47 protein-coding genes and 1 tRNA gene (1 of these 48 running past the window's edge) are annotated in these 57,671 nt (G+C 38.3%); 32 read left to right on the top strand and 16 right to left on the bottom strand.

Annotated elements, in window-relative coordinates; translation table 11 throughout:
• The 12 genes from leuS to ODZ84_RS11790 form a co-directional block, all read left to right on the top strand.
• Positions 1-285: the 3' portion of a leucine--tRNA ligase gene (leuS, locus tag ODZ84_RS11845; RefSeq protein WP_266172516.1), read on the top strand. It extends 2,529 nt beyond the left edge of the window; only the last 285 of its 2,814 coding nucleotides appear in the window; its start codon lies off the left edge, out of view; its stop codon occupies positions 283-285.
• A gap of 240 nt (positions 286-525) precedes the next feature.
• Positions 526-1,389, top strand: coding sequence for a MotA/TolQ/ExbB proton channel family protein (locus ODZ84_RS11840; RefSeq protein ID WP_259110324.1), 864 nt, complete (start codon positions 526-528; stop codon positions 1,387-1,389).
• 58 nt (positions 1,390-1,447) lie between these two features.
• Complete coding sequence (locus ODZ84_RS11835; RefSeq protein ID WP_266172514.1) at positions 1,448-2,050, top strand: ExbD/TolR family protein; 603 nt, start codon at positions 1,448-1,450, stop codon at positions 2,048-2,050.
• Positions 2,051-2,062: 12 nt separating this feature from the next.
• Positions 2,063-2,632: an ExbD/TolR family protein gene (locus ODZ84_RS11830; protein ID WP_266172513.1), complete on the top strand. Its 570-nt coding sequence runs from the start codon at positions 2,063-2,065 to the stop codon at positions 2,630-2,632.
• A gap of 24 nt (positions 2,633-2,656) precedes the next feature.
• Complete coding sequence (locus ODZ84_RS11825; RefSeq protein ID WP_266172512.1) at positions 2,657-3,499, top strand: energy transducer TonB; 843 nt, start codon at positions 2,657-2,659, stop codon at positions 3,497-3,499.
• Positions 3,500-3,577: 78 nt separating this feature from the next.
• On the top strand, positions 3,578-3,775 hold the full coding sequence (locus tag ODZ84_RS11820; RefSeq protein WP_266172511.1) for a DUF308 domain-containing protein: 198 nt from the start codon (positions 3,578-3,580) through the stop codon (positions 3,773-3,775).
• On the top strand, positions 3,765-4,640 hold the full coding sequence (locus tag ODZ84_RS11815) for a PstS family phosphate ABC transporter substrate-binding protein (protein ID WP_266172510.1): 876 nt from the start codon (positions 3,765-3,767) through the stop codon (positions 4,638-4,640). Before ODZ84_RS11820 ends, ODZ84_RS11815 begins: the two co-directional genes overlap by 11 nt.
• Positions 4,641-4,730: 90 nt before the next feature.
• A complete protein-coding gene (locus ODZ84_RS11810) occupies positions 4,731-6,383 on the top strand; it encodes a tetratricopeptide repeat protein (RefSeq protein WP_266172509.1) in 1,653 nt (550 codons plus the stop codon).
• An 81-nt stretch (positions 6,384-6,464) separates the two neighbouring features.
• Positions 6,465-7,184, top strand: coding sequence for a bacillithiol biosynthesis deacetylase BshB1 (gene bshB1, locus ODZ84_RS11805; RefSeq protein ID WP_266172508.1), 720 nt, complete (start codon positions 6,465-6,467; stop codon positions 7,182-7,184).
• A 35-nt stretch (positions 7,185-7,219) separates the two neighbouring features.
• A tRNA-His gene (locus tag ODZ84_RS11800) sits at positions 7,220-7,295 on the top strand.
• A gap of 360 nt (positions 7,296-7,655) precedes the next feature.
• On the top strand, positions 7,656-8,090 hold the full coding sequence (locus ODZ84_RS11795; protein WP_266172507.1) for a hypothetical protein: 435 nt from the start codon (positions 7,656-7,658) through the stop codon (positions 8,088-8,090).
• Positions 8,091-8,195: 105 nt separating this feature from the next.
• Complete coding sequence (locus ODZ84_RS11790; RefSeq protein ID WP_266172505.1) at positions 8,196-13,232, top strand: DUF4132 domain-containing protein; 5,037 nt, start codon at positions 8,196-8,198, stop codon at positions 13,230-13,232.
• Between the two features lie 1,248 nt (positions 13,233-14,480).
• Here the strand turns inward: ODZ84_RS11790 and ODZ84_RS11785 are convergent.
• Positions 14,481-14,816, bottom strand: a complete 336-nt coding sequence (locus tag ODZ84_RS11785) for a DUF3276 family protein (RefSeq protein WP_034701927.1) — start codon at positions 14,814-14,816, stop codon at positions 14,481-14,483.
• A gap of 99 nt (positions 14,817-14,915) precedes the next feature.
• Positions 14,916-16,577: an ABC transporter ATP-binding protein gene (locus tag ODZ84_RS11780; protein ID WP_266172503.1), complete on the bottom strand. Its 1,662-nt coding sequence runs from the start codon at positions 16,575-16,577 to the stop codon at positions 14,916-14,918.
• A gap of 90 nt (positions 16,578-16,667) precedes the next feature.
• Here ODZ84_RS11780 and nusB point away from each other — a divergent pair, with 90 nt between their 5' ends.
• From nusB to ODZ84_RS11760, 4 genes are all read left to right on the top strand, one after another.
• The gene (nusB, locus tag ODZ84_RS11775; RefSeq protein WP_266172501.1) at positions 16,668-17,573 is read left to right on the top strand and encodes a transcription antitermination factor NusB; all 906 of its coding nucleotides are present in this window, start codon (positions 16,668-16,670) and stop codon (positions 17,571-17,573) included.
• A gap of 1 nt (position 17,574) precedes the next feature.
• Complete coding sequence (locus tag ODZ84_RS11770; RefSeq protein WP_266172500.1) at positions 17,575-18,084, top strand: DUF1573 domain-containing protein; 510 nt, start codon at positions 17,575-17,577, stop codon at positions 18,082-18,084.
• A 10-nt stretch (positions 18,085-18,094) separates the two neighbouring features.
• A complete protein-coding gene (yajC, locus tag ODZ84_RS11765; RefSeq protein WP_266172499.1) occupies positions 18,095-18,466 on the top strand; it encodes a preprotein translocase subunit YajC in 372 nt (123 codons plus the stop codon).
• 225 nt (positions 18,467-18,691) lie between these two features.
• On the top strand, positions 18,692-19,423 hold the full coding sequence (locus ODZ84_RS11760; RefSeq protein WP_266172498.1) for an SDR family NAD(P)-dependent oxidoreductase: 732 nt from the start codon (positions 18,692-18,694) through the stop codon (positions 19,421-19,423).
• Between the two features lie 314 nt (positions 19,424-19,737).
• Here ODZ84_RS11760 and ODZ84_RS11755 read toward each other — a convergent pair whose 3' ends face one another.
• Genes ODZ84_RS11755 through ku form a run of 4 tightly spaced genes read right to left on the bottom strand, consistent with a single transcriptional unit; the run spans position 19,738 to position 23,333 of the window.
• Positions 19,738-19,971 (bottom strand): hypothetical protein, encoded by a 234-nt coding sequence (locus ODZ84_RS11755; protein ID WP_266172497.1) that lies wholly within the window; start codon positions 19,969-19,971, stop codon positions 19,738-19,740.
• A gap of 40 nt (positions 19,972-20,011) precedes the next feature.
• On the bottom strand, positions 20,012-21,904 hold the full coding sequence (ligD, locus tag ODZ84_RS11750; protein WP_266172496.1) for a DNA ligase D: 1,893 nt from the start codon (positions 21,902-21,904) through the stop codon (positions 20,012-20,014).
• A gap of 41 nt (positions 21,905-21,945) precedes the next feature.
• Entirely contained in the window at positions 21,946-22,548 is a 603-nt protein-coding gene (locus ODZ84_RS11745; RefSeq protein WP_266172495.1) for a DNA polymerase ligase N-terminal domain-containing protein, read from the bottom strand.
• Complete coding sequence (gene ku / locus ODZ84_RS11740) at positions 22,548-23,333, bottom strand: non-homologous end joining protein Ku (protein ID WP_266172494.1); 786 nt, start codon at positions 23,331-23,333, stop codon at positions 22,548-22,550. The genes ODZ84_RS11745 and ku overlap by 1 nt, the downstream gene beginning before the upstream one ends.
• 174 nt (positions 23,334-23,507) lie before the next feature.
• On the opposite strand from ku, the gene ODZ84_RS11735 reads away from it, so the two are divergent.
• The gene (locus ODZ84_RS11735; protein ID WP_266172493.1) at positions 23,508-24,278 is read left to right on the top strand and encodes a hypothetical protein; all 771 of its coding nucleotides are present in this window, start codon (positions 23,508-23,510) and stop codon (positions 24,276-24,278) included.
• Between the two features lie 87 nt (positions 24,279-24,365).
• Here ODZ84_RS11735 and ODZ84_RS11730 read toward each other — a convergent pair whose 3' ends face one another.
• From ODZ84_RS11730 to ODZ84_RS11715, 4 genes are all read right to left on the bottom strand, one after another.
• On the bottom strand, positions 24,366-25,016 hold the full coding sequence (locus tag ODZ84_RS11730; protein WP_266172492.1) for a hypothetical protein: 651 nt from the start codon (positions 25,014-25,016) through the stop codon (positions 24,366-24,368).
• Between the two features lies 1 nt (position 25,017).
• Positions 25,018-25,536, bottom strand: coding sequence for a hypothetical protein (locus tag ODZ84_RS11725; RefSeq protein WP_266172491.1), 519 nt, complete (start codon positions 25,534-25,536; stop codon positions 25,018-25,020).
• Between the two features lie 36 nt (positions 25,537-25,572).
• Positions 25,573-27,327 (bottom strand): aspartate--tRNA ligase, encoded by a 1,755-nt coding sequence (aspS, locus tag ODZ84_RS11720; protein WP_266172489.1) that lies wholly within the window; start codon positions 27,325-27,327, stop codon positions 25,573-25,575.
• A 189-nt stretch (positions 27,328-27,516) separates the two neighbouring features.
• Positions 27,517-27,954 (bottom strand): ankyrin repeat domain-containing protein, encoded by a 438-nt coding sequence (locus ODZ84_RS11715; protein ID WP_266172487.1) that lies wholly within the window; start codon positions 27,952-27,954, stop codon positions 27,517-27,519.
• 109 nt (positions 27,955-28,063) lie between these two features.
• Here ODZ84_RS11715 and ODZ84_RS11710 point away from each other — a divergent pair, with 109 nt between their 5' ends.
• Positions 28,064-29,458: an MATE family efflux transporter gene (locus ODZ84_RS11710; protein WP_266172485.1), complete on the top strand. Its 1,395-nt coding sequence runs from the start codon at positions 28,064-28,066 to the stop codon at positions 29,456-29,458.
• A 170-nt stretch (positions 29,459-29,628) separates the two neighbouring features.
• Positions 29,629-29,745, top strand: coding sequence for a 30S ribosomal protein THX (locus ODZ84_RS11705; protein WP_266172483.1), 117 nt, complete (start codon positions 29,629-29,631; stop codon positions 29,743-29,745).
• Positions 29,746-29,803: 58 nt separating this feature from the next.
• On the opposite strand, the gene ODZ84_RS11700 is transcribed toward ODZ84_RS11705, so the two are convergent.
• Together ODZ84_RS11700 and ODZ84_RS11695 are read right to left on the bottom strand one after the other, a co-directional pair.
• Complete coding sequence (locus tag ODZ84_RS11700; protein ID WP_266172482.1) at positions 29,804-30,466, bottom strand: DUF937 domain-containing protein; 663 nt, start codon at positions 30,464-30,466, stop codon at positions 29,804-29,806.
• A gap of 119 nt (positions 30,467-30,585) precedes the next feature.
• Positions 30,586-31,095, bottom strand: a complete 510-nt coding sequence (locus tag ODZ84_RS11695; protein WP_266172481.1) for a DUF2480 family protein — start codon at positions 31,093-31,095, stop codon at positions 30,586-30,588.
• Between the two features lie 156 nt (positions 31,096-31,251).
• Between ODZ84_RS11695 and lpxB the strand changes: the two genes are divergently transcribed.
• The 13 genes from lpxB (at position 31,252) to ODZ84_RS11630 (ending at position 54,014) form a co-directional block, all read left to right on the top strand.
• Positions 31,252-32,355, top strand: coding sequence for a lipid-A-disaccharide synthase (gene lpxB / locus ODZ84_RS11690; protein WP_266172480.1), 1,104 nt, complete (start codon positions 31,252-31,254; stop codon positions 32,353-32,355).
• A 147-nt stretch (positions 32,356-32,502) separates the two neighbouring features.
• Positions 32,503-34,272 (top strand): ComEC/Rec2 family competence protein, encoded by a 1,770-nt coding sequence (locus tag ODZ84_RS11685; RefSeq protein WP_266172479.1) that lies wholly within the window; start codon positions 32,503-32,505, stop codon positions 34,270-34,272.
• Between the two features lie 141 nt (positions 34,273-34,413).
• On the top strand, positions 34,414-35,076 hold the full coding sequence (locus tag ODZ84_RS11680) for a succinate dehydrogenase cytochrome b subunit (RefSeq protein WP_266172478.1): 663 nt from the start codon (positions 34,414-34,416) through the stop codon (positions 35,074-35,076).
• A gap of 16 nt (positions 35,077-35,092) precedes the next feature.
• Positions 35,093-37,105 carry a fumarate reductase/succinate dehydrogenase flavoprotein subunit gene (locus ODZ84_RS11675; protein ID WP_266172477.1) on the top strand — a complete coding sequence of 671 codons (2,013 nt, stop codon included), beginning with the start codon at positions 35,093-35,095 and terminating at the stop codon, positions 37,103-37,105.
• 5 nt (positions 37,106-37,110) lie between these two features.
• Entirely contained in the window at positions 37,111-37,692 is a 582-nt protein-coding gene (locus tag ODZ84_RS11670; protein ID WP_266172475.1) for a hypothetical protein, read from the top strand.
• A 24-nt stretch (positions 37,693-37,716) separates the two neighbouring features.
• A complete protein-coding gene (locus ODZ84_RS11665; protein WP_266172474.1) occupies positions 37,717-38,484 on the top strand; it encodes a succinate dehydrogenase/fumarate reductase iron-sulfur subunit in 768 nt (255 codons plus the stop codon).
• A 135-nt stretch (positions 38,485-38,619) separates the two neighbouring features.
• On the top strand, positions 38,620-40,173 hold the full coding sequence (locus ODZ84_RS11660; protein ID WP_266172473.1) for a TlpA family protein disulfide reductase: 1,554 nt from the start codon (positions 38,620-38,622) through the stop codon (positions 40,171-40,173).
• A gap of 106 nt (positions 40,174-40,279) precedes the next feature.
• A complete protein-coding gene (gene rlmD, locus ODZ84_RS11655; protein ID WP_266172472.1) occupies positions 40,280-41,692 on the top strand; it encodes a 23S rRNA (uracil(1939)-C(5))-methyltransferase RlmD in 1,413 nt (470 codons plus the stop codon).
• 31 nt (positions 41,693-41,723) lie between these two features.
• Complete coding sequence (locus ODZ84_RS11650) at positions 41,724-42,200, top strand: DUF6452 family protein (protein WP_266172471.1); 477 nt, start codon at positions 41,724-41,726, stop codon at positions 42,198-42,200.
• Positions 42,166-42,825 (top strand): DUF6048 family protein, encoded by a 660-nt coding sequence (locus ODZ84_RS11645; RefSeq protein WP_266172470.1) that lies wholly within the window; start codon positions 42,166-42,168, stop codon positions 42,823-42,825. Before ODZ84_RS11650 ends, ODZ84_RS11645 begins: the two co-directional genes overlap by 35 nt.
• A 194-nt stretch (positions 42,826-43,019) precedes the next feature.
• Positions 43,020-45,914 (top strand): reprolysin-like metallopeptidase, encoded by a 2,895-nt coding sequence (locus ODZ84_RS11640; RefSeq protein ID WP_266172469.1) that lies wholly within the window; start codon positions 43,020-43,022, stop codon positions 45,912-45,914.
• Between the two features lie 515 nt (positions 45,915-46,429).
• A complete protein-coding gene (locus ODZ84_RS11635; protein WP_266172468.1) occupies positions 46,430-49,375 on the top strand; it encodes a reprolysin-like metallopeptidase in 2,946 nt (981 codons plus the stop codon).
• 169 nt (positions 49,376-49,544) lie between these two features.
• Positions 49,545-54,014: a GEVED domain-containing protein gene (locus ODZ84_RS11630; RefSeq protein WP_266172467.1), complete on the top strand. Its 4,470-nt coding sequence runs from the start codon at positions 49,545-49,547 to the stop codon at positions 54,012-54,014.
• A 107-nt stretch (positions 54,015-54,121) separates the two neighbouring features.
• Here the strand turns inward: ODZ84_RS11630 and coaE are convergent, their stop codons facing one another.
• The 4 genes from coaE to ruvB form a co-directional block, all read right to left on the bottom strand.
• A complete protein-coding gene (gene coaE, locus ODZ84_RS11625) occupies positions 54,122-54,757 on the bottom strand; it encodes a dephospho-CoA kinase (RefSeq protein ID WP_266172465.1) in 636 nt (211 codons plus the stop codon).
• A 10-nt stretch (positions 54,758-54,767) separates the two neighbouring features.
• A complete protein-coding gene (locus ODZ84_RS11620; protein ID WP_266172464.1) occupies positions 54,768-55,634 on the bottom strand; it encodes an MBL fold metallo-hydrolase in 867 nt (288 codons plus the stop codon).
• Between the two features lie 22 nt (positions 55,635-55,656).
• Positions 55,657-56,268, bottom strand: coding sequence for an FMN-binding negative transcriptional regulator (locus tag ODZ84_RS11615; protein WP_266172462.1), 612 nt, complete (start codon positions 56,266-56,268; stop codon positions 55,657-55,659).
• A 262-nt stretch (positions 56,269-56,530) separates the two neighbouring features.
• Positions 56,531-57,553, bottom strand: coding sequence for a Holliday junction branch migration DNA helicase RuvB (ruvB, locus tag ODZ84_RS11610; protein WP_266172461.1), 1,023 nt, complete (start codon positions 57,551-57,553; stop codon positions 56,531-56,533).
• Positions 57,554-57,671 lie beyond the last annotated feature (118 nt).

Here is a 57,671-nt window from a genome sequence, read left to right as displayed (position 1 = left end):
CCACACATCTGTGAAGAGCTGTGGAGTATGCTGGGACACGGTGAGTCAATAGAATTTGAAAAGTTTCCTGTTTTAAATGAGGATTATCTGGTAGAAGACGAAATTTTATACCCGGTAAGCGTCAATGGAAAAATGAAATTTAAAATATCCCTATCTGCACAGCTTTCTGCGAAAGAAGTTGAGGATTTGGTGATTGCGGACGAAAAAATGCAGCAGATTTTAGAAGGAAAAGCACCGAAAAAAATCATTGTTGTGCATCACCGAATTGTGAATATAGTAATTTAAAAGAAAATTAACATTGGCAAATTTAAAATAATGAAGGCTTAATTTTTTTAAATTTTTAACGTAATTGTTAAAATTGAGAAATATTACCAAAAAAAGAGAAAATAATTATAATATCGAAATTGTATTAAAATTTCTTTATCAAAAAAAAGCAAAATGTTTATTTAAGACTCTTGCATTTTAATTAATTTTGCCTTTAATTTACACCCTGTAAAATTTTAAAACAATATAATTTAGTTAAATATGGAAATGAATGTTTCAAAAAATGATGAGCAAGTAGTTGCTAGAAAGGCAGGAGGTTTAAATCCAGCTGTAATTATTCCTATTCTATTCTTAATAGGAGTTGCTATTTATCTATTCGTTCTTGGTAATCCAGGAAATTTTAAAGATGCAGACAAACTAGGTGGGGGTTCTGTAGCTTTCTCAAGTGTTGAAGGAAAAGACATTCACCCAGAATCGTTCTTAGGCATTATCTACAAAGGAGGGGTTATCGTACCGATCTTGATTACTTTCATGATCACTGTAATCGTTTTCTCTTTTGAAAGATATTTTGTTCTTGGTAAAGCTGCCGGAAAAGGAAACTTAGACAACTTTGTTGTACAGGTGAGAAGCTTACTGAACCAAAACAAAGTTGATGAAGCTTTAGAAGAATGTGACAGACAACAGGGTTCTGTTGGAAACGTAGTAAAAGAAGGTCTTACTACTTACAAAGCTTTATCTCATGATACAACTTTAAACAAAGAGCAGAAAATGGTAGCGCTTAACAAAGCAATCGAAGAAGCTACAACTCTTGAGATGCCAATGCTTGAGAAAAACATGATGATCCTTTCTACCTTAGGTACTGTTGCAACGTTAGTAGCACTTTTAGGTACGGTAATCGGGATGATCAAGGCATTCTTTGCATTAGGTTCAGGAGGTGGTACTCCGGATGCGGCTGCACTTTCTACAGGTATCTCTGAAGCCTTGATCAACACGGCATTAGGTATTGGTACTTCAGCAATCGCTATCATCCTTTATAACTTCTTTACTTCTAAAATTGACGGATTAACTTACAAGATCGATGAGATCGCAATGAGTATCCAGCAGTCTTTCGCTGAGTTCAACTAAGAATCAGCAGGGAATTGCATTAAGAAAAACGAAGTTTAATTAAAAATAATTCAAAATAATGGCGAGAGTCAAACCAAAAAGACATGGAGTAGTGACGGATATGACGGCAATGTGTGACGTTGCATTCCTGCTACTTACGTTCTTTATCTTGACCACTCAGTTTAAAAAACCTGACGTGGAGCAGATCAAACCGCCATCTTCAATATCAGAAAAGTTACTTCCTGATGCCAGTCTAATGACTATTAATGCTACTCCGGACGGAAAGTTTTATTTCCAGCCAGTAGAAAATGCATCAGAGAGATTACAGCTTCTAGAAAAAATGGGACAAAAGTATAACATGACTTTTGATAACAATGAAAAAGCTGCATTCCAGAAAGTACAAGCAATTGGGGTTCCTATGAGCCAACTGAAAAGCTATCTTGATTTGTCAGATGAGGAGCAGAAGAGTTTCAAGAGTCCTACAGGGATTCCTATGGACAGTACAAATAAGCAGTTAGTAGACTGGGTACAACAAAGTCTGAGCGTGAATCCTGATTACAAATTAGCGATCAAGGGAGACGTTACCACTGAGTATCCAAAAGTTAAAAGCCTATTTGAGGGTTTAAGAGATATTGATTTTCTTAAATTTTGGTTGATTACATCACAAGAAGGTAAACCTTAATATCATTTAGAAATGGCAGAAGTACAAGTACAGGAAAAAGGCGGGAAAGGCGGAAAGGTTAGATCCAAGAAGCAGAATACCCGTGTAGATATGACTCCGATGGTGGACTTAGGGTTTCTTTTGATTACCTTCTTTATGTTTACAACCACATTTAGTAAACCGAATGTTATGGATTTGGGTCTTCCGGCAAAACCGAAAGATGAAAAACAAAAACCACCTCCAACGGAAATTAAACTTTCTAACTCCATCTCTTTATTATTAGGTAAAGACAACAGAATTTTCTGGCATCAGCAGGATAACACCTCTTTAACAGACCAGAATCTGAATGAAACTACTTTTGATAGAGAAGGGATCAGAAAAATAATTGAGCAGGCAAAAGCAAATGCGGCGGATAAAAGTAAATTTACTGTTATTATCAAGCCGACTGACGATGCTGTATATAAAAACTTTGTAGATATTCTTGACGAGATGGCTATTACCAAAAGCGAGCAGTACGGTGTTACCGATGTGAAGCCTTGGGAACAGGCTATTTATGAAAAGAAAGTCGGAGGATCTGCACCTGCAGCGCCGGCTACAAAGTAATTTAACCGTAAAATTTGTTAATCTATGGCAGATGAAAATGTATACAATCAGAATCTAACATTGGATGAGATTGTATTTGAAAATAGAAACAAGCAGTATGGTGCATACGATCTGAGAAATCAGTATCCGAAGCTTCTGACTAAATCATTTATTGTCGGAACTGCATTATTCCTGGTTGCGGCTTTGTCTCCTTTTATTTATCTTACCATTAAAAGACTTAATGAGCCTGAAAAGCAGGAAGTTAAAGCTGATTTAGTGGAAATTCTTCAGGAAGATAAAATTTTGGAGCAGCCTAAAGAAGAAGAACCACCTCCACCACCTCCACCACCAAAAGAAGAGGAAAAGATCGAGGTTATTCAGAACGTGGTTCCGGAGCCCGTAAGAGCACCGAAAATTGAAACGCCACCACCACCGATTTCTAAGCAGTTAGAAACGACGACCGGTCTTAATAATCAGGAAGGGGTAAAAGCTCCGGCTTATGTACCACCTCCGCCACCTCCAAATACAGGTACCAAAACCTCTACAGCAGAAGTTAAAGCACCGGTAAATACCAATGAGGTATATGACGTGGTAGACCAGTCAGCAGAATATCCTGGTGGGATGGATGCTTTAAGAAGATACCTTGGAGATAACTTCGATACAGGAAGTGTTGAAGGAGAAGGTAAGTTAACAGCAAAACTGAAGTTCGTAGTGGAAAGAGACGGTACTGTATCCGGTGTTCAGGTAACATCTAAATCAGGAAACGGAGATTTTGACAGCGAAGCAAAAAGAGTTGTTACCAAACTTAAAAAATGGAAGCCGGCTAAGAAAAACGGTGAAAGTGTAAGATCTTATTACTCTGTTCCATTTACAATTAATTTCGAATAAAATTAATTTATAATTAAATAATTACAAAAAAGAGAAGCATTTGCTTCTCTTTTTATTTTTTTTGGTATTTTTGTTATTATGATGTTCAATTGGTTATCCTTAGTCACAGGATTATTTTATATTATCTTAGGAATTGTAGTTATTGTTTATAAATTCTTTTTTACAATTCTGGAACCAACGATCGCATATGCGATGGGTGGTCTTCTTATTCTTTACGGAATATTCAGAATTTATAGAGCAATTTCAAAAATCAAAGATTCCGGAGATGAAAAGTAGTATAAAAGTTCTTTCCCTGTTAATCATTTTTAGCGTTTTTTTTACAGGCTGTAAAAAAGAAGATAAATCACCGTCTTATCATAAAGGTGAGCTTACCATTCTTACTGACGAATCTTTTAAGAGCGTTACTGGAGCTTTGGCAGATGGATACATGATTAATTATCCTGAAACAAAAATTAAAGTGGTGACTCAAAAGGAAGATCTGGGTTTTTTAGATCTTCTTAATGATAAAGCACGGATCGCAGTGATGTCGAAAACACTGTCAGCAGAAGAAATTAAAGCCTACGAAGAACAGGTGGATCTGAAATTTCTGCCGGCTAAATTTGCTGCAGATGCTGTTGTGTTTATTGTTCCCAAAGATTCTCCGAAAGAAAGTATTTCCATGGACGAAATTAAAAACGGACTGCAGTCTGATGATAAAAATTTCATCTTTGACGGTGCCAATTCGAGTAATATCAATTTTGTTGCCCAGAAATTAAATAAAGCCCCCGGAGCCCTGAAATTTTCTGTTATCGCGGGAAGTGAAAATATTATTGAACAGTTAGCAAAATATCCTGATAAAATCGGGGTCATCGGACTTAATACGTTCAGCCGTCCGTATGATAAGATTTCTGAAAACCTTAGAAACAAGGTGAAAATTCTTCCGGTTTCAGATAACGGAGAAATATATACTTCAGACGCCGAAGGCCTCAGAGAAATGAAATATCCTTTTACCAGAGTGCTTTATTTTTTAACCAATGAAGGAAACTTTAATATTGCTAATGGCTTCATCAGGTATTCCTGTACTCAGTTAGGACAGATGATCGTTCAAAAGGAAGGTCTTCAGCCTTATAATATTTACAAAAGGGAGGTTCAGATGCGTTAAAAAGTATTAAAGTAACGTTATAACCCAAATAAATACAGTATTTTGGTCTAAAAATTGTGTACAATATAAAATTCGAGTTAGAAATATAAAATGAAAGATATAATGATTATGAATGTAAAGAAGATTGCTTTTGGAGCAGCGGTGGTATTTTTTACCAACTTTGCCTTTGCGCAAACAGTGCAAGATGGGATTAACAGTATTGACAGCGATAAGTTTGCCCAAGCAAAAACAAATTTCACAAATATGATTGCTACGGCGCCTACAGCAGAAAATTATTTCTATTTAGGAAATACATATCTTAAGCAGGTAGAGCCGGATTATGCCAAAGCTACGGAAAGCTTTAATAAAGGAATTGCTGCAGATGGAAAAAGTTATCTTAACAAAATTGGTTTAGCTGCTGTAAAGTTAGGAAAAGGAGATAAGGCAGCGGTTGCTGAGATCCAGAAGATCGTTACCGATTCAAGAGAAAAGGATGCTGAAGTGCTTTTCAGAGCGGCAGAAGCTTTGACATTATTTGAAAAAAATAATGCTCCCGATCTTGCGATTCAGTATTTAAATAAAGCAATTGAGAAAGCACAGAAAAAAGGAGTTCCAGCGAACTATTACTATACGTTAGGGGATGCCTACAGAATCAAAAAAATTCCTGGAGACGCAATGAGTGCTTACGAAAATGCGCTTCCTTTAGCTAAAAATAAAGCTTCTGTTTACACCAGAATGGGAACTTTATGGATGGCTGCTCAACAATGGCAGCAGGCTAAGAAAAGCATCGATCAGGCCATTGCAACGGATCCTACTTATGCACCGGCCTATAAAGCACTAGCTGCTTATGATATCAAATATCAGCAAAATGCAAAAGCAACTCAGGATTTGATCAACTATACAAAATACGCTGATGAAGATCCGTATACAATGCTGGAAATTGCCAAGCTTTATTTTACCAATGAAGATTATACCAACTCCAAAGCAGTTTTGGATAAGATCTTTGATAAGGTAGAAGATCCTATTAAATTTAAATTAAGAGCATACCAGTTGTATGCTGACGGAAAATATGCCGAAGCTAAACAAAGCATGGATACCTTTGTTTCTCAGGCAGAGAAAACCAGAGTTCAGCCTGCCGACCAGGGATTACAGGGTCTTATTGCTGCAGGTCTTGCAAAGGATGAAAAAGATGCAGCTAAAAAATCTGCTCTTATGACAGAGGCTCAGCAAAAGGTAGCGATCGCAAAAGCAGCAAAGGATGAAACAATGAAATGGGATATGGAATTGGCTAACATCGCTGGAGGCGGAGGAGCTTCTCAGTCTGCTGCTGATTCAGGGCCTACCAACCCTACCATTGAAGGCCTGAAAAAGCAGGTAGCAGCCAATGCTCAGGATTCTGATGCTCTTTATAAACTGGCAACAGCTTATCAGGATGCTAAAAACTGGAACGGAGCGATCCTTACATGGCAGAAAATGATCAATGTTCTTCCTGACTGGGCACCGGCATATTACAGCCAGGGTTATGCTTATCAACAGGCTGGAAACAATGATGCGGCTAAAGTGGCTTACGAAAAATATATTACCACTGTAAAACCGGCAGAAGTGGAAGCTAATAAGCAGACGCTTTCTTACGCTTATTTTGCCGTAGCCTATCTTTCAAAAGAGTCGGATATGACGAAAGCAAAAGACTACGTTGCTAAATCATTACAACTGGATCCTACTTATCAGGATGCTGTAAAATTAAATGCAGAAATCAATAAATAATTTATAACTTAAATTATAGATATTAAAACTTCCCATTCATCGTGTTTGGGGAGTTTTTGTTTTATGATTATATTTGGAAGCATGAAAACAGATATACTAGCGTTCGGTGCTCATCCGGATGATGTAGAGTTAGGATGTGGGGGAACCATTGCCAAATTGGTCTCAGAAGGAAAAATTTGTGCTATCGTAGATCTCACGAAAGGTGAACTCGGAACCAGGGGCACCGATGAGACGAGAAGACTGGAAGCAGCGGACTCTGCCAAAATTTTAGGGGTAGCGGCGAGGGAAAACCTGGGTATGAAAGATGGTTTTCTTGAGAATTCTGAAGAATACCAGATGAGGATTGTAAAAATGGTACGCAAATACAGGCCGGAAATCGTCTTGGCCAATGCAATCGATGACAGACATCCGGACCACGCAAAAGGAGCCAAATTAGTATCGGATGCGTGCTTTTTATCGGGACTCAGAAAAATTGAAACGGTTCTGGAAGGAGAAAATCAGGAAGTATGGAGACCGAAGCATATTTTTCACTATATCCAGTGGAAGGATATCAAGCCGGAATTTGTTATTGATATTTCCGGTTATCTGGATAAAAAAATTGCAGCGTGTATGGCTTTCAAAACCCAGTTTTATGACCCTGCTTCAAAGGAACCCGAAACTCCGATAACATCGAAAGACTTTTTTGAAAGTCTTACGTACCGGGCTCAGGATTTGGGCAGGCTTTCGGGAGTTACTTATGCTGAGGGATTTACGTCTGAGAAGCTAATTTCTTTGAAAAATTTCGATGGAATTGTTTGGTAATTAAAAAATCTTCTCTATATTTGCACTCACAAAACGGTGATTGTAGCTCAGTTGGTTAGAGCGTCGGATTGTGGTTCCGAAGGTCGGGGGTTCGAGACCCCTCATTCACCCAATAAAAGTACACTTTTTATAAAGTGTACTTTTTTTATTTTGTACCGGCCAGAAATTATATTGGCCATCTACAATTCTGAATTTTTTTAAGATTTTAATTACAATTTCAGTTCACAGCACCAACTTGGGGGATTACAGCAGATCATGACGCATTTTGCATACGCCTTTTCAGGAACATGATGTGTTATTTATATTTTATTTTTGAAGCTATTTCCCGCTTTTCGTTGCAATCTTTTTTTCCAAAAAAGGATTTTCACTGCAATCGGGACTATGATATTTATTTTTTATTATAAAAACGCGAAAAATATCAACTGGACTTAAAAAAAATATTTCCTTATTTTTAATCACAATCAACAAAATATGGAAATAAAAGTTAGCGTAAAGCAGCTGGGCAGGAAGCATCCTGTTCTTTCGGAGCACATTCTTGATATTACTCATCAGGAAAATACCATTTCCCTGAAAAATCTTTTACAACGGATCGTTGAACAACAGGTAGAGGCATTCAACTCAAAATCATTTGAACTGGAAGATAAAGATATAACCAAAACACCTCAGGAAAACTATCTGAATATTCTTACGGATACCGGGAAATCAGGCTTCGGAAGTATCTATAATGAAAAAAAAGCCGACCCGGAAAAAGCCAAGGTAAATGTGCTGCAGGCGTACGAAGATGGGCTATTTGCTGTTTTTTACAATGATGAACAACTCGAAAGCCTCACCCAAACCATAGATTTAAGTCTGAAGTATCCTTTTACCTTTATCAGGCTTACTTTCCTTGCCGGAAGCTACTGGTAGTAAGATCGGGACGCCAAAGGCCGGAATTATAATCTTTTACAGGTATTCTGATGAGCCTTATTCCGATCCCCTTGAACTATTTAATAACACTAAATCACAATATCAATGGAAATCAGTGAAAAACTTAAATCGAAAAAAACTGTCGATTATCACAAAAATTTAAAAAAAGATTTAAAAGAACAGGCGGAAAAAGGATTGCTTTCCAAACTTTTTTCTAAAACGAAACTAAAAAAGGAAGTTGCGGAATTCGGATTGTTGCTTCTGGGTAAAAATGATTACTATGATTATCTTACTTTAAGGTCTCCTGAAGCTGAAGAACTGAAGAAACATATCAAAAGTAATCTTTGGGAAGACAAAGACTATTATGAACTGTTAGTTTATTTTTTTAATGATCAGGCAGAACTGGTAAAACATGCATGGAATAAAATGCCCTTCAAAATGTACCAGACGGGCTACGATCGCCGTTCTTTCCGGGCACCGAATAATGAAAGATTTATTTTGCTCAATCAGTGCAATTTCCTGAGAACTCTCCTGCAGCTTCCGAGCATCTATTCTTATGACTCAGGATACCAGTCTTACGACCTGTCCCTGAAGGAGCAGATTATTTACGATAATGAGCTATCAAACAATCCCAGTCAGTTTTACATCTGGTCGGCAGCTATTGATACTGGAAATAAAGAAATTTATCAGTTGATAGAAGATATTATTTTTAATAAACACGCCGAAGGGAAAGTTTCACGGAATATAATCAAAGCTTTGTTGAACAGTGACCAGAAACACTGTTGGGACCTCGTGCAAAAGCTTCTGCTTGCCGCACAACGCCAGGAAGGTTTACGCCAGACTGTTCTCGAATCTTTGGACGAATCCGGGACTGAAGCATTACAATATATGGTCAATGTCATTGAAGAAAATAAATTAACACGTTTTTCTTCCGTTGTGAGGTCTGTCGCAACATGGACCGGGCTGGGCTGGGAGTCCGAAAAAGAATCGGTTGTAAAAAATATAGTGTCGTTAGCAAACAGATATTTCAATAATCCTGAACAAATTGCAGAAGCGGTACAAAGTAAAAATAACAATGAAGTTTACATGGCACTTTGGGTACAGGGTGTATGGGATGTCGAGCTTACGGTACCGTATCTGCATCAGTTGTTTGACAGAGGAAATGTTGAGAAGAAGTGCCTGGCGGTAAAATTTGCGATAGAAACCGGCGATCCTTATATTCAGATGCCTATCCTGTATAAAGCAGTGCTTAATGGCGATCTGCAGGTCCTTGCATTTGCGGGACAGCCATTGGCAGGATTGTTAAGCGCCAATGTGAAATCAAAATTCTATGTTGACAATCCGGATTATCCTGACTTCTTTGAAAAACTTCACGAATTAACACAAAAAATACAGGTTAAAGAAAAGAAATTTGAAAGCATTATTTTTTCCTGGCAAAATGCCATATTCAGCAAAAGCAGTCTGTATGCTTGCATGTTTTATCTGGTTGGCGAGGATCGTAAAAAACTGGATCTGGTTCTTTCCTACTTCGATCAGTTTGAACTTGGCTTGAGAGAACAGCTGACAAGAACTATTCTTGACGAATTCTACTGTTATTCTTATTCCTACAATTTTGAGAAAAAGAAAAAAGCAGTGACTCCCTTCCAGAAGGAATTTGCTTTCAGGATTATCAGAGACCGGGGAGAATCTTTAGTGGCATCAGGAATCAACGTTTTACAGCAGAATCCTTTACAGCAGGAGGAAGTATTGCTTTTCTACGATTTATTCAAACGAAAGGGTGGAAACCTTCGTAAAAAACTTATAGAACTGATGATGAAACAGGAAGATACTGTCTTGATACCATTGGTAAATGAACTGATCCTGAAAGGAGACGTGGAGCAGAGAACGGCGTCGCTGGATATCATGCTTCAGCTTCAAAAAGATAAAAGGATTCCTGCTCAGATCAATCAGTGGCTTCAGCAATACACGGAGAGGACAAAAGTTTCCGAGAGAGAACAAAGTATGCTGGATCAGCTTGATCCTTCCGGAGATAAAGAAATTCTCAGTGCTGAAAACGGGTTCGGATTTTATGATCCCGCCGTAAAGTCAGAGGTGGCATTGCCTGTAGTAGAAGATGGCTCAGTTTACCGACAGGCCATAAAAAAGAATAAGTACGGTTTTACCCAATCACAGGATCATATCAGAAAAGAACTGAAAAAACTGAATGATCTTTTCCTCAGCCATCAACATTATGAATATGAAACCGAAGACTGGAATGGTTCTTTAACAAAGGAATTACTGGGAAACAGTTTCCGCCAGATCAAAAGAAACACCGATGGGTTTACAGGGGAAGAACTGACTGCCAATTATCCTTTGCATGAAGTCTGGGAACAATGGTATCATGAATCAGGACTGCAGCCGCGGGACTTATTTTTATTAACATTTGTGGATAACTGCGATCGCAAAAAATTCAGAGATTTTCTGGAGAATTATGTATTCTATCATAAAGATATGATCCCTAATCCTCTCAAAGATAATTATTACTGGAACAATCCCGTTAAGAGCATCCTTGAATCACTGGAATATAAATTTATATTCCAGGAAAAAAATGATTTCTTGATTGATGCCTGCAGCAATTTGTTTGCTCATCTTCCTGACGATGTCATCAGCTATAAGGCAAAACAGAGTGAATATTATTATGGAAACCGTGGAGACGGATGGCAGCACGTAGGTTTTTTCAATGTGTTTTTACAGGGTATAGCCTATAGAAAACTTACTCATGAGCAATTCGTAAAGGTATGGAATCTTTACCGTTGGATGCAGTTCAACGGGCTGGAAGAGAATATCCAGTATACGGTCCCGCCCTTCTATTTATTCTGTAAGGCTTATGAACTTGGAATCATCACCAGAGATGAGCTGTACGAAGGGATTTTCACAGCCGAAAGAGCAATTCAGGAACTCACAACTACCAAATTTTATCATCACAGCGAAAAATACCTTGAAACTTTCCCTTTCCTGAAACCCGTTATAGATGGGATCCGGGATAAGTTTCTGGATATCGAACTGATTCGGGGTGATTCTAATACTTCAGTTTCTCATTTTGTACAGGAATTCCAGTCTGTGTACGGAGCTGACCGTTTTGTACAGATTTTAAAGGGCTTAGGTAAAGCTAATCTTTATGCAAATTATATATACAGTTACAGTGGTGACAGTATGACCAAGCAGAAACTGTTTTCCTATCTGTTGTCCAACTGTTATCCTTTAGAAAGTGATACTCAGGAATTATTTAATGAAATGGTGAAAAAAGAGAAGATCTCAGAGCTTCGCTTAATTCATGCTGCCGTATATGCTCCGCAATGGCAGAAGCTGATCAGTAATTATTTAGGCTGGAAAGGTTTGGATTCGGCAATCTGGTGGATGCATGCCCATACCAAAACAGGGTCTTACCAGGCACAGAATTCGGGTCTTGAAAGTGAAGTGGCAAAATACTCTTCGGTGGATGTTCAGGATTTTCAGGATGGTGCTGTAGACAAAGAATGGTTTACCCGGGCATATAAAGAATTAGGAAAAGCACGATGGGAAATGCTGTACGATTCGGCAAAATACATCTCCGACGGGAATGGCCACCGAAGAGCACGATTATATTCTGATACCTTAACCGGCAGTCTGAAAATAAAAGAAGTGACTGCAAAAGTAAAAGATAAACGTGATCAGGATTATCTTCGGGTATACGGACTGGTGCCTTTAAGCAAAACAAATCCGGAAAAAGATGTGCTGAACCGGTACGAATATATCCAGCAGTTCAAGAAAGAAAGCAAGGAATTCGGCTCCATGAAGCAGGCGAGTGAGGCACTGGCAATCCGGGTCGCATTGGAAAATTTAGCCCGGAATGCAGGATATCCTGATCCGATCCGCTTAACATGGGCTATGGAGACCAGACAGATTCAGAATCTGCTGTTTAAAGATACTCAGGTAACCGTTGATGGCGTTACCGTAGGTTTAATGATCGAAGATGACGGAAAAGCCAATCTGGTTGTTTTCAGGGATGATAAACCGTTAAAATCTATTCCTCCTAAAATTAAAAAAGACAAAGCCGTTATCGAATTGGGCAATAACCGCAAAATTATGCGTGAACAGTGGGTGCGTTCGCGAAAAGGGCTGGAAGAAGCGATGATAAGAGGTGATGAGTTTCTGTATGCCGAAATTAAGAACCTTTTTGAACATCCGGTTATTGTAAAGCATCTTGAGAAGCTGGTATTTATTTCTGATGAAGGTAAGACTGGATTTTTCCATGATGGAAATCTGGTAGACGCTCAGGGTGAAGTTCATAAATTAAATGAAGACAGTATCCTCAGAATTGCACACTGTGTTGATTTGCATAATCAATCGGTATGGAGTGATTTTCAGCATTACTGCTTCACAGAAAAACTGATTCAGCCATTTAAACAGATTTTCAGGGAATTGTATGTTCCTACTCCGGACGAATTGCAGGAGAAATCGGTTTCACGCCGGTATGCCGGCCATCAGGTGCATCCGAAGCAGACTTTAGCCTTGCTGAAAACTAGAGGCTGGAAAGTGGATTATGAAGAGGGATTACAAAAAGTGTATCACAAAGAAGACTTTCAGGTCAAGCTATACGCGTTGGCGGATTGGTTTTCACCAGCTGATGTGGAAAGTCCAACCTTGGAAACAATAGAGTTCCATTCGCTGAAAGATTATAAAAATATTCCGTTTGAAGATATTAATCCGAGATTATTTTCAGAAGTAATGCGTGATATCGATTTGGTGGTTTCCGTTGCGCATGTGGGAGCCGTGGATCCTGAAGCCAGTCATTCATCGGTCGAAATGAGAGCTGTACTGATGAAAGAAACGGCCAGACTGTTTAAACTGGATAATGTGAAAATTGAAGGTTCTCATGTATTGGTGAAAGGACAGTTGGCGGAATACAGCGTTCATTTAGGAAGTGCTGTCGTACATCAGGTTCCGGGCAGATATTTATCTGTTCTGCCTGTTCATTCCCAGCATCGGGGAAGATTGTTCCTGCCTTTTGCGGACGATGATCCGAAATCTGCTGAGGTTTTGTCTAAAGTCTTACTCCTGGCCAAAGACAACGAAATACAGGATCCCACTATACTTTCTCAGATTAAAAGAGAATTTGTCTGAGGACTGGAACTCAGGATGGAAGCCGGAAGTTATTCCGGTTATAAGGGTAAGACCGCTAAACTCTGATGATAAGCACGATTACCTTCTCTGCCTCAAGTTCCCGTACTCAGTTTTAAATAAAAACGGTACACTGCTGAAAAGTGTACCGTTTTGTTATTGAAGTTGTTTAAACTTATTCAGGAAAAAAGAGTTCCGAGAAAATTAGCAATTTTAGATTGCAATGTAAAAGACTAACAATCTGGAACTCATCAGCAAAAATAAAATAGAGAAATGAATTTCATCATTTAAGCAGAGGGAAAGAGGATTTTCTACGAAGTTTGACTTGGTAAAAATAATTCAGATCATTATAAAACGGCTGAAAACCGGCTGCCAGTAGCGGAAACTTTTGTTAAAGGAGTATTATGGGGAAGAAAATACCGCAGAATTACGTGTACTTCAGAAGAAAATCAAAAGATTTTTAACAAAGACTTGCATTTACTTTTTCTGCGCAAAGTATATTAATTAAATTAACTTAAGGGTTTAGAAATCTCTTGGATTTCCTTTGTGGTTTGCTACAGACCACCACACGAAGGGATTGTGCGGTAGCGGTGTGTGGTTATTCTCCCACACTTAAATACATTTTAAAAAGATACCGCGAAATTAAGTGTGCCTCAGAAGAAAATCAAAGATTTTCAAAAACTTACGTGTGCTTCTTCTGCGTAAAGTTATTACTTAAATTAACTTAAGTGTTTAGAAATTTCTTGGATTTCCTTTGTGGTTTACTACAGACAACCACACGAAGGGATTCGTGCGGTAGCGGTGTGTGGTTATTCTCCCACACTTAAATACATTTTAAAAAGATACCGCGAAATTAAGTGTGCCTCAGAAGAAAATCAAAGATTTTCAAAAACTTACGTGTGCTTCTTCTGCGTAAAGTTATTACTTAAATTAACTTAAGTGTTTAGAAATTTCTTGGATTTCCTTTGTGGTTTACTACAGACAACCACACGAAGGGATTCGTGCGGTAGCGGTGAGGGATTCGTGCGGTAGCGGTGATGGAAGCCGGAAGTTATTCCGGTTATAAGGGTAAGACCGCTAAACTCTGATGATAAGCACGATTATCTTCTCTGCCTCAAGTTCCTGTACTCAGTTTTAAATAAAAACGGTACACTGCTGAAAAGTGTACCGTTTTGTTATTATAAGTGAATCTTGTTTAACATAAAAAAAGCATCTTTTTTCAGATGCTTGTGTTTTTAAGTATTGTTTGGCTTAGACTTCGTCGTCAGAATCTATAGTGAAAGATTTGCTTTTGAAGTCTTTGTCATGCTTTTCTGATATTACATCCTCACCCTTCTCGTTAATGATGAAATCTGTGGATTCATTAAACATCTCCTGAAAACTTTTAAAATCTTCTTTATAAAGATAAATTTTGTGTTTCTCGAATGTAGCCTCTCCATTCTCTCCGAAGTTCTTTTTACTTTCGGTAATCGTAAGATAATAATCTCCTGCTTTCGTCTCACGCACATCAAAGAAATAAGTTCTTCTCCCTGCTTTTAACACCTTCGTGAAAATTTCATTTTCATGGCGTTCCTTGTATTCACTCATTGTTAGATATTTTTTAATCTTGTTAAGAACAAATATAAAAGTTTTCTTTTAATCACAAAATTTTTTTTATGATTTATTTAACATTTGTGAACAAATGAGCTATGCAGTTACAGAATTGGTAATTTCGGTAAGATTAATAATTTTATCGGCTCTCTGAGCGCTAGACTCTCTGTGTGTGATGATTATAGATGTTGCATTGTGAATTTTAGCATCTATATTCTCAAGGATGTTCTGTTCGGTCTCAGTATCCAGCGCAGAAAGTGAATCGTCGAAAATAATGATTTTCGGGTCTTTAATCAGGGCTCTGGCGATACAGATTCTCTGTTTCTGACCTCCCGAAAGCATGACGCCACGTTCACCAACGAGTGTTTTATACTGTTCTTTGAACTCAATGATATTCTTATCTACATCTGCAATCTTAGCATATTCAACTACCTTTTCGTGAGTAGGATCATCGATGGCGAAACCAATGTTATTTTCAATGGTATCTGAAAACAGGTAGCTTTCCTGTGGAATGTATCCGATGAAGTTCCGGTAATTTTCTAAATTATGTTCTTTAAGGTTTTTACCGTCAATTAAAATTTCACCTTCAGTAGGATCTATTAACCTGCAGAGCAATAAAGCAATGGTAGACTTTCCGCTTCCGGTCTTGCCCATAATAGCCAGGGATTCACCCGCCTTTAAGGTAAAACTTAAATGATCAAGGGCTTTAATTCCGGTATTCGGATAAGTATAAGATACATTTCTGAACTCAATATTTCCTTTAATAGGGTATTTGTCAAAATTTTTATTTAAAATCTCTGATTGCTTATCCATAAATTCATTAATCCTCTGCATGGAAGCTTCCGCTCTCTGATTGACAGAAGTTACCCATCCGACCATAGAAAACGGCCAGATCAGGATATTAATATACATGAAAAAATCAGCGATTTTCCCGACACTCAATTCTCCGGCGATATATTTCTGTCCTCCTATCAAAATAACCGCGACGTTCAGCAATCCGATGACGAATAGAATAATCGTAAAGAAGTAGGCTTCAGTTTTTGCTAAATCCAGAGCTTTGTCCTGATAGTCGGTTACTTTAATACCGTAATTATTTTTAATGTATTTTTCTTTTGCAAAAAATTTCACTACCCGGATTCCGGAAAAACTATCCTGTACAAAAGTGGAGATAGCAGACTGGCTTTTCTGCATGATCTTCGATTTTTTATTGATAATCGAACTCACTTTAAATATGATAAAAGATAGTACGGGTAGGGGTAGCAACGTCCACACGGTCATCGAAACATCCGTTTTCACCATATAAATGCTGGTGATCAGCAGAAGAACAATTAAATTCACCACATACATCACCCCAGGTCCCAGATACATTCTTACGGCGACGACGTCTTCACTCAGCCTGTTCATCAAATCTCCGATTGTTGTTTGTTTGTAATCGGTCAGAGACAAATCCTGATAATGCCTGTAAATTTTATTTTTAAGTTCATATTCAATTCTTCTTGAAGCCACAATAATCGTCTGGCGCATCATAAAAGTGAAAAATCCTGTAAGAAGAGAACATCCTACGATAATAGCAACGTAAATCAATACCTGTCGGTTAAAACCAAGGTGGCCTCCTTTTGTAAGTTCGTCCACTGATTTTCCTACAAACTGAACTTTATATATATTGAAAAAATTACTGGCAATAATGAATAATAACCCCCAAAACAATAATATTTTGTGCTTCCAGAAGTAAGGGTTCAGAGTTTTTAAAGCTTTCATAAAGTTTACAAAATTACGAAAATACAAGTAAACTAAGAATTTCATCAATTTTAAATTTCATATCTTTGCAGCCATAAAAAAGCTCTTTGAATGTTAGGAAGACGACAAATCCGTGAAAAAGTAGTACAAACTGTGTATTCTTATTACCAGAATCCCTTAAAGTTTGATGTTTTAGAGAAAAATCTATTCTCCGGAATAGACAAAATCTATTATTTATACATCTACCAGCTTAATTTTTTGGTTGCGCTAAAAGATTTAGCCGAAAATCAGATCGAAATCGGGAAAAACAAATACCTGAAGACTGATGCTGATATTAACCCTAACCAAAAATTCATTAACAATCAGGTGTTACGCAAACTGGAAGAAAACCCTGAAAGATTATTCTTTACAAGTCAGCACAAGCAATTGAAATGGGATCTGCATGATGATTTATTGGTGAAAACCTTTCAGAGAATCACTGCCGGAAAGCGTTATCAGGATTTTATGAAAGAAGATGAATATTCTTTTGAAGAAGATCAGAAATTTATCGGAAAATTATTTTTGCGTTATATTGCTGAAAACGATGATTTCCATGAATATCTTGGAGATAAGGAATTATCATGGTATGATGATATTCATATTGCCAATTCAATGGTACAAAAAACGATCGGGTTTCTGAAAGAAGAGGAGGAAAGCAGAACTTTAATTAAAATGATTAAAGATGAAGAGGATAAAACATTTGCTGCCAAATTATTAAGAGATACACTGAACAATTGGGAAGCAAATGAAAAGAAACTTTCAGAAAGACTGGAGAACTGGGATCTGGAAAGAGTTTCGTTAATGGATAAAGTAATATTATCTACGGCTATTGCGGAGCTTGATAATTTTCCTTTTACGCCTTCAAGAGTAGTTATTAATGAATATATCGAGATTGCAAAAGTATTTGCCACAGACCGGTCAAATATCTTCATTAATGGAATTTTAGATAAATATTGTAAAGATCAAAATAGAATTTAACATGAAAAAGACGTTATCAATTATCGCCTTGTCGATCATAGGCCTTGGTTTAGTTTCTTGTAAAAAAGAAGCTACAGGAACAGAAGTTACTGCTAATGCAGATTCTACTGCTGTTCAAACTGATAATATGGCTCCTGCCGATTCATCAGCTGCCTCTGCTACTACAGAAGCTGCCGCTGCACCGGTTTCTAACCAGCCTACAACATCTGTTGCTTTATCAGAAAATAATTTTGATTTTGGAAATATCAAAAAGGGAGATAAAGTGGAGCACGTGTACGAAGTGACCAATACGGGAACTAATCCTTTAGTGATCTCTGAAGTAAAGCCTGGATGCGGATGTACGGCTCCGGATTTTACAAAAGATCCGATTTTACCGGGTAAGAAAGGAAAAATCACCTTACATTTTGACTCTTCAAACTTTGACGGAAACGTGAGCAAGTATGCTGATGTATTTGCCAATGTAGAAAAAGCACCTATCAAATTAACATTTACTGCAAATATTCAACCTTAATTCAATGAATATGTTATCAATATTTTTACAGGCAGCTCCGGGCGGGGGTTCTTCATCTCCGATGATGCTTATCATGATGGGGGTGATGTTTGTAGGTTTTTATTTTTTGATGATAAGACCTCAGATGAAGAAGCAGAAGCAGGAAAAAAACTTTCAGGAGACGTTGAAAGTCGGAACCAGGGTAGTTCTTACTTCAGGTCTGCACGGGAGAATTGCCCAGATCCAGGATGATGGCTTCGTGATCGAAACATTATCGGGAAAATTAAAATTTGAGAAAGCTGCTGTATCAAGAGAGTTTACAGAAAACCGTTTCGGGGATAAAGCAAAAGCTGCTGAAAAAACCACAGCAGACAAAAAAGAAATAGAAACTGAAAAGAAATAAATTTCAGTTTTAAAACAGTACGTTTCGGCGCGGTGAGCAAAGCTCACCGCGCCGATTCTTTTACAGGAATGTCTGAATTCAAACTCCTAAAAAGCTGTGATTCGGAGTAAAGTGTAGAATCCGGAATTCGTAATCATTACAATTTATTTTTAATGTTAAAGGATAGGTTTTATGTTATTCCTGAAAACAGTTGTGAAACTTGCGTTTAAAAAATATCTTTGTTCCATGAATCAAAACACTGCTAAAACCGTTCTTATTCTGGGGGCCAATTCCGACGTAGCCAAACAATGCATCAGGCAATACGTTCAAAAAGGATTTTCAGTGATAGCCGCCTCCAGAAATACAGGGTCGTTGGATCATTTTGTTCAGGAAAATCATCTGAATTCGAAAGTTAAAGTTTTGTCTTTTGATGCGGTTGATTTTGATGCTCATCAGCCATTTTATAACCAGCTTCCGGTAAAACCACATATTGTTGTTTATGCTGCAGGATTTTTGGTGGATAATGAAAAAGCCATGAAAGATTTCAGAGGCGCTCAGCAGATGATGTTGGTGAATTATATGGGAGCGGTCTCCATTCTAAATATCATTGCTACAGATGCCAATAATAGAAATTTAGAAAGAATCGTTGGATTATCATCGCTATCAGGTGTTCGGGGACGGAAAAGCAATTTCGTTTACGGAAGTACAAAAGCGGCTTTTACCACCTATCTGGCCGGATTGAGACAGGAATTGTCCGTCAGGAATATTACAGTCAACGCTTTGGTGATAGGGTATATAAGAACGAAGATCAATGAAGGTTTACAATTGAATGAATCATTAATGATGGAGCCGGATTATGTAGCCGGGCATATTGTCAATGCCGGAAACTCTTTTACCATTGTTCCGAATTTTAAATGGAAACTCATTTATTGGATTTTAAAAATACTGCCTGAGAGTGTGGTGGCGAAGCTGCCATGATTATTTCACTTGCCTGGAATATTTTTGAAGATAGTTTACCAACGTTTCATAATCAGAATTATTAAATTCATTTTTAGTAAAAACAAAATTTAAATTACCTTTTAACAAGCCAACTATAAGGTAACCATCGACGAGGTTATAATTAATTTTGTTCCAGACAGATCCAAAATTATTAAAGATAGTTTTGATTTCTAACGAGTTTTCATTCAGAGAAATAATACTGACCTTATGATCTTTATCACTCTTGACATCCTGTATATTTTCTTCAACAGCCTTATGAAATTTTTTCTTAGAAAGAATATATTCATATACGATTAAAAATATATATCCGATATAGAGAAATCCGACATATTTAAAAATATAAGGTATGGGCTTTGTTTAAAATCATTTAATGGAGCAAAACCTATCGCTAAAAAGATGATGGAATAAATAACAGCTTTCTTTAATTCTGTAGTCTTTCTTTTCCAAAGATACTTAAAGAAAAACCTCTGGTTTTCTCTCTCAATTTTTTCATTAAAAGGGATTTCAATTATAATACCTTCACTCATTGTTATGCGCTGAAAATTGGCCGGACAAAAATATCAAAAATTACTCAATATTTCCCAGCAATTCCAGCACCTTCATCATATCAATTCCTTTCCCTAAAACCGGTTTGAAAAGATCTCCTTTCTCTTTAATTCTTTCCAATGCATTATGAATATTAAAATCTGTAGGTCTTAACCCGGGTTTCAGTTCTTCCCATTCCAGAGGCATAGAAACAGAAGCTCCCTCTTTGGGCCTTATACTGTATACGCTTGCCAATGTCTGCCCTGTTCTGTTCTGAAGATAATCAAGATAAATTTTTTTATCATCGCGTTTCTGAAGACTTCTCTCTAATGTAGTTATCTTCGGTAGTTTATCATTCACCTGCTTCATCAAAATATGGGCAAAATCTTTGACCTGGTCAAAATCATACTGTGCTCCCATCGGGATGTAAATGTGAATTCCTGTACTTCCTGAAGTTTTACAGTATCCTTTTACTTTAACTGACTTTAAAACTTCATTCACCTGCAGTGCAGTCTCAATCACATCATCGAAACTGTTTTTCTTTGAAGGATCAAGATCCAAAACCATAAAATCCGGATGGTCCAGGTCGGGAAGGGCAGCATTCCATGGGTTAAGGTCAATACAGCCCAGGTTATTCAGATACGCCAGCGTTGCTTTATCATTGCAATAAATATAGTCGATGTATTTATCATTGGATTCCGAATACACCTGTGTGGTTTTTATCCATTCCGGAATGTTGTCACTGGCATCTTTCTGATAAAAACCCTGTTCTTCTATACCATTCGGAAACCGGTTTAATGATAAGGGGCGATTTTTTAAATGGGGCAAAATATAACTTGCCACAGATTGATAATACTCTATCACGTCCCCTTTGGTGACATCATCTTTCGGAAAATAAATTTTGTCCTGATTCGTTAATTTTACTTTATGTTTATTTAAAGTAACTTCTTTCTCTTTTTCAGAAGTTTTTGTTGTCTTTGGAGATGTTTTGGCTTTCATTTCTTTGGGTATTATATTAATATCTTCTGGGTTTTTATCTTCGCGAATAGCTATAAAAACAGGATGTCTGAAAATTCCGTCTTTCGTGATTTCAGAATATTTTATTTCACAAACAAATTCGGGTTTTGTCCAGGTTACCGGCATATTGGTTTTTGGAACCGTTTCAAAGGGTGATGATTTTATTACTAAATTTTTAAGCCTGTCATGAAGTTCGTGTATGGATTCCTTATTAAATCCGGTTCCGGTGTGGCCTGCATAAATAAGCTGACCGTCGATATATTTTCCCAAAATCAATGCTCCAAAACCTTCTCTTGAACCTCTGGGTTCTGTAAATCCACAGATGATTGCTTCTTCAGTATTGGTAAATTTTATCTTTAGCCAGTCGGAACTTCTGAGATTTTCGACATACAGACTGTCGCATTTCTTGGCAATCATTCCTTCCAGTTTCATTTCTTTCATTTTACTGAAAAAGTCGATCCCATTTTCCGGGATATGATCACAGTATTTAATAACATCCGTTTCTATAAGCGCTTCTTTTAAAAGCTCTTTACGTTGGATCAGCGGTAATTCTTCAGTGGAATGGCCATTAAGCCATAGTAAATCGAAAACCTGGTATGTCAGAGCAAGATCAGGATTATCTCCGATCTGCTGCAGCAATTGAAAATTAGGTTTTCCGTTTTCATCGTAGGCAACGATTTCTCCGTCAAGAATCATTTTATATTTCTGATTTTTGAAATCCTTTGAAACCTTTTGAAATTTTGATAAGAAGGAGATTCCGTTCCGGGAATAAAATAAGGGTTGTTTTTTGCTGAGATCGGCAATGGCACGGTAGCCGTCCCACTTGATTTCAAAAATCCAGTCTTCATCATCAAATGCTTTTTCATAAGGCTTGGCCAGCATCGGTTTAATAAAGTTCTCCAGTTTTTTCTCATCCACTAAAGAATTGAAGCGTTGGAATTTTGGCTTTGTTTCAGCAGTTATGACTTCTTTTTGCTGCTTTTTAGGCTTTTTTTTTCCTCTAAAAATTGAGTAACCAGGGAATTTTTGGCCGTATTTTCTTCAGCATCGTATTTTTCCTCTGCATAATCATCCTTATGTTTAATTAAAAGCCAGGCATTATTTTCGGCATTTTTCATTTTAACCAATGCAAATTCCCCTTTAAGCTTTTTACCGTACAGGATAAACTTTAAAGAGCCGGATTTCAGTTCTTTAAGCAATTCTTTTTCATCAGATAAAGTGCTGTTTTGATCTAAAGGTTCGTAAGTCCCGCTGTCCCAGACTTCGACCTGTCCTGCACCATAATTTCCCTCCGGAATATTTCCTTCAAAATCTTTGTAATCATAAGGGTGATCTTCCACCATCATCGCCAGGCGTTTATCATCCGGATTTAAGGAAGGACCTTTCGGTACAGCCCAGCTCTTCAGGACCCCTTCCATCTCCAGCCTGAAATCATAGTGGAGGCGTGAGGCGGCATGTCTCTGGATAACAAAAATAAGCTTGTCTTTACTTTTTTTTGTCTTTCCTTTGGGTTCACTGGTTTCGTCGAACTTGCGTTTTTCGTTATAATCTTTAAGAGCCATTACGATGCATTTTTAGATTTGGGAGTTTGTAAGCTGGCTTTCAGCTGAGCCATAAGATCGATCACTTTGCCTTCTTTTGCAGGTTCGGCTTTTTTCGCTTTTACCCCTTTTCCTTTGGCTTTCTGCTTAATGATTTTCATTAGGGATTCAGTGTACGTATCTTTATACATTTCAGGATCGAATTCCTGCGAGAGTTGTTCTATAAGGCTCACTGCCATTTTCAGTTCAGCAGGTTTGGGCGCTTTCTTGGCAGGAATTTTTAAATCTTTGTAATCTCTGATCTCCTGTGCAAACCGCAATCTGTTTAAGACTAATACGTCATCATTATAGGGACGGATCATTCCAATTGCTTCACTTTCCCTGAGAACAAAAGTTCCAACCCCTACCATTTTTGTTTTAGCGAGAGCATTTAACAAGAGTCTGTAAGCATTTTCACCATTCTTCTGAGGTTCCAGGAAATAGGGATTTTCAAAATAAACGGAATCTACTTCTACTTCTTTCACAAACTGATCAATGGAGAGTATTTTAGATTTTTCAGGACTAGCGGCTTCATAATCTTCCTCATCAAGAATAATGTATTTATCCTCCATAAGATAACCCTTAACAATATTTTCCCACTTGACTTCCTTTCCGGTTTTTTCGTTTACCCTTTTGAATTTGATATTCGAAAAATCAGATTTATCAAGCATATCCAGATCCAGCTTGCTGGTTTCTGTAGCAGAATAAATTTTCACCGGAATATTAACCAAACCAAAGCCGATGGCACCGTTCCAAATTGCTTTCATTGTCTTACATTTGGTTAAAGGCGTGCAATCATTGTGCCGAGTGATAAATTTATATTAAATGTGGTATCGAAGCATTGAATTAAAATAAAATAGAGAAAAATAATGAAAATATTACAACAAAGTGAATCATTGATAAACTTATTATTGTAATTTGCGCCGAAAATATAGTACATAATGAAAACTGTTGTTACTCTGTTATTGGTCCTGGGAATCAATATCTTGACATTTGCACAAAAGGTAGATTATAAAAATAATATCATCGCGGTAGATGGCAATAAAATCGGAAAGGTTGAAGTTCAGAAACAGAATCTGGGCCTGACGAAAAATTTTAATCTCTACTCCATGGACGGCGAAAAATTGATCATCGCTGTTTTAAGTACAGAATTTGAAGGCGACAGGAATGACAATACCACCATGTATTACCGTTTTACTTTTTTACCGACAAACCAGGTTGGAATTTTTAAATTATCAACCTTAGGAATGGAAAAAGGGTTTGTTAATTTAGTAGGTAAAGGGGGAATTATAGACGGAAACACTTTAAACGCCAATAAAGTAACGGAGTTGATTGCTTCAAAAGGAGTCTCACCAAGAACGGCTGTTAATTATACATTGGTTTCCCGAAACAAAAACTGGCCGGTGGAGTTGAAGCAGGACCGTTCTATTGAGCAGGGAGAGACCATCGGTTTCTTCAACTATACGGGAAGCATCGGTGGGCAGGATACGTATGAGTTTTTTGTTCCGGATGGCGTGATGGTTGCTAAAGTAAGTTTTGCAGGTGGCAATAATGCGCAGAATTTTGAACTGTTTACAGCCCGTGACAGCGTAAGAAAAGTAGTTCAGATTCCGCAGAAAGATAAAATAGGCTCTGTTTCTTCCAGCATTGATCCTAATTTGCTTACCCTTAAAAGAATTACCGCGTGGCTGGTACAGAATAATTATTTATAAAATACAACTTAAATACACAGGCGGAGATTTTCTCCGCTTTTTTTGTGTTTTTATTGTAGCTTCAAATTTATAAATAAACTGCTCCGGTCATCTATTGCATAGCATACCAGATTTTATTAAATTAATTTCTGTTTTTTCAGATTTTATATCGAAATTGTTCAAAAATTCCAGATCAAGATAATAATTTGTTGAAATATATTTATCATGATATACTTTTGTTGAGGCTTTCTTCTGAAAGATTTCATTTAATGTAGCTTTGTCGATATTGGTAAATGCGGTGAGTATCGGTAAGGATTTATTATAATATTTAATGGTAATTTTAGTTTTTACAAATTCGATATCACTTTTGTTATAGAAAATATTCACATACTCATTTTGATCTTTCCCTATACCAAAAACATAATCTTCTATCATAGCGTCAGTCAGATCAATATCCTCAAAAATCTTATACCGTTTTATATCCTGAACAACAATATCCCGGTTAAAATTTTCCAGAGGAAATCCTTTCTCGTTGTCAATAATTGATCTGATATAAAGGTAAATGGGAGCAACAATAAGAATTCCAATCACAAAATAACCACCCTTAAAATCAAGGCTGTCTTTGTCTCTTGAATACCCGATTCCGTGAAAGAGGATAAACAAACCGGTAAACCAAAGAACCGTTATCACAACTTTCCAGGTACTCCATTTTTCACTTTTCAGGCCTGGCGAATTTTCCTTTTCTTCTGATGTGTTCATATCAGTAGGTCTTTATTGTATCGTTTTGAATATAATTGAATTTTGATGTTTTTATATCTCCAATGTCGGCATCCATATCATATTTTTTAGAAATAATAATGTACCTGTTCTTTTCATAACAGTGCCTGATTACTTCAATAGGAATACTTTCATTATTTTCAAAATTGATAAATCCTGTAAAATGATCACACCTGTAACGACCTTCTGTACCCTGAAAATTATTGAAAACACCTTTCAGATCATCCTGACTGAAAAAAATGCCATTAATTTCAGCAGAGGTAATTTTACTGTTCTGTAAACTATTCTGAAAATTGGATTTTATAAGTTGTTTTCCACCCAAAAAACAAATGAAACTAATGGCAATCAGAGTTCCTGCAACATATAAATTCTCTGAAACGTTCTCTTGTACATTAGAAGGATAGTAAAGCATTTTTTTTGCGAACGCTAAAAGGCAGAATATAATTCCGATAATGGCCGAAATATATCCGAAGGCAGAAAGTATTAAGATAAGTGTACTCATAATAAAAAAAGCGGAGAAAAAATCTCCGCTTCTGATTTATGCTTTTAAATTCAATCGTAATTCCAATTCGTCGAGCTGTTCATCAGCAATAGCTGCAGGTGCATCGATCATTACATCCCGTCCGGAATTATTCTTAGGGAACGCGATATAGTCTCTGATGACTTCATTGCCGTCAAGAATAGCTACCAGACGGTCAAATCCGAATGCCAGACCCCCGTGAGGCGGTGCTCCGTATTTGAAGGCGTTCATTAAAAATCCGAACTGCGCTTCTGCCTCTTCTTTGGAGAATCCTAAAAGGTCAAACATTCTTGACTGCAATTCTTTATCAAAAATTCTGATAGAACCTCCTCCGATTTCGTTTCCGTTCAATACCATATCGTACGCGTTGGCCCTTGCTTTTCCGGGATCAGTTTCCAGTAAGTGGATATCTTCAGGTTTCGGAGAAGTGAAAGGGTGGTGCATCGCGTGATAACGTCCGCTTTCCTCATCAAACTCCAATAATGGAAAATCTACTACCCATAGTGGAGCAAATACATCCCCTTTTCTTAAGCCTAAACGGTTTCCAAGCTCCATTCTCAATGCAGAAAGCTGAGTTCTCACCTTATGCTCGTTTCCGGAAAGGATCAACATCAGATCGCCTTCTTTTGCTCCGAATCTGTCGATGATTTTCGATAGATCTTCTTCGTTGTAAAATTTATTCACAGAAGAAGTTTTTACCCCATCATTCTGGAACTTCGCCCAAATCATTCCTGAAGCTCCGATCTGCGGTCTTTTTACCCAATCCACGAGCTCATCGATCTGTTTTCTTGTGTAATCCGCACATCCTTCTACATTGATTCCGACTACCAGTTCAGCTTCATCAAATATTTTGAAATCTTTTCCCTTTACCAGGTCGTTCAGTTCCACGAACTCCATTCCGAAACGGATGTCCGGTTTGTCATTTCCGTATTTCTGCATCGCATCTGCGAAAGTCATTCTTGGGAATGCTCCGAATTCCTGACCTGTAATATCTTTAATCAGCGTTTTCGTCATCCCTTCAAAGACATTCATGACATCTTCCTGCTCTACGAAGGCCATTTCACAGTCGATTTGTGTAAATTCCGGCTGCCTGTCTGCTCTAAGGTCCTCATCACGGAAACATTTCACGATCTGGAAATATTTATCCATTCCACCTACCATCAACAATTGTTTGAAGGTCTGTGGAGATTGTGGAAGAGCATAAAACTGTCCGGGATTCATCCTGCTTGGTACCACAAAATCTCTCGCTCCTTCCGGAGTGGACTTAATTAAAACAGGAGTTTCAACTTCAATAAATCCTTCATCTGAAAGATAATTTCTTACCTTTTGCGCCATCTTGTGACGGAAGATCAGTTTATCTCTCACCGGGGCTCTTCTGATATCCAGATATCGGTATTTCATTCTTAATTCTTCACCGCCATCCGTTTCATCCTCAATCGTAAAAGGGGGAAGCTGAGATTCGTTAAGAACTTCTAATTTTTCAACCAGAATTTCAATCTCTCCGGTTGGAATATTGGGGTTTTTGCTTACTCTTTCGATAACACGTCCTGTTACCTGAATGACAAATTCACGTCCCAGCTTTTTTGCGTTTTCCATTAATTCCGCTGTCGAACGGTCCTGGTCAAAAACAAGCTGGGTAATTCCGTAACGATCCCGAAGATCTATCCAAATCATAAATCCTTTATCGCGGATGGTCTGTACCCATCCCGATAGTGTAACTTTTTCATTAAGATGTTGAAGAGATAATTCTCCGTTTGTGTGCGATCGAAACATAAATATTTGTTTAAAGTTCAGTATATAAAATTCAGGGTTTCCGTTTTTACAGTTTAAAGTTTTGAATATCAAACCTGAAAAATAAAAACAGAACCATTGAATTTTCCGACTGCAAAGATAAGATTTTTGAAGGTTTTAAAAACAAAAAAACTCCCTTTCGGAAGTTTTTAAATGGTATTTTAAGCATTTTTATTTCAAAACTGAGGTCAGAGATTCTTGTTTATATTTCACAGCAATGTCTTTTGCTGTTTCCCCCTTTTCATTTTTCAGATTTTTTTGGGCTCCTTTTTTAAGAAGTGTTTTGGCAAGATCTGCTTTTCCATATCTTCCTGCAATCATTAATGGGCTTTGTCCGCCACAAATTTTATTAACATCGGCATTGTTGTCCACTAAATAACTGAAAATATTCTTCCGGTCGTATTTCACACTTAAGTTCAGTAAGCTGAAGGAGTTTTCTTTTACAGCAAAACATGTATTAAAATCATCCTTCGAAAAATTCTTCTTGAAAGCTTCAACCTGATCGGTCTGGAAGGCCTGCATTTGTTCTTTAGTTATTTCCTGTGCCCATAACAGATTAGCAAAAATTGAAATACCAAAGACTAATATTGTAGATACTGTTTTCTTCATGACCTATTTTTAATGAATATACAAAACTAAAGTAAATTTTTGACTCAACATACTAAGTTTTAATAAGATTTGAATTTGTACTTTTGAAACGGTGAGAAACGGATGCAAAATGAAAAAATATTTTGATTTTATACGGAAATCTTTAAGTGGAGAAGAGGTGGATTATACCAAAGTGAGTATTAGAAATGCCGTTCTTTTACTGGCTATTCCGATGATGCTGGAAATGGCCATGGAATCTGTCTTTGCTTTGGTAGATCTTTATTTTGTAGGGCATTTAAAAGAAAGCGGGTATGCCATACAGACTGTGGGGTTAACCGAATCTGTACTTTCTGTTATGTATTCTATTGCGATCGGAATGAGTATGGCGGCCACCGCTTTGGTCGCAAGACGGGTAGGAGAGAAAAATCCCGAACAGGCTTCAAAAAGTGCTGCGCAGGTAATACTGGTCTCTTTTGTAGTGACTTTTATCCTGAGCGTAGTGGGTGTGGTTTATGCTGAAGAGATTTTAGTGATGATGGGTTCAAAACCTGAAGCGGCAGCTTTCGGAAAAGATTTCACGAGAATTATGGTGGGAAGCAGTGTGATCATTATGCTTTTGTTTTTAATTAACGGAATCTTCAGGGGCGCGGGAAATGCTGCTGTTGCGATGAAAAGCCTGTGGATAGCCAATATTGCCAACATTATCCTTTGCCCGGTTCTGATAAAGGGTTTCGGGCCTGTCCCTGCAATGGGACTCACCGGTGCGGCTGTAGCAACAACGATCGGCAGAAGCATCGGGGTTCTTTATCAGCTGTATCACCTCCTCATTGCCGATTCTCAGATAAAAATCAGAAAAACCTATTTCGCTCCGGATCTTAAAATGATAAAATCAATCGTCAAAATTGCTACGCCGGGAATTTTTCAGTTCGTCATTGCTTCCTGCAGCTGGATATTTTTAGCGCAGCTGGTAGCCACTACAGGAGGGGAAAACGCTTCGGCAGGTTACCAGACGGCTCTCCGGCTGATGATGTTTTTTATGCTTCCTGCCTGGGGACTGAGTAATGCAGCGTCCACACTGGTCGGGCAGAATATGGGAGCCGGTGAAATGTTGCGTGCCGAACAGTCGGTGTTGAAAACAGTAAAGTATAACGTATTTTTTATGCTGACGGTAAGTCTTATATTTTTCTTTTTAGGGGATTTTCTTGTAAGCTTCTTTACAAAGGAAGCGGAGATCAAGAGTTTTGCTAAAAATGCCCTGCATATCATGAGTACCGGTTTTGTGTTCTATGGAATCGGAATGGTAATGATCAATGCCTTCAACGGAGCCGGAGATACCTGGACGCCGACGTGGGTAAATGTTCTCGGGTTCTGGCTTTTTCAGATTCCTTTAGCTTATTTTCTTTCGCGGCATTATGAAATGGGACCTAAGGGTGTTTTTATATCGATCCCGGCAGCAGAAACCTTAATCACGGTTCTCGCTTTTATGCTGTTCAAAAAAGGACGATGGAAAACGGTAAAAGTATAAACGGGGATCAGAGCGCGTCACATTATATCTTCATATGTATTTTTTAGTTTTGGAATTTTCAGTCTTAAGAACCTTAAGCAAATATTTTATAAAAATTTTAACAGCCTGATGCTTTGAATTCTAAGACATGTTTTTTAAATTCGTATTCATCAACAAAATACTTAAATATTATGGGAAAAGGAGATAAGAAATCCAAAAGAGGAAAAATTAACAATGGAAGTTATGGTAAAAGAAGACCTAGGAAAGCTTCGAAATCTCACACAGCTTCAGAGGAAAAAGCGAAGTAATCAAAAATAAAAAAGACCAAAGATTCTCTCTGGTCTTTTTTGATATTACAAAATTAAATTATTTTCCGAACAGTCCGCCAAGGAGATCTCCCAATCCGCCTCCGCTCTGCTTTTTATCCTGGTTATTGTTGTTACCTCCAAGAACACTTCCCAAAATGTCATTCAGCGGATTTCCTGAGGATTGAGATGAGTTCCCGCCAAGCATGCTGCCTAAAATATCATTCAGCGGACTGGATTGTTGATTCTGAGCCTGGTTAGAGGCATTTCCAAGGATTCCCCCCAACAGATCTCCCAAACCACCGGCTCCGACATTGTTCTGCTGTTTTTCTTTACCGATATAGCCCATGATAACAGGAGCCAGCATCGCTAATACAGGTCCGATTTTATCGATGGAAATTCCCGTATTCTGAGATAACCTGTTTTCTACATTTTGTTTATCGCCTCCAAAAATATGGTTCAGGATGGAACTTCCTTCTCCTTCTCTTGATTCTGCCTGTGAAACATCATTTAAAATACTTCCGTCATGGTCCTTATCCAATGCATTATTCAGCGCTTCAGCTTCTTTAGCATCCTGAGATTTGTTTCTTAGGTAAGAAATAATAAGCGGGGCAGCAACGGCTAATAAAGCCAGAATCTGATTTCTGCTGATTCCGAATTTATTTTCAGCTTTTTCGGCAACCTGGGTTCCGGTATTGCCTGTCAGTAGATCGATTAAACTCATAATTGTGTTTATTTAATTGTTAAGAGAATCAAAGTTATCAAAAAATATTCCCTAACCCTTTTTTTTAACAAAAATTATAACCAAATTTTAAGATATCCTATAAGGTGCTGATTTTCAGATTAATTTTTTAGAATAGGTACATTTGAACATGCTTCTCCGAACATTAAAGACTTGACAAGAGGCTGCAGCTGTTCCACCAATTCGATGTATGCATTTTCTGGAATTTCTTTGTCAGAACACCCTTTTACCAAAACCCGTTTTCCTCTCATTTCTTCAAAATCATAGGTCTGAACGGCGTTATGCATTAAAAGAACTTCCAGATCTTCACGGTTTCCGAAAACTATTTTTTTAGTTACCCCTGTAAGCTTTGCCGTGATTAAAAAATAAGCCCAAAGGGGAACAATCGCATCGGCAGAATTATAAATGTAGACGTAAGCATCCTGATAGTCTTCAGTATTAATAGCTGCTACTTTTTCGCGGAAGTCTTTTTCTTTTAAAATCATTTCCATGAAAAGAAAATCCTTAAGATCTATTCCTTTTCTCAGGCCCTTCGGAACAAGATCGGTAAGATCAAAATTGATTAAACCGCTTTCCGCAACTTTATTTCGGATTTCAAATTCTTCTGACATTTTTATCATTATCTTTGAACAAATTTACAAATTAAGATTTTATAACGGCTTATTTTGTTCTCTATTCCTATCATAGAAGCCTCCCATAATTCAGATGACCTTACAGAAAAATGAAAGGAGCTTTCAGGAAACTATAATAATAAGAGATTTCATAAGATGAAGTATTACATTATCGCAGGTGAAGCTTCCGGAGATTTACACGGAAGTAATCTGATAAAAGCACTTAAACAAAAAGATTCCCATGCAGAATTTCGTTTTTGGGGTGGTGATCTGATGGCGGCACAAGGTGGCATAATGGTAAAGCATTATAAAGATCTGGCTTTTATGGGCTTTTTGGAAGTGGCTAAAAACCTGCGTACGATTCTGAATAATATTAAATTCTGCAAGGAAGATATCAGAAACCACCGGCCGGACATTTTAATTCTGGTAGATTATCCCGGATTTAATTTAAGGATCGCAAAATTTGCAAAAGAACTCGGAATAAAAGTAATCTATTATATTTCTCCTCAACTCTGGGCCTGGAAAGAAGGCAGGGTAGAAGTGATCAGAAAATATGTGGATGAAATGATGGTGATTCTTCCCTTTGAAGAAGATTTTTATAAAAAACACGGTGTTCATTCTCACTTTGTCGGGCACCCTTTATTAGATGCCATTTCCGACCTCAAGGACATCAATATAGAGAATTTTAAATCGGAAAACAGGTTAAACGAAAAAGAAATCATTGCCCTTTTGCCGGGTTCCAGAAAGCAGGAAGTGGAAAAGATGCTGGACATTATGCTTTCCGTAAGACCCTATTTTAAAGAATATCAGTTTGTCATCGCCGGAGCGCCAAGTCTTCCGAAAGAATTTTATCAGAAATATACAGATGAAAATGTACACTTTGTTTCGAACAGAACCTATGATTTATTAAGGTGCTCGAAGGCAGCGCTCGTGACTTCCGGAACCGCAACCCTGGAAACAGCCTTATTAAATATTCCGGAAGTGGTCTGCTACAGAGGAAGTAAAATTTCCTACGCCATTGCCAAACGATTGGTCAAAAATATCAGTTACATCTCTTTAGTTAATCTGATTATGGATCGGGAAGTGGTAAAAGAACTCATTCAGAACAATCTTAATACGAAAAATCTTGTGGAGGAACTTAGAAAAATTATAGACGGCGAAAAGAGAATCGGGATTCTAAAGGAATACGAACTTTTACGACAGAAACTGGGCGGCAGCGGAGCAAGTGAAAAAGCTGCTGAGGTCATTTTAAAAGTTTAAATTATTGAATTATTTACCCATATCGTAGAAGTTTTTTCTGTGATTTTTATTTAATACACCGGAAATAGCCTGACTTTGGAAGTTCCGAAGTTTTGATTTGTGATTATTCAATTCTATCAATAGTTTTGGATACCGAAAATCATATGCTTGAATAAACAGCCGCTTTTCATTCTCGCTATCTGCTTTATCTCCGGAATTTTTTTTCAGGATTATTTTTGTCTGGATGAAGATATCTGTTTTTTGATCGTTGGATTTGCTGCGGTTATTATAATTTTTTCTTTTTTAACGTCCTACTTCTTTTTTAAAATCCGGCCTTATCTGTTGGGTTTTATGTTTTTTTCAATGGGGATTTTTATTCATAGACAGAATACTTTTTCATCTGAAAATATTTCCGTTCCCCGAAATGAAAATATTAAATTTAAAATTTCTAAAAAACTCAACACCAACGAGAAGAATAAAAAATATGAAGCAGTAATCCAGGCAGGACATCAACAATTCAATGCGGTAGTGTATATTCCGAAGGAGCACGGGGAATTGGATTTTATACACTATTATAAAGCTGACGCCTACCTTTCTGAGCCGAAACCTCCGCAATATGATTTCCAGTTTGACTATTCAAAATATCTTAACAGAAAAGATATCGGATACCAGTGCTATATTCCTGATGAGATCTTCGCTGCTCCAAAACCTGATGTGAATCTGAGAGAACAGTTTTCTCAGAAAAGGTTAAATGTTCTCCAAAATATCGATAGTACAGCCATGTCTTCACAAAGTCGCGAATTTCTTAAAGGAATCATCCTTGCCGACCGTACAGAAACAGATCCACAGACTGTGAAGGATTTTAACAGGTCCGGATTGGTACATTTCCTTGCTATTTCGGGGACTCATATCATTGTAATTTTCGGGTTGCTTCACTCCTTACTCGTCAGAATTTTTCCGTTTACATTGAGAAAGTATACCATTATTCTCAGTTTGATCTTTATATGGCTTTTTGCTGCATTTATAGGATTTGGAAATTCTGTAGTCAGGTCATGTATTATGTTGAGTGTATACTTTATTTATATTCTGCTGCAGAGAAAACCGGATCTGCTGCATGCTCTGGCACTATCGGCTCTTATTATTTTGATGATGGATACCCGGCAGATTTTTGATGTTGGCTTTCAGTTAAGCTTTTTGGCTGTCTTAGGAATTTTCTGGTTAAATCAGCCTATCTTAAAATATTTTCCGAAACAGGATCATTGGTTTAAAAAAATAATTTTTAATACCATTTCGATTTCGATCTCTGCACAGGTATTTACGCTACCGCTGGTTTTATATTATTTCCATCAGTTTTCATTGATTTCTATCGTAGCCAATTTCATCATTGTTCCATTTGCTGAACTCATTATTATCTTTTCGTTTTTAATGACAGGCCTGATTGCTTTTGAACTGGATTTTATGCTAATAAATAAAGCGTATGATATGGTCATTCATATTTTATTAGATGCTATCCACTGGTTTTCCGGTTTTCAAATCCCGTTTTTCGACAATATAGCAATGCATCTGATGGAGGTGATCTCACTTTACTGGATTATTTATCTGATGAGGTTTGCTATATTAAAACCAAGCATTAAAAATTCTGCAAAAATCATCATAGCTGCGTTCGGCTTTTTTATTTTGAGAATGGGTTTGAATTTTTATGAAGCTCAAAAAGCTGAAGTCCTGTTTTATGATTTTAAAAAATATAAAGTGTTGTCCATTAAGAAAAGAAGCAAGGTTTGTTTTTGGGTGGATGCTCATGCAGATCAAGAGAAAATTATTCAGTTTATTGTTAATCCCTATTGTTCATCAAGACGGATCAGTGGCATTGAAATCAGAAACTTTCCGGATTCGGCAGAAAGTGTGGTCTATGAAGGGAAAATGTATAATTTAAGATAAACGATGGTTTTTTGTATTTTATTTATGGATCACCGTAAGCTTCTTATTTAGAAAGATTACAAACTGTATAATTGTGAGATTTCTCACTTTTTGATGTAGTTAACATTTCTTAATTTTGTGGAAAATCAAATTTAAACTTATATGGCAGGTTTAACGAGTTCTACAATAGGTAGAAAATATGCTATGGCATTGTCAGCTCTATTTTTGCTGATATTTCTGGTGATGCACCTTTCTGTAAACCTTTTATCGGTTTTCGGTGAAGATGCTTACAACAATGCTTCGCAATTTATGGGGTATAATCCTCTTATTCAATTTATAATGCAGCCGGTTTTAATGTTTGCTGTAATTTTTCACTTTGTAATGGGCTTTGTGCTGGAAATTAAAAACCAAAAGGCGCGTCCGGTAAGATATGAATCAAACAATCCGTCTAACAACTCTACATGGATGTCACGAAATATGATTATTTCAGGGGCGGTGGTTCTGGCTTTTATCTTTCTTCATTTATATGATTTCTGGTTACATGAAATGAATTATAAATATGTGGACGGACTGCCTGTTGAAGAAACACGTTTCTGGGGAGATCTTCATGCAAAATTTGCAGATATCTGGAGAGTGGTTCTGTATATTATTTCCTTCATTTTATTGGGACTGCATTTGGGACATGGCTTCCAATCGTCTTTTCAGTCCATCGGAGCGAGACATCCAAAATATACACCTGTAATAATGGCTTTCGGAAAATGGTATTCGATCCTTATTCCAGCTGGTTTTGTATTTATCGCAATTTTTCATTTTATAACTCAATAATAATATCAATATACTTATGAGTAAATTAGATTCAAAAATTCCAGCAGGTCCGTTAAAGGATAAATGGAAAAATCATAAAGACCATATGAACCTTGTTGCACCCAACAACAGAGACAAAATTGATATTATTGTTGTAGGTACAGGTTTGGCAGGAGGTTCTGCTGCAGCTACTCTGGCTGAGCAGGGGTATAATGTGAAGGCATTCTGTTATCAGGATTCTCCGAGAAGAGCACACTCTATTGCTGCTCAGGGGGGAATTAACGCTGCTAAAAACTATCAGGGTGACGGTGACTCTACCTACCGATTGTTCTATGATACCATCAAAGGGGGTGACTACAGAGCGAGAGAGGCCAACGTTTACAGATTAGCTGAAGTTTCTGCAAATATTATCGACCAGTGTGTTTCTCAGGGAGTTCCTTTCGGAAGAGATTACGGCGGCCAGCTGGATAACCGTTCATTCGGCGGGGTTCAGGTAAAAAGAACGTTCTATGCAAAAGGGCAGACGGGCCAACAGCTATTGTTAGGAGCGTATTCTGCGATGAGCCGTCAGATCGGTAAAGGCAGAATCAAGATGTATAACCGTCACGAGATGTTAGATCTTGTAATCGTAGACGGGAAAGCCAGAGGAATCATCGCAAGAAATTTAGTAACAGGGGAGATTGAAAGACATTCTGCTCACGCTGTTGTTATCGCTTCGGGAGGTTATGGAAATGTATATTTTCTTTCTACCAATGCTATGGGTTCAAATGTCTCTGCAGCCTGGAAAATTCATAAAAAGGGAGCGTATTTTGCAAATCCTTGCTATGTACAGATTCACCCGACCTGTATTCCTGTTCATGGAACACAGCAGTCTAAACTGACTTTGATGTCTGAGTCACTAAGAAACTCCGGAAGAATCTGGGTCCCTAAGAAAATTGAAGATTCCGTAGCGATCAGAGAGGGTAAATTGAGACCTGAAAATATTAAAGAAGAGGATAGAGATTATTATCTGGAGAGAAGATATCCTGCATTCGGAAACCTGGTACCAAGAGACGTTGCGTCGAGAGCCGGTAAAGAAAGATGCGATGCTGGTTTCGGGATAGAAAATAATGATACTAAGGAAGGGGTTTACCTGGATTTCTCTACCGAGATCATTAAAAAAGGTAAAGAAGCTGCTATCGAAAAACATATCCATAATCCTACAGATCAGCAGATCTATGATTTAGGAAAAGCCTGGATCGAGGAAAAATACGGTAACTTATTCGTCATGTACGAAAAAATTACTGCTGATGATCCTTATAAAACCCCAATGAAAATCTATCCTGCAGTACACTACACAATGGGTGGTGTTTGGGTTGATTATAATTTACAGTCTACCATTCCCGGATGTTTCGTAATCGGTGAAGCAAACTTCTCGGATCACGGAGCGAACAGATTGGGAGCTTCTGCTTTGATGCAAGGTTTGGCAGACGGATATTTCGTTCTTCCTTATACCATTGCAGATTATCTTTCAGCAGACATCAGAACAGGAACGATCCCTACGACTTCCGGTGAATTTGATCAGGCTGAAAAAGAAATTAAAGATAAGATCAATTTCTTCTTAAATAATAAAGGAAAGTATTCAGTAGATCACTTCCACAAAAAATTAGGACACATTATGTGGAATAAAGTAGGAATGGGAAGAACTCCTGAAGGATTGAAAGAAGCTATTGCTGAAATTGCACAGGTGAAAAAAGAATTCTGGGCAGATGTAAAGGTCCCTGGTGATGCTGATGGAATGAATACTGAACTTGAAAAAGCTTTCAGAGTCGCAGACTTCATTGAACTGGGACAATTAATGGCAATCGATGCATTACACAGAAACGAATCTTGTGGAGGGCATTTCAGAGAAGATCATGCTACTCCTGAAGGTGAAGCAGAAAGAGATGATGTTAACTTCAAATACGTAGGTGCCTGGGAATATCAGACAGATGATATCACAACGGAAGTTCTGCATAAAGAAGATCTGATCTACGAAAATATTGAAGTTAAAGCAAGAAGTTACAAATAATAGATATGGAGATTTTAAAAAAAGTATCATTATTTTTTGTAGTCCTCTTGGGGTTTTCTACGATTTTCGCACAGAAAGTAACGACTCAGCCTATTGATAAGCCTTCCGAAGGAAAATCGTTGGTTTATATCTTAAAAACCGGTGCCGGGATGTTAATTAATTTCAGAGTGTACGACAAAGATCTTTTTCTGGGACCTATTTCATCGGGTAAATATCTGGTTTACGAATGTGAGCCGGGAGAACATGTGTTTTGGGCCGGTGCAGAGAATAGAGATTATGTGGAAGCCAATCTTGAACCTAATTCTGTATATGTTATCAATGCAGAAGGACAAATGGGAGCTTTTGTTGCCGGTGTCAATCTGAAACCTCTGAAACCTACAGAATTCAGAGACAAAAAACTTTTTTATCAGATTATTAAAGGAGATACTAAAAAAGTATACGAGAAATTACAGGACGATAAATCTGAAAATGTTGCTAAGGCAATAGAAAAATATCAGGAGTTAAAAAATAAAAACTCAACCAAAATTGCAGTTCTAACTTCAGATATGAAATTTGAAAATGCTGATAAACCGGAAAAAAACAAATAATCTCCAACCAATAAATATAACATTATGAGTGCAAAAAAAGGCTTACATCTTACGCTGAAAATTTGGAGACAAAAAAATAACAAATCTAAAGGTCAGTTTGAGACTTATAAAATATCGGATGTTTCCACAGATTCTTCATTCTTAGAAATGCTGGACATCCTGAACGAAAATCTTATTAACGAAGGAAAAGAGCCTATCGCTTTCGATCACGACTGTCGTGAAGGAATCTGCGGGATGTGTTCTCTTTACATCAATGGTAGAGCACATGGTCCGGATACAGGAATCACAACCTGTCAGCTTCACATGAGAATGTTCAAAGACGGTGAAACCATCGTTATTGAACCTTGGAGAAGTGCTGCTTTCCCGGTTATTAAAGATTTAATAGTAGACAGAAGTGCATTTGACCGGATTATGGCTGCCGGTGGGTTCATTTCAGTGAATACCTCAGGAAATACTTTGGATGCCAATGCTATTCCGGTACCTAAAGAAGATGCAGACAAAGCGATGGATGCTGCTGCGTGTATCTCATGCGGAGCCTGTGTCGCTTCGTGTAAAAACGGATCTGCGATGCTATTCGTAGGAGCTAAGGTTTCTCAGTATGCTCTTTTACCTCAAGGTAGGGTAGAAGCCAAAAGAAGAGTTCTGAATATGGTGAAAGCGATGGACGAAGAAGGTTTCGGTAACTGTTCAAACACGGGTGCTTGTGAAGTGGAATGTCCAAAAGGAATCTCTTTGGAAAATATTGCCAGAATGAACAGAGAATACATGGCAGCGCTTGCTGACAGAGGATAATCTGCATTAAGATATCATAAAAAATCGTCTCCTCACCGGATGGCGATTTTTTTTAGTTAAATCTTTCATAAAAGTACTATTTAATTGCATTTAGTATATCTAAAAACTTATTTTTGCGTAATTATAAAATTCAAAATGAAAAAATATCTTTTATTGTTTATCATCGCTGTTTTTGCGATGTCTTGCTCTAAAAAAGTTGAAGTAAAAGGAAAAATCACAGGAGGATCTCCATTAGAAAGAATCGAGTTTATTGAAGCGTCAGGTGTTGCCACTTTACCGTTGGCCAATATCGGAATGAAGAATGACGGAACATTTGCAGGAAGCTTTGAGGCTCCTAAAAATGGGATGTACGTAATTTCTTATGGGGGAAAACAGAATTTGGTATATTTAAAAGGCGGTCAGACGCTTGAAATTTCAGGGAACGGACTGACTTTCCCTACTGAATATGTGATCACAGGTGATGCTAAAAAGAATAATGATTTCTTTACAGCCACTCAGAAATATCTGGGTAACTATGCTCAAACTGTTAATATGAGAGAGCTGATGACCAAAGATGAGAAAACTTTTATTAGGGGTGTACAGAAAGTACAAACCGATGTTGAAAAAAACATTGACGAAAATGTTAAAAAATTCAGTCCGGATAATGAAGTGGTTGCCTGGAAGAAAAATGATATTGCAAGCACCATCCTTTCCATTATGAGTCAATACGAAATGACGAAAGGGCAGATGTCGGGGAACCCTTCTTTCAAGGTATCTAAAGTTTTTACCGATTACGAAAATAAGTTACAGGAAAATAAAGATCAGATGGTAAAAGAAAATCCTGCATACAGAAGCTACCTTTTATCAAAAATGAGTCCTGACTTCCAGAAATATGCTGAAGCAAAAAGCAAAGGAAAAACAGACATTACGACTTCAGAATTATTCAATGAATTTTTGAAAGGTAAAAAAGATCTTTCCCAGACAACGAAGGATTATCTCCTGGCTTTTGTGATGGCTCAATCGGATATTCATCCCGGAACTCCGGCTAAAACTACCGATAAACTCAAAAAAATTATTTCTGATGATATTAAAGATGCTACCATTAAAAGCGATTTAGAAAAAATTCAGATTGCTGTAAGCGGTCCTAAAGTTGGGGAACCGGCTCAGGATGCATCATTACTTAAACAGGACGGAAAAACATATAAGCTTTCAGAGAACAAAGGAAAACCCTATATGTTGGTATTTTATGCATCTTGGAATCCTTATATAGGAGAAGCTACTGTTCCGGTTTTGAAAGAGGTGGTTAACTTCTACAAATCTAAAATGAATTTTATTTTTGTAAACGTAGATGATACAAAAGAACAATTCACAAAGACCAGCAGTTCTTTATTAAAAGGAATTCCAGGAACTAATGTTTATGCTGACGGAGGCTTGAATTCTGATATTGCAAAAAAATACGGAGTATACGGATTTAAACTTCCTTGTTTTGTTATTGTAGATAAAGACGGAAAAATTGCAGCGAGATCATTTGTAAATCTTGGTGATCCGGAATTGGTTACAGTACTAGACAAGCAGACAGGGCTTTCTGCCCCGAAAGTAGATCCTACCGCTCAGTTACAGCAGCAGGGTATGGATCCGTCAGCGGTTCAGCCAGTACCTCCGGCGCAGGCTCCTCAGCAGGGGAATCCTCAACCGGCTCAGACAAAATAATTTAAATTCATTATATATAGAAACCTTATCTACGGATAAGGTTTTTTTTGTTGTATTTTTGCAAATTGAAATCGTAAGATTTTATTGGGAAATAGAAAATTTTAGAATGAGTAAGAGAAAAAAGAATAATTTAGTTCTTGAAAATATAAAGCTTTTGAATGCAGGAGCTAAAGGGGTCGCGGTTGGAAGAACGGAAGAGGGAAAAACAGTTATTGTTTCAGGAGCCATTCCAGGCGACATTGTGAATGTAAGAGTGAAAAAGGCAAAGTCGAAATACTATGAGGGAGAAGCTGTTGAAGTCCTTGAAAGATCACCTTACAGAGTAGAACCCAGATGTATTCATTTCGGAGTTTGCGGGGGCTGCAAATGGCAGAATATGAGTTATGAAAAGCAACTGGACTTCAAGCAGGAGGAAGTTTATAACAATATTAAAAGAATCGGAGGAATTGATGATTTTGAAACTATTCCGATTTTAGGGTCTGAAGAACAGTATTTTTACAGAAATAAAATGGAATTTTCATTTTCGAACGCTCGTTGGCTCACTCAATATGAGATCAGTTCTGAGGAGAATTTTGGAAGTAAGGATGCTTTAGGATTTCATATCCCGGGAATGTGGAGTAAGATCCTGGACCTTAAAGAATGTTATCTCCAGGAAGATCCTTCTAATGCGATCCGTTTAGCGGTTAAAAAATACGCTGTAGATCAAGGTCTGGATTTCTTTGATGTTAAAAATCAGGAAGGATTTCTGAGGACATTAATGATGAGACAGAATTCGAAAGGAGAATGGATGGTTCTTTTCCAGCTTTACAGAGAAGAAAAAGAAAACAGAGAAAACCTTTTCAATTTTCTTTTGGCCCAGTTTCCACAGATTAAAACGTTAGTCTATGCGATCAATCCGAAACCCAATGATTCCATCTATGATCTGCAGGTGAATATCTATTCCGGAGAAGGATTTTTAATGGAAGAAATGGACGGACTGAAGTTTAAAATAGGTCCGAAGTCATTCTTTCAGACCAACTATAAGCAGGCACTGGAATTGTATAGAAAGACCCTTGAATTTGCAGATTTAAAAGGCGATGAAGTAGTTTATGACTTGTATACTGGAACAGGAACTATTGCGCAATATGTAGCAAGAAATGCAAAACAGGTCATCGGAATCGAATCTGTGCAGGAAGCCATCGATGCCGCTATCGAACATGCCGAACTTAACGGTCTTACCAATACTACATTCTACTGTGGAGATATGAAAAATGTCTTTAATGACGAGTTTCTGGAAAATCATCCGAAAGCAGATGTATTGATCACAGATCCACCAAGAGATGGGATGCATCAGAAGGTAGTAGAGCAGATCCTGAAGCTTGCTCCTGAAAAAGTAGTGTATGTAAGCTGTAATTCTGCCACCCAGGCGAGAGATCTTGCTTTAATGAAAGATCATTATACACTGGTCAAAATCTTACCGGTAGATATGTTTCCGCAAACGCATCACGTAGAGAATATTGCATTACTGATAAAAAAATAATTATTTAAATTTGAAATTCCTGATTATTCATATGAAGTATTTTAAATTTCTTTTATTGATCTGTGCCATTGGAACCATGGTTTCATGTGGGGGAGATGATGATATCTGTGAAAGCGGAGAAGGAACTCCAAGATTGAAAGTATCATTTAAAAATGCAGAAACGGGCAAAACGCTTATCGTAGATTCTTTATATGTATCTGTAGATTACGGGTCTGGTAAGGTGGCTTTGGGGAAAACGGCTAATAATGAATCCCGGTTAATTCCACTGCGTGTTGACGATTCCCCTTTTACAGATCTTTATTTTAAAACACGACTCAACGGCTCGGAATCTAAGGTAAGGGTTAACTATTCTACTAAAAATACCTACGTATCACCCGGATGTGGAATTAAGAAATCATACGAAAATTTAAGTTCAGAATTAGTAACGCCTAGCCCGGTTCAGAAACTGGAATTAGGATTAAATCAAATAGAGAATGAAGACAAGACTAATCTTTACCTTCTTTTTTAGTTGTATGAGCCTGCTGAGTTTTGCGCAGGATAACAAAGAAGTGGAAAAAGAGAAATGGAAATATGAACCGAATTTTATGGTAGGTTTTGATGTTCTTAATTTGGGCGCTTCGTTCTTTTCGGACAGACAACTGTTTCAGGGATTCATCTCTTCACGAATAAAAGGGGATCTGCATGCTGTGGCAGAGGCCGGTTTTGATAAAAATATATATCAGAAAAATGGCTATGATGTAAAAGCGAATGGCCCATTTTTAAAGTTAGGTGCGTTTTATATGCTGGCCAAAGATGCAGAAAACGCCTTTAATGGTTTTTATGCAGGAGGTAAAGCAGGAGGGTCTTTCTACACCCAGGAGTATATGGCCGTGCCGGTGCGTGGATATGGGGGGAGCAGCTCTTCTGTAGCATTTCCTTCTTCATCACAGTCATCATACTGGCTGGAAGGAACTCTTGGAGGGCGTGTTCAGCTCTTTGAATCTGATTTTTATATAGATGTAAATCTTCAGCCAAAATATATGATATTCACAACGAAGCAGGATGACATTCAGCCAATGATCATTCCGGGATTCGGGAAAAGTTCTTCCAAGTTCAATATGGGATTTGCATGGAGTATTGCCTACAAATTTTAGAATACAGCATTGTTGTAAAAAATATCCCGTGAAGCCTTAAGAATTTTCTTAGGGCTTTTTTATTTTATCATTATTATTTTCAATTAAAATATTTTAATTAACAGAGATTTAATGGGTAGTTTTAAATTTTTATATATTTTTTAGCTTTTTGTTTTTCGATGTAATATTTTTGAGCTTGAATAAATAACGCTTATATGAAAAAAATATTTATCTCCTTATTATTGAGTTTAATCGGAGGTAGCGCATGTGCCCAATGGGTTCCTGCTGCATTGAATGATGATTCACAAAAAACTTCCGATTCCCGCAGCTATTATAAACTTGATCTTGATAAGATCAGAACTCAGCTTGCAAAAGCTCAGGAAACTGGGAAAAATGCTAAGCCGGTAGAGATTTTATTGCCTACCCTGAGTGGAAAAATTGAAAGATTTGCAGTGTACAGTTTTCCTGTTGTCGTGAAGGAACTGGCCGAAAAGTATCAATTAGGCTCCTATGTAGGGGTAGGGATAGATGATCCTTCGAAATATGTAAGATTTTCTGTTGCTCCCAATGATTTTCAGTCTATGATGATTAAAGATGGAAGTTATGAATTTATAGATCCTCAGAATAAAGATAAGACAATATATAGAGTACATCCAAAAACCAATAAAGACAAAAATGGTTTTATGTGTTCTACCAATGAACATCAGCTTTCTAAAAAGGAAATCGAAGACCTTTTCGCAAAAGGAAATTCATTTACCCATCAGCCGACTGACTTTACAAAAACATCGGATAAGAAATTTCGTACCATGAGATTGGCAATATCTGCAACAGGGGAATACACAGCCTATCACGGCGGTACTGTGGCAGGGGCTGTTGCTGCCATTAATGCTACGATGACAAGAGTAAACGGGGTTTTTGAAAAAGATCTTGCCGTACATCTGAATGTGCAGAATTTCCCGGATATAATATACACAGACGCCGCTTCAGACCCATATACAACAAATATTGGTCTCACATTACAACAGGTTCTTACCATAAATGTAGGAAATGCAAATTATGATATCGGGCATGTATTTAATGCGGCAAACAAAGACGGATCTGCCGGATGTTTAGGTTGCGTTTGTACCGATCCTCATTTTTTTAAGCCGGAAGCGAAAGGTTCCGCATATAGTCAGACAACAAGTCCTGTAGGAGATGACTTTGATATTGATTTCGTCGCCCATGAAATGGGGCATCAGTTGGGAGCTCACCACACTTTCTCTACGAATCTTGAAGGATCGGGAGTACAGGTAGAACCGGGCTCAGGATCTACAATTATGGGTTACGCAGGGATTACAGGCATAGATACTGATGTTCAGGCTCATTCAGATCCATATTTTCATATTGCAAGCATTAAAGAAATTCAGACGAATTTAAGGAATAAGACCTGTGACGTCGAAACAGCAATGACCAATAATCCACCAGTGATTGCAGCATTACCTACTTATAATATTCCTAAAGGAACCGCTTTTGTTCTGACAGCATCTGCTACTGACCCGGAAAATGATCCGCTGACTTATACCTGGGAAGAGGTAGATAATGCTACTGTAACAACAAATAAAAATAATTTGGGAACCACTACGACCGGAGCTACTTTCAGATCGGTAAGCCCGGCTTCCAGTCCCACCCGGTATTTTCCCAAACTATCATCGGTTTTAGCGGGCACTCTTAATAATAATTTAAACACATGGGAATCTGTTTCTGCAGTTGCGAGAATAAGTAAGTTTGCCGTGACAGTAAGAGATAATCATAACATACCAACCCAGCAGCAGACTCAATATGCTGAACAAACAATTGTTGTAGGAAATGACGGACCGTTTAAAATTAATACGACACAAGTGTATCACAATATTTCGTCTCCTGTCTCCTGGGATGTAGCCAATACCAATGCTGCGCCTTATAATTCTCCGAATGTTAAAATAGATTACACCACCGATAATGGTTCAACATGGACTATTCTTACTGCATCTACAGGGAATGACGGATCTGAAAGCTTTAATTTTCCTGCTGCCTTAAACGGGCAGAATATTAAATTAAGAATATCCTCTATCGGGAATGTTTTTTACGCGGTAAAACAGATATCTGTAACTACTACTCCTATTTGTGACGGAAGTGCGCCTACCCTTGTAACAGTAGAAAATATTACAGCATCTTCAGCTAAGGTAAATTGGAGTAGTGTGTTAGGAGCTGCTTATCAGGTCAGATATAAAAAGACTACCGATGTATCATGGCAACAAACAACTTCTGCAACTAATAGTATAACATTAAGTGGTTTGGCATCTGACAGTAAATATGATGTAGAAGTGGCTGCCGTCTGTTCAGGGGCTGTAGGAACCTATAGCACAACCAAGCAATTTACAACGCTTAGCACCATTACTTATTGTACTATAAAAACTTCATCTTCCAACGATGAATATATTTCAAATGTGACCTTAGCTAATATTAATAATAATTCGGGAGCCGGGAATTATACAGACTACGGAACAGACCCCGCCAAAACGATAAATCTTATAAGCGGAACAAATAATATGATCTCTGTCACCATAACCTGGACTGCCGGCGTCAATCCCGAAGCAGTGAGGGCTTGGATAGACTTTAATAGAAACGGAATATTTGAAGCCAGTGAAATGGTTATGGATGCGCAAACGAGTAGCAATCCTACCGTGAGTTCAACATTTTCTGTTCCTGTCACCGCAGTACTGAATCAAAAACTTAAAATGAGAGTGGCACTTCGGTATAATATTTCACCTGAAGCATGTACTTCCTATGCATTTGGAGAAGTGGAAGATTATAATGTCATTGTTTCAAGTCCCCTAACGTTAAGTACAGTAGAGCAGAATGATTCTGGAAATGACATTCAGGTATATCCTAATCCAACTTCAGATATTCTATATATTACAAAAGTATCAGATAAGGCAGACTTCGAGATTCATAATGCGGCAGGACAGCTGGTTAAGAGTGGAGTAATTAATAATAATCGGGTACAGGTGGAGAGTTTGATCACGGGTGTATATATCATTACGATTAAAGATAAGGGAATATCCAAAATAATAAAATTTATAAAGAAATAAACCTTTACATTCATTTTTTCATGGAATATAATAAAAGCTCTGGGATCTCTCAGAGCTTTTGTTCAATCTATATGTAAGGTTATATTGTTTGGCATTCTAAAAAGGAAACTAATGCACTTTGAAGTTTAATTATGGCAGGCAGTATTTCCAAAACTAAAAATAAACCTTATGAACAGTTACTGCCGCTCACTTAGTCTGGCAGTTTTGTGTTATTGCGCATAAGGTAGTAAAAGGAGACGCCAAATTCTTCTACATGGTGATGTATACAAGGGTGCTGTTAAGTTTATAAAATATTTAAACTGTTAAATTGGTAAAAGAAATAAATCTTTTTATGAAAATTTTTCATCGGAAATAATAAAGGCGCTAACATAATTCAGCGCTTTTGTTGTTGGAAAAATATCCATTTAATGGTGTATTGTTTATTTTGTTCTAAAAAAAAAGAAAATAGTATGATTTTTTTTTGGTTTTTATGATAATCTGTGGTTATTTTTGAGAAGTTAAAAAATAGTCCTTTTATGAAAAAACTCATTACTACTTTATTTTGTAGTTTGATCGGTACTTCTGCCATTGCGCAGTGGTCACCTGCGCAAGCGCCAAAGAGAGGTACAGAACTCTCTGCGGTGCATGGCGGCTATTACAAGTTAGATCTTAATAAGATCAAAGAGCAACTAAAGAATGCTCAGGAAACAGGTGCTAATGCAAAAGCTGTGGAGATTTCCTTACCTACCTTAAATGGGAAAATAGAAAAATTTGCAGTATATAGTTCTCCGGTTGTTGTAAAATCATTGGCTGATCAATATCAGCTTGGCTCTTATGTAGGAGTGGGTATTGACGATCCGGGTAAGTATGTAAGATTTTCGGTAGCTCCTAACGATTTCCAGTCTATGGTCATCAAAGACGGAAATTATGAATTTATAGAGCCTCAGTCTGCAGATAAAACGATTTACGGTATCCACCCTAAAGCAAAGAAAACTGAAGGAAAAGGTTTTTTATGCAGTACATCAGAAAGCCCTGCAGCAGTAAGCCAGATTGATCAGTTATTCCAAAACGGTCAGTCTTTTGCAAACCAGCCGACAGACTTCTCAAAAATGTCTGATAAGAAATACAGAACGATGAGACTTGTGATGTCTGTGACCGGTGAATATACAACGTTTCACGGAGGAACTGTTGCCGGAGCATTGGCAGGTATTAATGCTACGATGACCAGAGTTAATGGGGTATTCGAAAAAGATTTTGCATTAAAGTTAATCTTACAGGATTTTCAGAACGTAATTTTTACTGATGCAGCCACTGACCCTTATTCAGGCGCTACTGCAGGTGCAGGGGGAGCATGGAATCTTGAGTTACAGCAGACCCTTACGGCTAACGTGGGTAATGATAACTACGATATTGGCCACTTATTCGGAGCTTCCGGAGGTGGTGGTAATGCAGGATGTATCGGTTGTGTTTGTATCAACCCTACCACTGCTGTCCCTAAAGGAAAAGGCTCAGGATACACTTCTCCGGCTGACGGAATTCCTGCGGGAGATAATTTTGATATCGATTATGTGGCTCACGAATTGGGTCACCAGCTTGGTGCTAACCATACCTTCTCTCATGGTCTTGAGAATGCTCTTGTAAATGTAGAACCGGGTTCCGGATCTACGATTATGGGGTATGCAGGGATTACAGGAGCTAATACTGATGTTCAGGCACACTCTGATGCTTATTTCCACAAAGAAAGTATCAGACAGGTTCAGACTAACCTTATTGCTAAAACATGTGATGTAGAAACTGCAATGACCAATAATCCTCCTGTTATTGCGGCTTTACCTACTTATAATATTCCTAAAGGAACCGCGTTCGTATTAACCGCCTCTGCAACGGATCCTGAAAATGATCCTTTAACTTATACATGGGAGCAGGTTGACAATGCCAGTGTTACCATTAGTAAAATAAACTTAGGGAATACAAGTACGGGTGCTTCATTCAGATCTTTCGCGCCTACGACAAGCCCTACGAGATATTTCCCTAAGCTGGCTTCAGTATTGAATGGCGTTCTGGATAATACAAACAATGGTTGGGAATCTGTTTCTATAGTTCCGAGAACAACTAAATTTGCGGTAACGGTGAGAGACAATAATGCGAATACTGCGCAGCAGCAATCTCAGTTTGCAGAGCAGACAATCGTTGTTGGAAACAACGGTCCGTTCAAAGTAAACACTCAATATGCATCACACTCAGTGCCTACTGCTATTGAATGGGATGTTGCTGGTACTACAGCAGCACCTTATAGTGTGGCTAATGTGAAAATAGATTATACTACTGATAACGGGACAACATGGACGGTTCTTTCTGCCTCTACGGCAAATGACGGAACGGAAAACTTTACCCTACCGGCTTCATTGAATAATCAGACCATCAAAGTGAGAATTTCTGCTTTGGGTAATGTATTCTATGCTATTAAGAGTGTGAACGTAACTACATTCGCGGTTTGTGACGGTTCTGCACCTACAGGAATTACAACAAGTAATATTACGGTAAGTGGTGCTACCGTGAGTTGGGCGCCAATTTCAGGAGCTACTTATATTATAAGATATAAGAAAACTACTGAAACGACGTGGCAACAGACTACCTCAACTTCACCTTCTGTGACTTTGGCCGGTCTTGCTGATGCTACGGCTTATGAAGTTCAGATTGCTGCTGTTTGTTCAGGAACGCCTGGTACTTACTCTGCATCTGTAAACTTTACCACTGCAGGATTAAACTACTGTACTTCTAATACGGTTACAGCAGCAAACCTTTATATTTCAAAAGTACAGGTTGCAAATATCAATAATACTTCATTAGGAAGTACATACACCAATTATACGACTAACTCTGCTCTTCAGGTTAATCTTGTAAAAGGAACAAACTATTCTATGACCATCAACAGTAATATCGCTGCTTACGATGCAGCCATGGTATTTATTGATTATAACAGAGACGGAACTTTCGATGCTTCGGAAAGAGTTCTTAACTTCCCTGTAGCAAGTGTTGCTACTTATACAGGATCATTTACAGTTCCGACAACTGGCGTGGTTGAAAACCAACCGTTAAGAATGAGAGTTTTACTTGGATTTGCCGGGGCAGGAAATGCAGGATTGGCTGCACCAGCGACTTGGGTATGCGGAGTTAACTTTAACGATGGTGAGGTTGAAGACTATAATGTTGTAGTAGCGAGTTCCCTTGGAACAAGTGATCTTGCCAACCCTAAAGATGGGATCCAAATCTATCCGAACCCTGCGACTGACGTACTGAATGTTACTAAGGTTACAGATAAAGCTTCTTATAAAATCTACAGCGCTGCTGGTCAGTTAATTGGAAGTGGAAATGTCAATGATGGAAAAATCAATGTTTCTTCATTAATCAAAGGAGCATATGTGATTACCATAGACGACAAAGGACAGGATCTGTTCAGATCTAAATTTATCAAAAAGTAATAAAATACTTTAAACAATAATGAATCCTCAGGCTTTGCCTGGGGATTTTTTTTATTTTAAACCATAAGGTTACTTTTGTTAATTTTTATCAAAAAAAACACGCTTATTTGTTAAATTAATAATAAAAAATGATTAGATTTGTGTAATTAATATAATATTTGAGAACATTATGAAGAAAAACTCTACTTCTTTATTATTTCTTTTGTGTTTGTTAAGTGTAGGGCTGCTCAGCAAGCTTTACGGACAGACACCAGCCACATTACCCTATAGCCAAAACTTTTCTACAGGTAATGATTTGACACTTTTGAACACAGGCCAGACCAACCAATGGTTCTATGGATCTGTAACAGGAAATCCCGGTGGCTCCCTTTACATCTCTAATGATAATGGAGTCTCGAACAGCTATAGTATTACTGCTGAAAGTGTAGTACAGGCCTATAGAGATATCACGATTCCTGCGGGTACGACCTCAGCAAGCTTTTCATTCGATTGGAAAGGTTTTGGGGAAAGTACTTATGATTATTTAAGAGTCTGGTTAGTTCCTGCTACTTTTACGCCCACTCCCGGAGTACAGATTGCTGCCGGAGCAGGCAGAATACAGGTCGGACAATTTAACCAGCAGAACTCATGGCAGTCCTACAGTTCACCAGCCATGAATATTAGCACATTTGCAGGAGGACCGATGCGTCTTGTCTTCGAATGGAGAAATGACGATATCGTAGGAACGAATCCGCCGATTGCCATTGATAATATTTCATTATTCATCCCAACCTGTTTTGTACCCTCTGCTCCTGTAGTTTCTGCGGTTACATATAATGGGGCAACACTGGGATGGACGACCCCGACTACGGCTCCTGCCAATGGGTATGAGTATTATGTTTCAACCACCAATACAGTACCTGGCCCTACAACTGTAGGAACGCCTACTGCTACGCCTACCGCAACTGTCGGAGGCTTACCGGGAGGAACGACTCATTATTGGTGGGTGCGGTCTGTATGTTCAGGGACAGATAAAAGTACCTGGGTACCGGGTCCGGCATTTACACCGGGACAGATCGGAACAGGAACGACAACGACAGGGAACCTACCTGTGTATTCCTGCTTCGGATATAGTTATTCTCAGCAGATTTATACGGCTGCCGAAGTCGGAGCTGCTGTAGGCCCGAATAATTATATCACAAAAATTAAGTTTTATGTAGATTCTCCGGCGACCACGCAGGCTAATTACAACCAGTGGGTGGTTTACATGGGCAACACAACTCAGGCCAATTACGCTACTACCACCAGTTGGGTACCGTCAACAACCTTAACACAGGTCTATTCAGGAACACTGCCGACTATGACAGCAGGTACCTGGGTGGAAATTCCTTTAACGACGCCATTCACATGGAACGGAACGGGTAATATTGTAATTGCAGTTGATGAAAATGCTCCTGACTATTCGTGTACTGCCAATTGGGGAAGCTATAATGCAGGGACAAACCGTGGTATCCTGTACTATAGTGACAGCACCAATCCGGATCCTGCTACACCTCCTACGGCGAGCAGCAGATATGCAGCTATTCCGAGAGTTCAGTTTGTGGCAGAACAGCTGCAGCCTTGTTCATCAGCACCTCCTGCAAACGTTGCTGTGAGCAATGTTACGGCTACGAGCGCTTTTGTATCCTGGACACCGGCTTTGGGTGCTACGTATGTAGTAAGATATAGAGTGGCTCCAAGCGGAGCATGGAATACGATTAATATCACAACACCTCTTGTTAATAATACAACATTGATCAACCTATTAGAACAGACGACTTATGAAGTTCAGGTAGCGACGATTTGCGGAGGTACGCAGGGAGCATTCTCCTCAAGTGTAAACTTTACAACCCCTGCGATTTCATATTGTTCGGCAGCCTCTACAAGTACTACTGTTGATGGATATATCAGCAATGTTACTGTAGTTCCTACGAACTCTATTGTAATGTCAAGTAATTCAAACTTCAGTAATTATACCGATTACAGCACAGATGCCTCAAGATTACTGACTTTAGTAAGAGGATCTACAGGAAATCAGATCTCTGTAACCAAAACCTGGCCGGGAACCCAGTATTCATTCGGGACAGGAGTTTGGATCGACTTTAACAGAAACGGAACGTTTGAGGCAAGCGAGCAGGTATTAACTTCACCAAGCAATACAACTTCTCCTGTGACGGCGACATTTACTGTTCCTACAGGTGCTTACTCCGGAAACTTTACCACACGGATGCGTGTCGTCTTAAGAGAATCTGCCGCAGCTACTGCCTGTGGTACATTTACCTGGGGTGAGGTGGAAGATTACGCTGTGAAATTAATAGATCTTCAGCCATGTTCAAGCGCTCCGCCTACCAACATTACGATTTCTAACCTTGCAGCTACTACCGCTACTGTATCGTGGATTCCGACTACCGGGGCAACCTATGTTGTAAGATACAGACTTTCTCCAGCCGGAACATGGACTACCGTGAATGTAACAACACCGCCGATTAACCTTTATAATATTACAGGTCTTACAGAGCAGACAACGTATGACGTTCAGGTGGCAACAGTATGTGGTGGAACCCAGGGGGCATTCTCTGCCACTACGACATTTACAACACCGGCATTGTCTTATTGTAATATGACCGGTACAGGAACAACCGATTATATCTCGAATGTAACAGTTACCTCATCTAACCCTGGAGTACTGCCAATGAGTAATACGTCCGTTCAGACCAATTACATCAGCTACACAGCACCTGCTACTCTGATTAATCTGGATATCGGTTCTACAGGAAACACCATTTCCGTAGCGAAAGGCTGGTCCGGTGCTACGTATAATGAAGCCGTCAGTGCATGGATAGATTATAACCGAAACGGAGTTTTTGAAGCGAGCGAGCAAATTTTAAATTCTCCGGCCAATACCACAACTCCGGTCACCAATACTTTCGCTATACCGGCTGCCGGAGTGTACACCGGACCACTGACGACAACAATGAGAGTTGTGCTCAAACGCACAAGTGCTCCTGTATTATGTCAGAACGCCATCAACGGAGAAGTGGAAGATTATGCAGTACGGCTGAGACCTTGTAGCAATGTTACACCCAACCTGCCGACATTTACCGTTACTCATAACTCTGCAGTCATTAACTGGACCGGAGCCACAAATAACCTTAGCTATCTGGTAAGATACAGAGTACAGGGACCTCCGGCCGGACCATGGACCGAGGTGTATGCTTCGACACAACTGGGGAATATTCCTCTTAATGTTTCAGGATTAACGCCTGCTACAACTTACGAGGTTCAGATTGCCGCTGTTTGTGGTGCCACTGCAGGTACATTTACAGCAGTGAGAACATTTACGACAAAATGTGATCCTACACCTCCTACAGTAACCATCACCAATGTGACGACGAACTCTGCAGTAGTTTCGTGGGGTCCGATTGCGGCAAGCTCAAACTATATTTTGAGATACAGAATCGTAGGGTCTACTTTACCGTGGACGGTAATCGATCCTGTGCCTGCACCGGGGAATACATTTACTTTAACAAATTTAACACCTTATACCACGTATGAAGTACAGGTAGCGAACAGATGTACCGGAGATACCGTAATTAATCCGTACTCCAATCCAAAAGTATTCACTACGGAAAGAACTTGTGAATTGCCACCTCCGGGATTAACCATTACCAACCTTACACCTACCTCTGCGGTAGTAGTCTGGGATCCTTTCCCGGGAGCTACTTACCTGTTGAGATACAGAAAAGTGGGGATTCCGAGCTGGACAACAGTAGCGGTAAATACCAATACATTGACGCTTACAGGTCTCCTGGAATTGACGAAGTACGAAATGATGGTAGCAAACGTTTGTAGCGGAAATACAACAGGTACCTTTACACAACCGTATTTCTTTACAACACCTACCGTAATCTACTGTCAGATGTCTTCAGCAAGTGCCGCCAACGCATCTATTGCAAAAGTTACTGTAAAACCTACAGGAAAACCCGTAATGGAAAATACTTCCGGAGCCTCCACGTATACAGATTACACAGGGGACCCTGCTAAGTTTATAGAGATGATTCAGGGATCTGCAGGAAATGAAATTACGATTGAGAAAAAATTAACATCAGGAACCAATGCAGCAATTGCAGTCTGGATCGACTTTAACAGGAATGGCTATTTCGATATCAATGAAAGAGTCTATACTTCTTCTGCTAACGCTACAACGCCTCTTACAGGAACCTTCACTGTTCCGGCAGACGCCTTCATCAGTATGACAGATTATAAATATGTTGTCATGAGAGTAGCATTACAGAAAGATGGAATTCCGGTAAACTGTACCAGCTTCCAGGATGGCGAAGTTGAAGATTACACGGTAAGAATTTCTAAAAATCCTGTACCAAACGCGATTAGCCAGACGGATATTGTAATTTATCCTAACCCGGTGAGCTCAGTATTGTATGTGAAAAATATCAGCCCGAGAGCCAATTATAAGATCTACAATTCTGCAGGACAATTAGTATCTAACGGAATTATTCTGAATAATAAGATTGACGTTCATGCATTGATCAACGGAGTTTATGTAATAGACATCCAGGATGGAGAACAAATTACGGTTCAGAAGAAATTCATTAAAGAATAATAATTACTTATTAAATAGAATTAGCTCTCAGAAATGAGAGCTAATTTTTTTATCTGCTGTCTGGATTTAAAAAAATAATCCCGCCGGAGGATTCCGGCGAGTTTATTTTATTCGATGTCGAAAATTATCTTTTCGGTTTGTTCCTTCAGATCCTCTAAATTGGTGTTGTTATAGATAATGCAGTCGGCAAGCTTTATTTTATCTTTTTCGGGCATTTGCTTCTCCATGATGGCCTCTACTTCACGGTAGGTTTTCCCGTCTCTGTCCATTACCCTTTTAGTTCTTATATTATCTTCAGCGGTTACCAGAAGAGATTTGTAACATTCTTTGTGGAGCTTCAGTTCAAATAACAACGCTGTCTCTTTAAAAACTAAATATTTGGTTTGTTCCTTCACCCATTTTTCAAAATCAACCCGCACGGCAGGGTGAATGATTTCGTTTAATTGCTGAAGCAGATCCTTATCGGTGAAAACTTTTTCAGCAACAAATTTCCGGTTATACAAACCATTTTCATCATATGCATTTTCCCCTAAAAGATCCCTGATTTTCACTTTTAATATTGGGTCTTCATTCACGATATCTTTGGCTCTTTCATCCGAGTAATAAACCGGAAATCCACAGTCTTCAATAAATCGGGCTACTGTTGTTTTTCCCGAACCGATTCCCCCCGTTAATCCAATGATCTTGGAATTCGATAACGGATCAGGCTCCGGTTTTTGTGCTTCTGAATTTAATTCTTCCATACTTAAAAAATTAATATCCAAAAACATCATTAAAACTAAAGGTCTCGTCCAGTCTCACCCCTTTTTCAGTCATTTTCAGACTGGCCAGCTCGTGATGGGCATCATGCTCAAAGAATAAAAGATATTCATTATCGATACACTGTTTCAGAAATTTTCCTTTTTCTTCCATGGTCAGAAGAGGTCTGGTATCATATCCCATTACATACACCTGGTTGATATGACCTGACGTAGGAATGAGGTCTGCTGCGAAAACAATTGTCTTATCCTGATATTGAAGAACCGGGAGCATTTGCTTTTCAGTATGTCCGTCAACAAAGATGACATCCATCTTCAGATCGGGTGCAAAACCATAATTTCCGGTAGCAGGAAGGGGTAGAAAGTTCAGTTGCCCACTTTCCTGAATCGGGATGATATTTTCTTTCAAAAAGCTTGCTTTCTCTCTCGGATTAGGCTCCGTGGCCCACTGCCAGTGGTTTTCATTGGTCCAGAACTGTGCGTTCTTAAATGCAGGCCTGTAGCCGGTTCTGTCATCGTTCCATTCGATAGCTCCGCCGCAGTGATCGAAGTGGAGGTGTGTTAAGAATACATCCGTGATATCTTCCTTCACAAAACCGTATTTTTTTAGATTTTTGTCCAGAGTATCATCGCCCCAAAGAGAATAGTGACCGAAGAATTTGTCATCCTGTTTATTTCCTAGACCACAGTCGATCAATATCAGTTTTTTTCCGTCCTCTACAAGAAGGGAACGCGTTCCCAGTTCGATCAGGTTTCTTTCGTCTGCCGGGTTTGTTTTTTCCCACAGACTCTTTGGGACGACTCCGAACATGGCGCCGCCATCCAGTTTAAATTTTCCACATTGTATTGGATATAGTTTCATATAATATTAAGTTTATAATGTATTATTTCTTTAACTGTTTCATTTTCTCAGCAATTTTTTTTCCGTTTTCATCACCATTTTCAAGATGGAAAATAATGTTCCGGAAATCATCTGTTTTTCTGTTCTGGGACAGTTTCTGTTTAATAAAAATCTCAGTCGGAATGATCTTCAGTCCGAACGCGCCCTTCATCTCCTTTTCCACAAAATCTCTTCCCATGTCTTTTGTCATTACAGGACATTTTTGAAATCTTTCGTATTGGGAAGTCAGTTTTTCCAGATGACGGTATAATTCTTCCTGATTCATCAATTTCACTTTTCCATAAATCTGAACTGCTTCATAATTCCAGGTAGAGACATTCATATGATCATACCAGCTGCTCGAAACATAAGCATGAGCACCCAGAAAATCACAGAGAACTTCATCACCGTCTTTTAAAGCTTTCGCCTGTGGGTTGGCTCTCGAAATATGACTTTCGATATAAATATTTTCTGTATCCTCTTCATTAAGCAGCATCATCGAATGCGTGGCTCTTATTTTATCCACAGAAGAAATCAGTAGCGCAAAAGAATTCTCCCTGATGATTTCTCTCATCAGCTGATCATCTTCGCTCTTGTATAACTTAGGTATAAACATTTATAATTAAAAGTAAATTAATAATTTTGTCTGGAAGTTTCAAAATCGTAGTTAATAGTTTACAATTTCTTCGATATTTATTTTTAAGAATGTAATTCTAAGTCAGTAATGAATTCTTTTTTCCTAAAAGTCTTTCCATTGCAAACAACTTTCTACAAGTAGACTATCCTGATTGAAAAATCGAAAGATGTATTTCGAATGACATTGTCTTTTTCTTGAAAATTACTTTGCTTCCAATAGTAGCTGTTCATTTAATTATTTATTAAAAAAGCTCTCCCGGATTTCGGGGTATCGCGATATTGAGATGCTTATATGCTTTATCAGTCACTTCTCTTCCTCTTGGGGTTCTGATGATAAATCCTTCCTGAATAAGGAACGGTTCATACACCTCTTCCAGTGTTTCCGGATTTTCAGCAATGGATGTTGCCAAAGCAGAGATTCCAACAGGCTTGCCTTTGAAATTTTCGATCATGACACGCATGATTTTATTATCCATTTCATCCAATCCGAACTCATCTACATTCAGAGAATTTAAAGCGTATATGGTGATGTTGATCTCAATTTCACCATTTCCTTTAATTTCCGCAAAATCACGGACTCTTCTTAAAAGGGCATTTGCTATTCTGGGAGTTCCACGGCTTCTCCGGGCAATTTCTATCGCTGCATCTTCATAAATTTTAACGCCTAAAACCCGTGCACTTCTGATGATAATCATCGATAACAATTCTATCGTATAATATTCCAGCCTGCTCTGGATCCCAAATCTTGCAAGCATCGGTTTTGTCAGCATCCCGCTCCTGGTGGTAGCTCCTACCAGGGTAAAAGGATTTAATCCGATCTGTACGCTTCTTGCATTAGGACCGGTTTCCAGCATAATGTCGATCTTATAATCTTCCATCGCAGAATACAGGTATTCTTCCACAACAGGCGACAGGCGGTGAATTTCATCAATGAAAAGCACGTCATTTTCTTCCAGATTCGTTAATAAACCGGCCAGACTGCCGGGTTTATCCAGAACAGGTCCCGAAGTAATCTTGCAGTTTACGCCGAGTTCATTGGCTATAATATTGGCTAGAGTTGTTTTACCCAGGCCTGGAGGTCCGTGTAATAAAACATGGTCAAGAGCACCACCACGTTTTTTTGCGGCAGTCACGAAAACTTCGAGATTCTCCAATGTTTTCCTCTGTCCTGCAAAATCCTTAAAACTCTGCGGGCGGATCTGTTCTTCCTGCATGAGCTCTTCGCGGGAATAATTGTCTTTATCTGGATGTAAAAAATCGGGCATTAATTCTATTTCATTTACTGTAAAGATAACAAAATTGAGATTAAGGCGAAAGATGGAGATACGATAAATTTCGCACTGAGATTAAGGATTATAATATGAGTATAAGCTGCAGTGTTTA

The sequence above is a fragment of the Chryseobacterium fluminis genome (assembly GCF_026314945.1).
Lineage (GTDB): Bacteria > Bacteroidota > Bacteroidia > Flavobacteriales > Weeksellaceae > Chryseobacterium > Chryseobacterium fluminis.
Note: the sequence above shows the minus strand (reverse complement) of the source record. Positions and strands in the feature narration are given on the sequence as shown.

Bases quoted from the DNA above. Each gene is read 5' to 3' on its own strand.
- ODZ84_RS11840 (WP_259110324.1), top strand. From the start codon at position 526: ATGGAAATGAATGTTTCAAAAAATGATGAGCAAGTAGTTGCTAGAAAG.
- ODZ84_RS11835 (WP_266172514.1), top strand. From the start codon at position 1,448: ATGGCGAGAGTCAAACCAAAAAGACATGGAGTAGTGACGGATATGACG.
- ODZ84_RS11830 (WP_266172513.1), top strand. From the start codon at position 2,063: ATGGCAGAAGTACAAGTACAGGAAAAAGGCGGGAAAGGCGGAAAGGTT.
- ODZ84_RS11825 (WP_266172512.1), top strand. From the start codon at position 2,657: ATGGCAGATGAAAATGTATACAATCAGAATCTAACATTGGATGAGATT.
- ODZ84_RS11820 (WP_266172511.1), top strand. From the start codon at position 3,578: ATGATGTTCAATTGGTTATCCTTAGTCACAGGATTATTTTATATTATC.
- ODZ84_RS11815 (WP_266172510.1), top strand. From the start codon at position 3,765: ATGAAAAGTAGTATAAAAGTTCTTTCCCTGTTAATCATTTTTAGCGTT.
- ODZ84_RS11810 (WP_266172509.1), top strand. From the start codon at position 4,731: ATGAAAGATATAATGATTATGAATGTAAAGAAGATTGCTTTTGGAGCA.
- bshB1 (WP_266172508.1), top strand. From the start codon at position 6,465: ATGAAAACAGATATACTAGCGTTCGGTGCTCATCCGGATGATGTAGAG.
- ODZ84_RS11795 (WP_266172507.1), top strand. From the start codon at position 7,656: ATGGAAATAAAAGTTAGCGTAAAGCAGCTGGGCAGGAAGCATCCTGTT.
- ODZ84_RS11790 (WP_266172505.1), top strand. From the start codon at position 8,196: ATGGAAATCAGTGAAAAACTTAAATCGAAAAAAACTGTCGATTATCAC.
- ODZ84_RS11785 (WP_034701927.1), bottom strand. From the start codon at position 14,816: ATGAGTGAATACAAGGAACGCCATGAAAATGAAATTTTCACGAAGGTG.
- ODZ84_RS11780 (WP_266172503.1), bottom strand. From the start codon at position 16,577: ATGAAAGCTTTAAAAACTCTGAACCCTTACTTCTGGAAGCACAAAATA.
- nusB (WP_266172501.1), top strand. From the start codon at position 16,668: ATGTTAGGAAGACGACAAATCCGTGAAAAAGTAGTACAAACTGTGTAT.
- ODZ84_RS11770 (WP_266172500.1), top strand. From the start codon at position 17,575: ATGAAAAAGACGTTATCAATTATCGCCTTGTCGATCATAGGCCTTGGT.
- yajC (WP_266172499.1), top strand. From the start codon at position 18,095: ATGTTATCAATATTTTTACAGGCAGCTCCGGGCGGGGGTTCTTCATCT.
- ODZ84_RS11760 (WP_266172498.1), top strand. From the start codon at position 18,692: ATGAATCAAAACACTGCTAAAACCGTTCTTATTCTGGGGGCCAATTCC.
- ODZ84_RS11755 (WP_266172497.1), bottom strand. From the start codon at position 19,971: ATGAGTGAAGGTATTATAATTGAAATCCCTTTTAATGAAAAAATTGAG.
- ODZ84_RS11745 (WP_266172495.1), bottom strand. From the start codon at position 22,548: ATGGCTCTTAAAGATTATAACGAAAAACGCAAGTTCGACGAAACCAGT.
- ku (WP_266172494.1), bottom strand. From the start codon at position 23,333: ATGAAAGCAATTTGGAACGGTGCCATCGGCTTTGGTTTGGTTAATATT.
- ODZ84_RS11735 (WP_266172493.1), top strand. From the start codon at position 23,508: ATGAAAACTGTTGTTACTCTGTTATTGGTCCTGGGAATCAATATCTTG.
- ODZ84_RS11730 (WP_266172492.1), bottom strand. From the start codon at position 25,016: ATGAACACATCAGAAGAAAAGGAAAATTCGCCAGGCCTGAAAAGTGAA.
- ODZ84_RS11725 (WP_266172491.1), bottom strand. From the start codon at position 25,536: ATGAGTACACTTATCTTAATACTTTCTGCCTTCGGATATATTTCGGCC.
- aspS (WP_266172489.1), bottom strand. From the start codon at position 27,327: ATGTTTCGATCGCACACAAACGGAGAATTATCTCTTCAACATCTTAAT.
- ODZ84_RS11715 (WP_266172487.1), bottom strand. From the start codon at position 27,954: ATGAAGAAAACAGTATCTACAATATTAGTCTTTGGTATTTCAATTTTT.
- ODZ84_RS11710 (WP_266172485.1), top strand. From the start codon at position 28,064: ATGAAAAAATATTTTGATTTTATACGGAAATCTTTAAGTGGAGAAGAG.
- ODZ84_RS11705 (WP_266172483.1), top strand. From the start codon at position 29,629: ATGGGAAAAGGAGATAAGAAATCCAAAAGAGGAAAAATTAACAATGGA.
- ODZ84_RS11700 (WP_266172482.1), bottom strand. From the start codon at position 30,466: ATGAGTTTAATCGATCTACTGACAGGCAATACCGGAACCCAGGTTGCC.
- ODZ84_RS11695 (WP_266172481.1), bottom strand. From the start codon at position 31,095: ATGTCAGAAGAATTTGAAATCCGAAATAAAGTTGCGGAAAGCGGTTTA.
- lpxB (WP_266172480.1), top strand. From the start codon at position 31,252: ATGAAGTATTACATTATCGCAGGTGAAGCTTCCGGAGATTTACACGGA.
- ODZ84_RS11680 (WP_266172478.1), top strand. From the start codon at position 34,414: ATGGCAGGTTTAACGAGTTCTACAATAGGTAGAAAATATGCTATGGCA.
- ODZ84_RS11675 (WP_266172477.1), top strand. From the start codon at position 35,093: ATGAGTAAATTAGATTCAAAAATTCCAGCAGGTCCGTTAAAGGATAAA.
- ODZ84_RS11670 (WP_266172475.1), top strand. From the start codon at position 37,111: ATGGAGATTTTAAAAAAAGTATCATTATTTTTTGTAGTCCTCTTGGGG.
- ODZ84_RS11665 (WP_266172474.1), top strand. From the start codon at position 37,717: ATGAGTGCAAAAAAAGGCTTACATCTTACGCTGAAAATTTGGAGACAA.
- ODZ84_RS11660 (WP_266172473.1), top strand. From the start codon at position 38,620: ATGAAAAAATATCTTTTATTGTTTATCATCGCTGTTTTTGCGATGTCT.
- rlmD (WP_266172472.1), top strand. From the start codon at position 40,280: ATGAGTAAGAGAAAAAAGAATAATTTAGTTCTTGAAAATATAAAGCTT.
- ODZ84_RS11650 (WP_266172471.1), top strand. From the start codon at position 41,724: ATGAAGTATTTTAAATTTCTTTTATTGATCTGTGCCATTGGAACCATG.
- ODZ84_RS11645 (WP_266172470.1), top strand. From the start codon at position 42,166: ATGAAGACAAGACTAATCTTTACCTTCTTTTTTAGTTGTATGAGCCTG.
- ODZ84_RS11640 (WP_266172469.1), top strand. From the start codon at position 43,020: ATGAAAAAAATATTTATCTCCTTATTATTGAGTTTAATCGGAGGTAGC.
- ODZ84_RS11635 (WP_266172468.1), top strand. From the start codon at position 46,430: ATGAAAAAACTCATTACTACTTTATTTTGTAGTTTGATCGGTACTTCT.
- ODZ84_RS11630 (WP_266172467.1), top strand. From the start codon at position 49,545: ATGAAGAAAAACTCTACTTCTTTATTATTTCTTTTGTGTTTGTTAAGT.
- coaE (WP_266172465.1), bottom strand. From the start codon at position 54,757: ATGGAAGAATTAAATTCAGAAGCACAAAAACCGGAGCCTGATCCGTTA.
- ODZ84_RS11620 (WP_266172464.1), bottom strand. From the start codon at position 55,634: ATGAAACTATATCCAATACAATGTGGAAAATTTAAACTGGATGGCGGC.
- ODZ84_RS11615 (WP_266172462.1), bottom strand. From the start codon at position 56,268: ATGTTTATACCTAAGTTATACAAGAGCGAAGATGATCAGCTGATGAGA.
- ruvB (WP_266172461.1), bottom strand. From the start codon at position 57,553: ATGCCCGATTTTTTACATCCAGATAAAGACAATTATTCCCGCGAAGAG.